The sequence below is a fragment of the Actibacterium sp. genome (genome assembly GCF_055134745.1).
Genome location: NZ_JBSRVX010000055.1, coordinates 55997 through 112689, shown reverse-complemented (window position 1 = coordinate 112689; position 56693 = coordinate 55997). Strand labels below are relative to the sequence as shown.

At 63.7% G+C, this 56693-nt stretch carries 55 protein-coding genes (2 of these 55 running past the window's edge); 23 read left to right on the top strand and 32 right to left on the bottom strand.

The window, feature by feature from the left end:
• On the bottom strand, nt 1-384 hold the start of the coding sequence (gene argC, locus ACTCHC_RS12040) for an N-acetyl-gamma-glutamyl-phosphate reductase (protein WP_463022738.1). It extends 645 nt beyond the left edge of the window; 384 of the gene's 1029 nt are visible here — the first part of the coding sequence; it begins with the start codon at nt 382-384; its stop codon lies beyond the left edge, outside the window.
• 58 nt (nt 385-442) lie between these two features.
• On the bottom strand, nt 443-1255 hold the full coding sequence (gene murI / locus ACTCHC_RS12035; RefSeq protein ID WP_463022737.1) for a glutamate racemase: 813 nt from the start codon (nt 1253-1255) through the stop codon (nt 443-445).
• Nucleotides 1256-1495: 240 nt separating this feature from the next.
• On the opposite strand from murI, the gene ACTCHC_RS12030 reads away from it, so the two are divergent.
• From ACTCHC_RS12030 to grxD, 4 genes are all read left to right on the top strand, one after another.
• Nucleotides 1496-2392 (top strand): LysR family transcriptional regulator, encoded by an 897-nt coding sequence (locus ACTCHC_RS12030; RefSeq protein ID WP_463022736.1) that lies wholly within the window; start codon nt 1496-1498, stop codon nt 2390-2392.
• Nucleotides 2393-2517: 125 nt separating this feature from the next.
• Complete coding sequence (gene purL, locus ACTCHC_RS12025) at nt 2518-4677, top strand: phosphoribosylformylglycinamidine synthase subunit PurL (protein ID WP_463022790.1); 2160 nt, start codon at nt 2518-2520, stop codon at nt 4675-4677.
• Between the two features lie 47 nt (nt 4678-4724).
• Nucleotides 4725-4967, top strand: coding sequence for a BolA/IbaG family iron-sulfur metabolism protein (locus tag ACTCHC_RS12020; RefSeq protein ID WP_463022735.1), 243 nt, complete (start codon nt 4725-4727; stop codon nt 4965-4967).
• Nucleotides 4968-5012: 45 nt separating this feature from the next.
• Nucleotides 5013-5375 carry a Grx4 family monothiol glutaredoxin gene (gene grxD / locus ACTCHC_RS12015; protein WP_463022734.1) on the top strand — a complete coding sequence of 121 codons (363 nt, stop codon included), beginning with the start codon at nt 5013-5015 and terminating at the stop codon, nt 5373-5375.
• Here grxD and ACTCHC_RS12010 read toward each other — a convergent pair whose 3' ends face one another.
• Genes ACTCHC_RS12010 through ACTCHC_RS12000 form a run of 3 tightly spaced genes read right to left on the bottom strand, consistent with a single transcriptional unit; the run spans nt 5376 to nt 6575 of the window.
• Complete coding sequence (locus ACTCHC_RS12010) at nt 5376-5714, bottom strand: MliC family protein (protein ID WP_463022733.1); 339 nt, start codon at nt 5712-5714, stop codon at nt 5376-5378.
• A complete protein-coding gene (locus tag ACTCHC_RS12005) occupies nt 5714-6079 on the bottom strand; it encodes a cell division protein ZapA (RefSeq protein ID WP_463022732.1) in 366 nt (121 codons plus the stop codon). The genes ACTCHC_RS12010 and ACTCHC_RS12005 overlap by 1 nt, the downstream gene beginning before the upstream one ends.
• Nucleotides 6072-6575 carry a hypothetical protein gene (locus ACTCHC_RS12000; protein ID WP_463022731.1) on the bottom strand — a complete coding sequence of 168 codons (504 nt, stop codon included), beginning with the start codon at nt 6573-6575 and terminating at the stop codon, nt 6072-6074. Before ACTCHC_RS12000 ends, ACTCHC_RS12005 begins: the two co-directional genes overlap by 8 nt.
• 214 nt (nt 6576-6789) lie before the next feature.
• Here ACTCHC_RS12000 and tkt point away from each other — a divergent pair, with 214 nt between their 5' ends.
• From tkt to gap, 3 genes are all read left to right on the top strand, one after another.
• Nucleotides 6790-8805 carry a transketolase gene (gene tkt / locus ACTCHC_RS11995; RefSeq protein ID WP_463022730.1) on the top strand — a complete coding sequence of 672 codons (2016 nt, stop codon included), beginning with the start codon at nt 6790-6792 and terminating at the stop codon, nt 8803-8805.
• A gap of 57 nt (nt 8806-8862) precedes the next feature.
• The gene (locus ACTCHC_RS11990) at nt 8863-9006 is read left to right on the top strand and encodes a glyceraldehyde-3-phosphate dehydrogenase (RefSeq protein WP_463022729.1); all 144 of its coding nucleotides are present in this window, start codon (nt 8863-8865) and stop codon (nt 9004-9006) included.
• An 80-nt stretch (nt 9007-9086) separates the two neighbouring features.
• On the top strand, nt 9087-10088 hold the full coding sequence (gene gap, locus ACTCHC_RS11985; protein WP_463022728.1) for a type I glyceraldehyde-3-phosphate dehydrogenase: 1002 nt from the start codon (nt 9087-9089) through the stop codon (nt 10086-10088).
• Between the two features lie 73 nt (nt 10089-10161).
• Here the strand turns inward: gap and coaD are convergent, their stop codons facing one another.
• Together coaD and ACTCHC_RS11975 are read right to left on the bottom strand one after the other, a co-directional pair.
• The gene (coaD, locus tag ACTCHC_RS11980) at nt 10162-10647 is read right to left on the bottom strand and encodes a pantetheine-phosphate adenylyltransferase (RefSeq protein WP_463022727.1); all 486 of its coding nucleotides are present in this window, start codon (nt 10645-10647) and stop codon (nt 10162-10164) included.
• 66 nt (nt 10648-10713) lie between these two features.
• Nucleotides 10714-11154, bottom strand: coding sequence for a CBS domain-containing protein (locus tag ACTCHC_RS11975; protein WP_463022726.1), 441 nt, complete (start codon nt 11152-11154; stop codon nt 10714-10716).
• Between the two features lie 210 nt (nt 11155-11364).
• On the opposite strand from ACTCHC_RS11975, the gene ACTCHC_RS11970 reads away from it, so the two are divergent.
• A complete protein-coding gene (locus ACTCHC_RS11970; RefSeq protein ID WP_463022725.1) occupies nt 11365-11571 on the top strand; it encodes a YgaP family membrane protein in 207 nt (68 codons plus the stop codon).
• On the opposite strand, the gene uvrA is transcribed toward ACTCHC_RS11970, so the two are convergent.
• The gene (gene uvrA, locus ACTCHC_RS11965) at nt 11526-14498 is read right to left on the bottom strand and encodes an excinuclease ABC subunit UvrA (protein WP_463022724.1); all 2973 of its coding nucleotides are present in this window, start codon (nt 14496-14498) and stop codon (nt 11526-11528) included. The genes ACTCHC_RS11970 and uvrA overlap by 46 nt on opposite strands.
• Nucleotides 14499-14687: 189 nt before the next feature.
• Between uvrA and ACTCHC_RS11960 the strand changes: the two genes are divergently transcribed.
• On the top strand, nt 14688-15056 hold the full coding sequence (locus ACTCHC_RS11960; protein ID WP_463022723.1) for a rhodanese-like domain-containing protein: 369 nt from the start codon (nt 14688-14690) through the stop codon (nt 15054-15056).
• 15 nt (nt 15057-15071) lie between these two features.
• Here the strand turns inward: ACTCHC_RS11960 and lpdA are convergent, their stop codons facing one another.
• The 5 genes from lpdA to ACTCHC_RS11935 all read right to left on the bottom strand — a co-directional run bounded on the left by lpdA (nt 15072) and on the right by ACTCHC_RS11935 (nt 22798).
• Nucleotides 15072-16466, bottom strand: coding sequence for a dihydrolipoyl dehydrogenase (gene lpdA / locus ACTCHC_RS11955; protein WP_463022722.1), 1395 nt, complete (start codon nt 16464-16466; stop codon nt 15072-15074).
• Between the two features lie 97 nt (nt 16467-16563).
• A complete protein-coding gene (locus ACTCHC_RS11950) occupies nt 16564-17136 on the bottom strand; it encodes a DUF924 family protein (protein WP_463022721.1) in 573 nt (190 codons plus the stop codon).
• A 60-nt stretch (nt 17137-17196) separates the two neighbouring features.
• Nucleotides 17197-18459 carry an MFS transporter gene (locus ACTCHC_RS11945; protein WP_463022720.1) on the bottom strand — a complete coding sequence of 421 codons (1263 nt, stop codon included), beginning with the start codon at nt 18457-18459 and terminating at the stop codon, nt 17197-17199.
• Nucleotides 18456-19526, bottom strand: coding sequence for a tRNA preQ1(34) S-adenosylmethionine ribosyltransferase-isomerase QueA (gene queA, locus ACTCHC_RS11940; RefSeq protein WP_463022719.1), 1071 nt, complete (start codon nt 19524-19526; stop codon nt 18456-18458). Before queA ends, ACTCHC_RS11945 begins: the two co-directional genes overlap by 4 nt.
• Complete coding sequence (locus ACTCHC_RS11935) at nt 19523-22798, bottom strand: YhdP family protein (protein ID WP_463022718.1); 3276 nt, start codon at nt 22796-22798, stop codon at nt 19523-19525. The genes queA and ACTCHC_RS11935 overlap by 4 nt, the downstream gene beginning before the upstream one ends.
• A gap of 106 nt (nt 22799-22904) precedes the next feature.
• On the opposite strand from ACTCHC_RS11935, the gene bcp reads away from it, so the two are divergent.
• From bcp to ACTCHC_RS11905, 6 genes are all read left to right on the top strand, one after another.
• Nucleotides 22905-23369 carry a thioredoxin-dependent thiol peroxidase gene (gene bcp / locus ACTCHC_RS11930; RefSeq protein WP_463022717.1) on the top strand — a complete coding sequence of 155 codons (465 nt, stop codon included), beginning with the start codon at nt 22905-22907 and terminating at the stop codon, nt 23367-23369.
• Nucleotides 23370-23386: 17 nt separating this feature from the next.
• Nucleotides 23387-24193 carry a ferritin-like domain-containing protein gene (locus tag ACTCHC_RS11925; protein WP_463022789.1) on the top strand — a complete coding sequence of 269 codons (807 nt, stop codon included), beginning with the start codon at nt 23387-23389 and terminating at the stop codon, nt 24191-24193.
• Between the two features lie 168 nt (nt 24194-24361).
• On the top strand, nt 24362-25684 hold the full coding sequence (locus ACTCHC_RS11920) for a DUF5930 domain-containing protein (protein WP_463022716.1): 1323 nt from the start codon (nt 24362-24364) through the stop codon (nt 25682-25684).
• Nucleotides 25674-26174 carry a bactofilin family protein gene (locus ACTCHC_RS11915; protein WP_463022715.1) on the top strand — a complete coding sequence of 167 codons (501 nt, stop codon included), beginning with the start codon at nt 25674-25676 and terminating at the stop codon, nt 26172-26174. Before ACTCHC_RS11920 ends, ACTCHC_RS11915 begins: the two co-directional genes overlap by 11 nt.
• Nucleotides 26175-26445: 271 nt before the next feature.
• Nucleotides 26446-26913, top strand: coding sequence for a MaoC/PaaZ C-terminal domain-containing protein (locus ACTCHC_RS11910; protein ID WP_463022714.1), 468 nt, complete (start codon nt 26446-26448; stop codon nt 26911-26913).
• Between the two features lie 12 nt (nt 26914-26925).
• The gene (locus ACTCHC_RS11905; protein ID WP_463022713.1) at nt 26926-28080 is read left to right on the top strand and encodes an acyl-CoA dehydrogenase family protein; all 1155 of its coding nucleotides are present in this window, start codon (nt 26926-26928) and stop codon (nt 28078-28080) included.
• A 72-nt stretch (nt 28081-28152) separates the two neighbouring features.
• Here ACTCHC_RS11905 and ACTCHC_RS11900 read toward each other — a convergent pair whose 3' ends face one another.
• The 8 genes from ACTCHC_RS11900 to nirB form a co-directional block, all read right to left on the bottom strand.
• The gene (locus tag ACTCHC_RS11900) at nt 28153-28983 is read right to left on the bottom strand and encodes a MaoC/PaaZ C-terminal domain-containing protein (protein ID WP_463022712.1); all 831 of its coding nucleotides are present in this window, start codon (nt 28981-28983) and stop codon (nt 28153-28155) included.
• A gap of 18 nt (nt 28984-29001) precedes the next feature.
• A complete protein-coding gene (locus ACTCHC_RS11895) occupies nt 29002-30207 on the bottom strand; it encodes a multidrug effflux MFS transporter (protein WP_463022711.1) in 1206 nt (401 codons plus the stop codon).
• Nucleotides 30208-30687, bottom strand: a complete 480-nt coding sequence (locus ACTCHC_RS11890) for a MarR family winged helix-turn-helix transcriptional regulator (RefSeq protein WP_463022710.1) — start codon at nt 30685-30687, stop codon at nt 30208-30210.
• 77 nt (nt 30688-30764) lie between these two features.
• The gene (cysG, locus tag ACTCHC_RS11885) at nt 30765-32171 is read right to left on the bottom strand and encodes a siroheme synthase CysG (RefSeq protein WP_463022709.1); all 1407 of its coding nucleotides are present in this window, start codon (nt 32169-32171) and stop codon (nt 30765-30767) included.
• A complete protein-coding gene (locus ACTCHC_RS11880) occupies nt 32168-33142 on the bottom strand; it encodes a glycosyl transferase family protein (RefSeq protein WP_463022708.1) in 975 nt (324 codons plus the stop codon). The genes cysG and ACTCHC_RS11880 overlap by 4 nt, the downstream gene beginning before the upstream one ends.
• The gene (locus ACTCHC_RS11875; protein WP_463022707.1) at nt 33139-35769 is read right to left on the bottom strand and encodes a molybdopterin-dependent oxidoreductase; all 2631 of its coding nucleotides are present in this window, start codon (nt 35767-35769) and stop codon (nt 33139-33141) included. The genes ACTCHC_RS11880 and ACTCHC_RS11875 overlap by 4 nt, the downstream gene beginning before the upstream one ends.
• Nucleotides 35766-36098: a nitrite reductase small subunit NirD gene (gene nirD / locus ACTCHC_RS11870; protein ID WP_463022706.1), complete on the bottom strand. Its 333-nt coding sequence runs from the start codon at nt 36096-36098 to the stop codon at nt 35766-35768. Before nirD ends, ACTCHC_RS11875 begins: the two co-directional genes overlap by 4 nt.
• Nucleotides 36095-38536: a nitrite reductase large subunit NirB gene (gene nirB / locus ACTCHC_RS11865; protein ID WP_463022705.1), complete on the bottom strand. Its 2442-nt coding sequence runs from the start codon at nt 38534-38536 to the stop codon at nt 36095-36097. Before nirB ends, nirD begins: the two co-directional genes overlap by 4 nt.
• 95 nt (nt 38537-38631) lie before the next feature.
• Between nirB and ACTCHC_RS11860 the strand changes: the two genes are divergently transcribed.
• Nucleotides 38632-38919: a BrnT family toxin gene (locus ACTCHC_RS11860; protein WP_463022704.1), complete on the top strand. Its 288-nt coding sequence runs from the start codon at nt 38632-38634 to the stop codon at nt 38917-38919.
• A 135-nt stretch (nt 38920-39054) separates the two neighbouring features.
• A complete protein-coding gene (locus tag ACTCHC_RS11855; protein WP_463022703.1) occupies nt 39055-39177 on the top strand; it encodes a hypothetical protein in 123 nt (40 codons plus the stop codon).
• Nucleotides 39178-39186: 9 nt separating this feature from the next.
• Here the strand turns inward: ACTCHC_RS11855 and ACTCHC_RS11850 are convergent, their stop codons facing one another.
• The 7 genes from ACTCHC_RS11850 to ACTCHC_RS11820 form a co-directional block, all read right to left on the bottom strand.
• Nucleotides 39187-39606 (bottom strand): globin family protein, encoded by a 420-nt coding sequence (locus ACTCHC_RS11850; RefSeq protein WP_463022702.1) that lies wholly within the window; start codon nt 39604-39606, stop codon nt 39187-39189.
• Between the two features lie 57 nt (nt 39607-39663).
• Nucleotides 39664-40605 carry a GAF domain-containing protein gene (locus ACTCHC_RS11845; RefSeq protein ID WP_463022701.1) on the bottom strand — a complete coding sequence of 314 codons (942 nt, stop codon included), beginning with the start codon at nt 40603-40605 and terminating at the stop codon, nt 39664-39666.
• Nucleotides 40602-42314 (bottom strand): ABC transporter ATP-binding protein, encoded by a 1713-nt coding sequence (locus tag ACTCHC_RS11840; protein ID WP_463022700.1) that lies wholly within the window; start codon nt 42312-42314, stop codon nt 40602-40604. Before ACTCHC_RS11840 ends, ACTCHC_RS11845 begins: the two co-directional genes overlap by 4 nt.
• A gap of 5 nt (nt 42315-42319) precedes the next feature.
• On the bottom strand, nt 42320-43402 hold the full coding sequence (locus ACTCHC_RS11835) for an ABC transporter permease (protein ID WP_463022699.1): 1083 nt from the start codon (nt 43400-43402) through the stop codon (nt 42320-42322).
• Between the two features lie 74 nt (nt 43403-43476).
• Nucleotides 43477-44844, bottom strand: a complete 1368-nt coding sequence (locus ACTCHC_RS11830; protein ID WP_463022698.1) for a CmpA/NrtA family ABC transporter substrate-binding protein — start codon at nt 44842-44844, stop codon at nt 43477-43479.
• Nucleotides 44845-45119: 275 nt separating this feature from the next.
• Entirely contained in the window at nt 45120-46298 is a 1179-nt protein-coding gene (locus ACTCHC_RS11825) for an ABC transporter substrate-binding protein (protein WP_463022697.1), read from the bottom strand.
• Nucleotides 46295-46879, bottom strand: coding sequence for an ANTAR domain-containing response regulator (locus ACTCHC_RS11820; RefSeq protein WP_463022696.1), 585 nt, complete (start codon nt 46877-46879; stop codon nt 46295-46297). Before ACTCHC_RS11820 ends, ACTCHC_RS11825 begins: the two co-directional genes overlap by 4 nt.
• A gap of 235 nt (nt 46880-47114) precedes the next feature.
• On the opposite strand from ACTCHC_RS11820, the gene ACTCHC_RS11815 reads away from it, so the two are divergent.
• The 6 genes from ACTCHC_RS11815 to ACTCHC_RS11790 all read left to right on the top strand — a co-directional run bounded on the left by ACTCHC_RS11815 (nt 47115) and on the right by ACTCHC_RS11790 (nt 53600).
• Nucleotides 47115-47582, top strand: a complete 468-nt coding sequence (locus tag ACTCHC_RS11815; protein WP_463022695.1) for a formate dehydrogenase subunit gamma — start codon at nt 47115-47117, stop codon at nt 47580-47582.
• 2 nt (nt 47583-47584) lie between these two features.
• On the top strand, nt 47585-49081 hold the full coding sequence (locus ACTCHC_RS11810; RefSeq protein ID WP_463022788.1) for an NADH-ubiquinone oxidoreductase-F iron-sulfur binding region domain-containing protein: 1497 nt from the start codon (nt 47585-47587) through the stop codon (nt 49079-49081).
• The gene (gene fdhF / locus ACTCHC_RS11805; protein ID WP_463022694.1) at nt 49078-51951 is read left to right on the top strand and encodes a formate dehydrogenase subunit alpha; all 2874 of its coding nucleotides are present in this window, start codon (nt 49078-49080) and stop codon (nt 51949-51951) included. Before ACTCHC_RS11810 ends, fdhF begins: the two co-directional genes overlap by 4 nt.
• Nucleotides 51948-52772: a formate dehydrogenase accessory sulfurtransferase FdhD gene (fdhD, locus tag ACTCHC_RS11800; RefSeq protein ID WP_463022693.1), complete on the top strand. Its 825-nt coding sequence runs from the start codon at nt 51948-51950 to the stop codon at nt 52770-52772. The genes fdhF and fdhD overlap by 4 nt, the downstream gene beginning before the upstream one ends.
• Entirely contained in the window at nt 52762-52962 is a 201-nt protein-coding gene (locus ACTCHC_RS11795) for a formate dehydrogenase subunit delta (RefSeq protein WP_463022692.1), read from the top strand. The genes fdhD and ACTCHC_RS11795 overlap by 11 nt, the downstream gene beginning before the upstream one ends.
• 197 nt (nt 52963-53159) lie before the next feature.
• A complete protein-coding gene (locus tag ACTCHC_RS11790) occupies nt 53160-53600 on the top strand; it encodes a heavy metal-binding domain-containing protein (protein ID WP_463022787.1) in 441 nt (146 codons plus the stop codon).
• 65 nt (nt 53601-53665) lie between these two features.
• Here ACTCHC_RS11790 and ACTCHC_RS11785 read toward each other — a convergent pair whose 3' ends face one another.
• The 4 genes in view from ACTCHC_RS11785 to ACTCHC_RS11770 are tightly spaced (each overlapping or abutting the next) and all read right to left on the bottom strand, a layout consistent with a single transcriptional unit that may run on beyond the window.
• Nucleotides 53666-54409 (bottom strand): energy transducer TonB, encoded by a 744-nt coding sequence (locus ACTCHC_RS11785; protein ID WP_463022691.1) that lies wholly within the window; start codon nt 54407-54409, stop codon nt 53666-53668.
• The gene (locus ACTCHC_RS11780; RefSeq protein ID WP_463022690.1) at nt 54406-55185 is read right to left on the bottom strand and encodes a cobalamin-binding protein; all 780 of its coding nucleotides are present in this window, start codon (nt 55183-55185) and stop codon (nt 54406-54408) included. Before ACTCHC_RS11780 ends, ACTCHC_RS11785 begins: the two co-directional genes overlap by 4 nt.
• Complete coding sequence (locus ACTCHC_RS11775) at nt 55185-55922, bottom strand: ABC transporter ATP-binding protein (RefSeq protein ID WP_463022689.1); 738 nt, start codon at nt 55920-55922, stop codon at nt 55185-55187. Before ACTCHC_RS11775 ends, ACTCHC_RS11780 begins: the two co-directional genes overlap by 1 nt.
• On the bottom strand, nt 55919-56693 hold the 3' portion of the coding sequence (locus ACTCHC_RS11770) for a FecCD family ABC transporter permease (protein WP_463022688.1). It continues 215 nt past the right edge of the window; only the last 775 of its 990 coding nucleotides appear in the window; the start codon falls outside the window, past its right edge; it ends in the stop codon at nt 55919-55921. Before ACTCHC_RS11770 ends, ACTCHC_RS11775 begins: the two co-directional genes overlap by 4 nt.

Sequence of the window (56693 nt, the reverse complement as noted above, 5' to 3'; positions counted from 1 at the left end):
ATAGACAGCCTGCGCCTGCAATTCCAGCGCCTCATGCGGCTTGCCATACCATTTCAGATATTCCGCCGGATCGCGCAGCCGGAAATCGGCCGACAGATCGACAACCTTAAGATCGGACGGCAAGCCCTTGATCACGGCCTGGGATGTGGCATGCGGCAGCGCGCAGAAGGCCAGATCGACCTGCGCAAAATCAATATCCTCGATCCGCACCAGTTCGGGCAGATCGAGATGGCGCAGATGCGGAAACACCTCGGCCATCTGCATCCCGGCCTTGCGATCCCCCGACAGGGCGACGATCCGCATCGCGGGATGGGTCGCGATCAGGCGGACAAGCTCTGCCCCGGTATAGCCCGAAGCACCAAGTATCGCGATGTTATGAACCATGTCGGCGGCTTTCGATCAGTTTGATTGCTGATTTAAGGTTTATGGCGGCAAACCGCAATCATGCCGCCTGGAAATCAATCTTGCGTCCCAGAAACTGGGCGGCATGTTTTGAAACCGATTTGGGGTCGCCCGTGGTCAGGAACATCGATTCGCTTCCCTTGCCCAGTATGGCGGGATGCCGCGCCAGATAATCGGCCAGGCTATCTGCCACCAGGCTGGCTTGGGAAAACACCCGCACATCAACGCCAAGCGCATCCTGAAACACATGTTCCATCAGCGGATAATGGGTGCAGCCCAGAACGGCGGCATCGGGTTTGGGCATTCGGCGCAGCAGGGCCTCGACATGGCTGCGCACCAGGGCCTCGGCCAAGATTTCATCGCCCTGCTCGATGGCGTCAACCACACCGGCGCAGGGCTGTGCCTCGACATCGACACCGATGGCCCGGAACGCCAGTTCACGCTGAAAGGCGCGGCTGGCAACGGTGGCCGGCGTGGCAAACAGCGCCACATGCTTGACCGCCACTTCGCGCGGCGGGCTGTTATCGCCCCATTGGCGTTCCGTCAGGGCCTCGATCAGCGGCACGAACACCCCCAACACGCGCTTGTGCGACGGGATCCATTTTTCCTGCATCCGTTTCAGCGCGGCCGCGCTGGCGGTGTTGCAGGCCAGAATCACCAGATCGCATCCTGCCGCCCACAGTCGTTCGACCCCCTTCGTCGTCAGATCATAGATGTCATCGGCATCACGCACGCCATAGGGCGCATGCGCATTGTCGCCGTAATAGACGAAGGGAACATCGGGCAGCCTTTTGGCCGCCGCGTCCAGCACGGTCAGACCGCCCAGACCTGAATCAAATACGCCAACGGCCATTTGTCTTGCGCTTCTCTTGACTGACAAAGCCGCAACCGGGCGGCTTATACGGGTTCAACAAGCCCTCTTACGTCGCCCGGGAGCGAAAATCCATCGCTGCTTTGGGACGTGCTGCATAATGTATCAGGCCCGCGCCCGCGATGACTTCAGGCCATTCACGCCAAGTCTTCGTTTGCAATATTGCCCCCTCTGGGGCTAGGTACGCCCGTAAACGGTTATATTATTGGTAGAGAGCCACAAATGGATTGGGACAAACTTCGCATATTTCACGCGGTGGCCAAGGCGGGCAGCCTGACCCATGCCGGCGATTCCCTGCATTTGTCGCAATCGGCCGTGTCGCGCCAGATCAGGGCGCTGGAAGACAGCCTGAACACCACATTGTTTCACCGTCACGCCCGCGGGTTGATCCTGACGGAACAGGGCGAATTGCTGTATGACGCGACCATCGCGATCTCGAAGCGGCTGGATACTGCCGAAGCCCGCATCCGCGACACCGAGGATGAGGTTTTCGGTGAATTGCGCGTGACGACAACCACCGGTTTCGGCACGCTGTGGCTGGCGCCGCGCCTGCCCAAGCTCTACGAGAAATTCCCCGATCTGAAGATCGACCTGATGCTGGAAGAACGGGTGCTGGACCTGCCCATGCGCGAGGCCGATGTGGCCATCCGGCTGAAAGAACCCAGCCAGGCCGACCTGATCCGCAAGCGGCTGATGACCGTGCGCATGCGACTTTATGCAACGCCCAAATACCTTGCCGAACGCGGCACGCTGGAACGGATGAGCGATCTTTCCCGCCACCGGCTGATCTGTCAAAGCCCGGCCACCGCGCAGGTCGCCGCGGGGGCGCAACTGGTGCAGGAACTGATGACCTATAACATTCCATCAACCCTGACGGTGAATAACTATTTCGGGGTGTTGCAGGCCGTTCTGAACAATCTTGGGATCGGTGTCCTGCCCGATTACCTGACAGATGATTTTCCCGATCTGATCCGGGTTCTGCCCGATATAGAAAGTGGCGAGGTGCCCGCCTTTCTGGCCTATCCAGAAGAGCTGCGCCAATCCAAAAGGGTCGCCGCCTTCCGCGATTTCGTTCTGGAAGAAATTTTCGAGCACCGCAAACGGCTCAAGGAAGCCTGATACCAAGATTGCCCTGACCGGTGGCAATGGTGCATGGCTGGCGCGGCCTTGTGCCCTATCCCCCTTTTCCCCCGCCGCCGCATGGCATAAGAGGCAAGACAAACGGACCGCCGGGGAACCTGATGATGCAAGAGCCGCAGATTGATGACGCGCTGATCGCCGCCCATGGGCTGAAGCCCGACGAATATGCCCGCATCATCCAACTGCTGAACCGCGAACCGACATTCACCGAACTGGGCATCTTTTCGGCGATGTGGAACGAGCATTGTTCGTATAAATCGTCCAAGAAATGGCTGCGCACCCTGCCCACCACCGGCCCGCAGGTCATCTGCGGCCCCGGCGAAAATGCCGGCGTGGTTGATATTGGCGACGGTCAGGCCGTGGTCTTCAAGATGGAAAGCCACAACCACCCCAGCTATATCGAGCCCTATCAGGGCGCGGCCACCGGCGTCGGCGGCATCCTGCGCGATGTGTTCACCATGGGCGCGCGGCCCATTGCGGCGATGAATTCGCTGTCCTTTGGCGAGATCAGCCACCCCAAGACGCGCCAGTTGGTCAATGGCGTGGTCGAGGGCGTCGGTGGATACGGCAACTGTTTCGGCGTGCCGACCGTGGGCGGCGAGGTGCGTTTTCACCGCGCCTATAACGGCAACTGCCTGGTCAATGCCTTTGCCGCCGGTCTGGCCGATGCCGACAATATCTTTTATTCGGCGGCCTCGGGCGTCGGTATGCCGGTCGTCTATCTGGGCGCGAAAACCGGGCGTGACGGCGTTGGCGGCGCCACCATGGCCAGCGCCGAGTTCGATGACACGATCGAGGAAAAGCGCCCCACCGTGCAGGTCGGCGATCCGTTCACCGAAAAGCGCCTGCTCGAGGCCTGTCTGGAACTGATGGCTTCGGGGGCCGTGATTTCCATTCAGGACATGGGGGCGGCCGGTCTGACCTGTTCGGCGGTTGAAATGGGCGACAAGGGCGATCTGGGCGTGCGGCTGGATCTGGAAAAGGTGCCCTGCCGCGAAACCGGCATGACCGCCTATGAGATGATGCTGTCGGAATCCCAGGAACGGATGCTGATGGTGCTGCGCCCGGAACGCGAGGCGCAGGCCAAGGCGATCTTTGACAAATGGGATCTGGATTTCGCCATTGTCGGCGAAACAATCGACGAAGATCGTTTCCTGATCATGCATAATGGCATCTGCAAGGCCGATCTGCCCCTGAAGGCGCTGTCGGGCACCGCGCCCGAATACGACCGCCCCTGGGTCGAAACCCCGGCCCCCGCCCCGATGGACCCGGTGCCGGGCATTGATCCGATTGACGGGCTGCGCGCCCTGATCGGATCGCCCAATTACGCCGCCAAAAACTGGGTCTTTGAACAATATGATGCCCAGGTCATGGGCGACACCGTGCGCATCCCCGGCCTTGGCGCGGGCGTGGTGCGGGTGCATGGCACCGACAAGGCGCTGGCCTTCACCTCTGATGTCACCCCGCGTTATGTCAAGGCCAACCCGGTCGAGGGCGGCAAACAGGCGGTGGCCGAGGCGTATCGCAACCTGTGTGCCGTGGGCGCGCGCCCGCTGGCCACCACCGACAACCTGAATTTCGGCAATCCCGAAAAGCCGGAAATCATGGGCCAGTTCGTCGGCGCCATCAAAGGCATCGGTGCAGCCTGTCTGGCGCTGGATACGCCGATCGTGTCGGGCAATGTGTCGCTTTACAATGAAACCGACGGCACGGGCATTCTGCCGACGCCCACGATCTGTGCCGTTGGTCTGCTCGATCATCTGGACGATCTGATCGCGGGCCTGCCGCGCGCTGGCGATCTGGCGCTGCTGGTCGGGGAAACGCGCGGCCATCTGGGCCAGTCGGCCTTGCTGGCCGAGGTGTTTCACCGCGAAGACGGCGACGCGCCGCATGTCGATCTGGCGGCCGAACGGCGCAATGGCGAGTTCATCCGCGCCAATCGCGCCCTGATCGGGGCCTGCACCGACCTGTCGGATGGCGGATTGGCGCTGGCCGCGTTCGAAATGGCCGAAGGTGCCGGTCTGGGCCTGCATCTGGACGCGGGCGACACCCCGACCCTCTTTGCCGAGGATCAGGCGCGCTATCTGATCGCCTGCACCTTCGATCAGGCCGAAGCGCTGATGGTGGCCGCAGGCAAGGCCGGCGTTCCGATTGCCACCGTTGGCCGGTTCGGCGGCGATACCGTCCGGCTGGGCGACAGCAGCGCACCGCTGGCGGATTTGTCCGCGCTCTATCGCGGCGCCTTTGCGGCGGCAGTTGCGTGATGGTGCGCGCGCGCCTACATTTGGATGCAGGATAAGGAAGACCGGCCATGGCAATCGAAGCACAGGAAATCGAAGAGCTGATCCGGGCGCGGTTCCCGCAGGCCCGCATCACGATCACCGATCTGGCGGGCGACGGCAATCACTGGGCCGCCGAAGTGATCGATGAAAGCTTTCGCGGCCTGAACCGGGTCCAGCAGCAACGCGCGGTCTATGCCGCGCTGAAGGACAAGATGGCTGGCAGCAATGGCGCGCTGCATGCGCTGGCGCTGACGACCAAGGCACCGGATTAGAAACAGAAGGGTCCCGCGCGCGGGCCAAGGATGAAGGAGCCGGAAATGGCAGATGTCAAAGCCTTGATCGAACAGACCGTGACCACCAATGATGTGGTTCTGTTCATGAAGGGCACCAAAGAGATGCCGCAATGCGGGTTTTCATCCCGCGTCGCCGGGGTGCTGAACTATATGGGCGTGACGTTCGCCGATGTGAACGTGCTAGCCGATGCCGAGATCCGGCAGGGGATCAAGGACTATTCCGACTGGCCCACCGTGCCCCAGCTTTACGTCAAGGGCGAGTTTGTCGGCGGCTGCGATATCGTCACCGAAATGACCCTGTCGGGTGAGCTGGACCAGCTTTTTGACGCCAAGGGCGTCAGCTATGACAAGGACGCCGCCGCAAAGATCCGCGAAGCCAACGGCTGATCAGTCTTCGATGCGGCAGTCGTGTAACAGGAACACCTCTTCCGTCAGGTCCGCATCGAACCATGACAGCATCGCCGTGTCGCCCTTGGTCCACCAGGTATATCCCGACTGGCCGGCAGGTGATGTATAGCGCACTGCCGATCCCGAAACGGCCTGCTTCAGGATCACCAAGCGGCCTTCGGCCTGAATGACGGCATATGAAACCTGATCGGCGGTGATATAGGCCGCTTCGATCACGACACCGCGTTCACAGGAATATCTTGTTTGCATCGCCTGGGGGTCGGCCAGCGCTGCGGCTGGCAAAACCCCCAACACCCCCACCAGAGCAAGCGAACGCATCACGCCGATACGTGTTCTTCGATCGCCTCTGCCAGGGCCTCGGCGCGGGCGGCAAGTTCGGCCATGGTATCTGTAATCTCGGACGGGATTACCGGCACTTCGACACGGGTGGGCGCCGCGCCCTGTGCCTGCGAAGCGGCGGCTTCGGCGGCGCTCAGGCGTTCCTGCAGGCCAGATGTCTTGTCCGCCAGCATCAGCCCGGCCATCAGCAGCATCCGTGATTCCGGCAGCCGGCCGATCTGGCTGACAAGGGTGGAAGCCTCGGCATCCAGCAGGTTGGCCGCGGCACGAAGGAACGGTTCCTCGCCCGCCTGACAGGCCACCTCGAATGTGCGGCCGCCGATGGTGATATCAACGTCAGGCATTCGCGGTCTCCTCGATCAGGGGGGCCAGTTCGCCGATGATTTCATCCAGTTCGTTACGGTCGCCTTCGCGCAGGCTGCGCAAGGCGTCCAGTTCGGCCATCATCGACTTGTTGATCAGATGCGCATCGCCCAGCCCTTCGGCATTGGCATCGCGCAGCGCCTTGTTATTGGCGCGCAACTGGGCATTGACACGCCGCAGGCGGCTGATTTCCTCATCCGCAACCTGGGCACGCGCCGTCAGCTTGGCCACGCGGGCCTCAAGAACCGAAATATGGCTGTCCTGCTTGTCGCGAATCGCCTTGACCCGCTCTTCCAGCTGGGCATTCGCAGATCTTTCGGCATCAAGCGCATCGCGAAGCGCCTGCAACTCGGCCTCATTGGCCACCGGTTGCGGCGCGTCATCCGTCTGGCGGGCATCAATCAGCCCCTGCGCGCCGCGCGCGATGCGTTCCAGCGCGGCGGTGATCCGACCTTCAAGTTCTTTGATATCGCTCATTTCTTGCCCGTCCACGGGTTTGTCATTGCCGTTTTGCCGCCCCTGATCCAGACGAACGAATCGGGGCAGTGATTCCGTTTTGCGATCTTACCCAATGCGTTTGGGAAATGCGCCCCCTTTCCCGCCAATGCCTTACCGCATCTGCTTGATCTTGCGCGCAACGCTGCTATCACCCCTGCAAAACCCCGTGTGCTCTCAGGAAGGACCCCGTCCCGTGGATATCAATGCCCTCGCCCGAACAAATCCCGATCACTGGTCCAAGGCCACGGCGATCCGCACTCTTGCAATGGATGCGATTCAGGCTGCCAATTCCGGCCATTCGGGAATGCCGATGGGCATGGCCGATGTGGCCACGGTGCTGTTCGAAAAGCATCTGAAATTCGACGCCAAGAACCCCGACTGGCCGGACCGGGACCGGTTCATCCTGTCGGCGGGTCATGGGTCGATGCTGATCTATGCGCTGCTGTATCTGACGGGCGATGCACAGGTCACGCTGGATCAGATCAAGAATTTCCGCCAATTGGGCGCCATAACGGCCGGCCATCCGGAAAACTTCCTGATCAAGGCGGTCGAGACCACGACCGGCCCGCTGGGTCAGGGCATTGCAAATGCCGTCGGTTTCGCCATGGCCGAGGAAATCCAGCGCGCCCGCTATGGCAAGAAGATCGTCGATCACCATACCTGGGTCATTGCCGGTGACGGCTGCCTGATGGAAGGCGTCAGCCAAGAGGCGATCAGCCTGGCCGGGCGGCAGGAACTGTCGAAACTGATCGTGCTGTGGGACAATAACGGCATCACCATCGACGGGCGCGTCGATATCGCCGACCGCACCGATCAGTTGAAACGGTTCGAGGCCTCGGGCTGGACCGTCTATGAATGCGACGGCCACGATCCGCAGGATATCGACCGGGTGATCACGGCGGCGAAAAAGTCGAAGCATCCGGTGATGATCGCCTGCAAGACCCATATCGGGCTGGGATCGTCGGCACAGGACACGGCCAAGGCGCATGGCGCGCTGACGGATGCCAAGTTGATCGCCGAGACCAAGGCGGCCTATGGCTGGCACCACCCGGCCTTTGACATCCCCGCCGATATCAAATCGGCATGGGAGGCGATCGGCGCGCGCGGCGCGACCGAACGCGCGGCATGGGAACAACGTCTGGCCGCCCTGCCCCAAGGCAAGCGGGCCGAGTTCCTGCGCGCCCTGTCGGGCGAGGCCCCCAGACAACTGGCCGCCCGCATCCGTGCGCTGAAAAAACAGATCAGCGACGAAGGCCCCAAGGTGGCCACCCGCAAATCCAGCGAGATGGTGCTGGAGGTGATCAACCCGATCATGGCGGAAACCGTCGGCGGATCGGCCGACCTGACCGGATCGAACAACACGCTGACCCGCGATCTGGGCACCTTCGGCCCCGAAAACCGCGCCGGGCGCTATGTCTATTACGGCATCCGCGAACATGGCATGGCCGCCGCCATGAACGGCATGGCGCTGCATGGCGGCGTGCGGCCCTATGGCGGCACCTTCATGTGTTTCACCGATTACGCCCGCCCCTCGATGCGCCTGTCGGCGCTGATGGGGGTTCCGGTGACCTATGTGATGACCCATGACAGTATCGGTCTGGGCGAGGACGGCCCGACCCATCAGCCGGTCGAACATGTCGCCATGCTGCGCGCCACGCCCAACATGATGGTGTTCCGCCCCGCCGACACGATCGAAACCGCCGAAGCCTGGGAAATTGCGCTGACATCGCAGAAAACACCGTCGGTGCTGGCACTCAGCCGTCAGAACCTGCCGACCGTGCGCCGCAATCACACCGCCAAGAACCTGACCGCACAGGGCGGTTATGTTCTGGCCGATGCAGAGGGCAAGCGGCAGGCGATCCTGCTGGCCACCGGGTCAGAGGTCGAGATCGCCCTGGCCGCCCGCGATCTGCTGCAGGCGCAGGGCATCGGCACCCGTGTGGTTTCAATGCCCTGTTTCGAACTGTTCGCCGCCCAGGACGACGCTTATCGCAAGCGCGTCCTGCCCGCTGGCCCCGTGCGTGTCGCCATCGAGGCCGGCGTGCGGCAGGGCTGGGATCAGTGGCTGCTGGGAGAGCGCGGCCGCGAGGCCAAGGCGGGTTTTGTCGGCATGACGGGCTTTGGCGCATCCGCCCCTGCCGAAAAGCTGTATGCCCGTTTTGGCATCACCGCGCAGGCTGTGGCCGACAAGGTGACGGCGCTGCTGTAAGCGATGCTGGCCCTCGCGCCATCCCGGCGCGGGCGGCCCCCTATGGGAATCCACGCGATGCTTCGCAGACCGTCCTTTATTCTGTTCGTCGTGATCATTGCCCTGCTGGCCGCCGATTTCGGGCTGAACGGGGGCCGATATACGCTGTTTCTGGCAAAAAAGCTGTTTGATCTGACAGACTATATCGCCTTCTGGCGCTAACATCGCGCAGGGCTGTTGACGCGGGCCGCGGAAAGCGGAATGTGGCGCCAGAATTCGTGACATTACCGAAAGGCAATCCCATGACTGTAAAAGTGGCAATCAACGGCTTTGGCCGGATCGGACGCAACATCCTGCGTGGCATCGTGGAATCGGGGCGCACCGACATTCAGGTCGTGGCGATCAACGATCTGGGCCCGGTCGAGACCAATGCCCATCTGCTGCGCTATGACAGTGTGCATGGCCGTTTCCCCGGCACCGTCACCGTCAAGGGCGACACGATCGACCTGGGCACCGGCCCGATCAAGGTCACGGCCCTGCGCGACCCCAAGGAACTGCCCTGGGGCGATGTCGATATCGCGATGGAATGCACCGGCATCTTCACCGCCCGCGAAAAGGCGGCGCTGCATCTGGAAAACGGATCGAAGCGGGTTCTGGTCTCGGCCCCCGCGACCGGTGCGGACAAGACCATCGTTTACGGTGTGAACCACGGCACGCTGACCGCCGCCGATCTGGTTGTGTCGAATGCGTCCTGCACCACCAACTGCCTGTCGCCGGTGGCCAAGGTGCTGAACGATAGCATCGGCATCGCCAAGGGCTTCATGACCACGATCCACAGCTATACCGGCGACCAGCCGACGCTGGACACCATGCACAGCGATTTATATCGCGCCCGTGCTGCATCACTGTCGATGATCCCGACCTCGACCGGGGCCGCCAAGGCGGTGGGGCTGGTTCTGCCCGAGTTGAACGGCAAGCTTGATGGCGTGTCGATCCGGGTGCCCACCCCGAACGTATCCGTCGTCGATCTGGTCTTCGAGGCCAGCCGCCCGACATCGGTGGAGGAGGTCAACGCCGCCATCCGTGCCGCCGCCGATGGCCCGTTGAAGGGCATTCTGGGCTATACGGACGAGCCGAACGTTTCGATCGACTTCAACCACGATCCGCATTCGTCGATCTTTCACATGGATCAGACCAAGGTCATGGAGGGCACCATGGTGCGCATCCTGTCGTGGTATGACAATGAATGGGGCTTTTCCAACCGCATGGCCGATACCGCCGTTGCAATGGGCAAGCTGATCTGATCACGACGCCAATATGGTAAAACCAAAAAGCCGCCCTTTGGGGCGGCTTTTCCAACATATGGCAGTGCGGCATTCAGGCATATTTCTTCAACAGCCGTGTATGCACCGTTTCGGGAACGAACTTGCTGACATCGCCGCCCAGACGCGCAATTTCCTTGACCAGTTTCGACGCAATGGCCTGCCGGCGGGCATCGGCCATCAGGAATACCGTTTCGACGCTGGAATCGATGGCGCGGTTCATTCCGACCATCTGGAATTCATATTCGAAATCGGCCACCGCCCGCAGGCCGCGCACGATCACCGTGGCGCCCACGTCACGCGCGCAATGAATAAGCAGGTTCTCGAAAGGATGCACGACGATCTCTGTCGTGCAGTTCAGCAGCCTCGTCTCTTCCTCGATCATCGCAACGCGCTCTTCCAGACTGAACAGCGGGCCCTTGTCGCGGTTGATGGCCACGCCGATCACAAGGCGGTCAACCAGAGTGGCGGCGCGCTTGATGATATCAAGATGTCCAAGCGTGACCGGATCGAACGTTCCCGGATAAAGACCGATGCGCATGTCTGTCCCCTTTCTGGTCAGTGCACGCAACAATATTGCGCACTGCAATGCAAGAGGGACCGACGCCTAGCGCCCCATAATCATGCCTTCCAGCGCATCTTTTTCCATCGAAAGTTCGGACAGGCGCGCCTTTACCACGTCGCCAATCGAGATGATCCCGATCATGACCTCGCCATCCATCACCGGCATATGACGAAAACGGCCATCGGTCATCTGCTGCAACACCATGTCGGCGCTGTCGTTGATCCCGCAGCCGATGATCTTGCGGGTCATCAGGTCATCGACCACATCCAGCATGCAACTGACGCCGCGCCGCCCCAGTTCGCGCACGATGTCGCGCTCTGACAGGATACCGGCCACCTGACGCCCATCGGGCGACACAACCACCGAACCGATGCGGCGTTCGGATAACAACCGAGCGGCATCCGACACCGAGGAGCCGGGCGCAATCGTGATCACAGGTTCGCTGCTTTGCGGCTTTGATTTCAGAATTTGATGCACTTGCATTGTATCCTCCTCCGATTGCCCCGTCTTCAGCCTCGCGCCAAGCATGTGATCTTGTCAAGCGCGCGTATGACCGGAACGGTTGCGACAGGGCCATGACCCAGCCCGCCATGACGTGATCACCAATCGGTGAGCACTTGACGCAAATCATGTATCGAATCGGGCGAATCGGAATACATTCATGCGGTGCAATGTGATCGAAGGGATCAGCCCATGTTCAAGAATAACGTCGGAACCATCGACAGGGTGCTGCGGATCGTCGTCGGCCTGGCCCTGATTGCAGGGTTTTTTCTGGATACCGGTGCCAGCCTGCGCTGGCTGTATCTGGTGGGGATCATCCCGCTGGTGACCGGCTTGTTTGCCACCTGCCCGCTTTATTCCATCTTTGGTCTGTCGACCTGCCCGATGAAGAAAAGCTGACAGGGCGCAAGCCGGCGACAGCCATACCCCGGTCGGGTCCGCAATGCGCGGGCGCGACCAAGTATCCGTGCCTTCATTCCGCCGCCTGGCCCCGTGCCACGGCCAGCATGTCGCAGATAGCGGCCGGTATGGCTGCGCTCTTCCCCCGCCACATCTTCGGGGGTGCCGGTGGCGACGATCTCGCCGCCGCCATCCCCGCCTTCGGGGCCGATGTCGATGATCCAGTCGGCGGTTTTGATCACGTCCAGGTTGTGCTCGATCACCACGACCGAATTGCCCTGATCGACCAGTTCGTGCAGCACTTCGAGCAGCTTTTTCACATCCTCGAAATGCAACCCCGTGGTGGGTTCATCCAGAATATAGAGCGTGCGACCGGTGGCGCGTTTCGACAGTTCCTTGGACAGTTTCACCCGCTGCGCCTCGCCGCCCGACAGGGTGGTGGCCTGCTGGCCGACCTTGATATAGCCCAAGCCCACCTGCATCAGCGCATCCATCTTTTCGCGGATCGACGGCACCGCCTTGAAAAATTCCTGCGCGTCCTCGACCGTCATATCCAGCACATCGGCGATGCTTTTGCCCTTGAACCGTACTTCCAGCGTTTCGCGGTTATAGCGCGCACCCTTGCAGGTTTCGCAGGTAACATAGACATCGGCCAGAAAATGCATCTCGATCTTGATGACGCCATCGCCCTGGCAGGCCTCGCACCGCCCGCCCTTGACGTTGAAACTGAACCGGCCGGGCTTGTATCCGCGCGCCTTGGCCTCGGGCAGGCCAGCGAACCAGTCGCGAATGGGCGTGAAGGCACCGGTATAGGTCGCGGGGTTTGATCGCGGCGTGCGTCCGATGGGGCGCTGGTCGATGTCGATCACCTTGTCCAGATGTTCCAGCCCCTTGATGGTTTCGCAAGGTGCGGGCGTCTGGCGCGCGCCGTTCAGGCGCATGGATGCGGTCTTGAACAGGGTCTCGATCGTCAGCGTGGACTTGCCGCCCCCCGACACGCCGGTGACGCAGACAAACCGGCCCAGCGGAAATTCGGCCGTCACATCGCGCAGGTTGTTGCCGGTGGCGCGCACCACCGTCACCGATTTTCCATTGCCCTTGCGGCGGGTCGCCCGCACCGGAATGCGGCGCACCCCCGACAGGTATTGCCCGGTGATCGAGGCCGCATCGGCGATGATTTCCGCTGGCGTGCCATGGGCGACGACATGGCCACCATGCACCCCCGCGCCGGGGCCAAGGTCAAAGACATAATCCGCCTCGCGGATCGCTTCTTCGTCATGTTCGACCACGATCACCGAATTGCCCTGATCGCGAAGGTTCTTCAGCGTGTCCAGCAGCCGCCCGTTATCGCGCTGATGCAGCCCGATGCTGGGTTCGTCCAGCACATAAAGAACCCCGGTCAGCCCCGATCCGATCTGGCTGGCCAGCCGAATGCGCTGGCTTTCGCCACCGCTTAAGGTGCCGGATGAACGGGCCAGCGTAAGGTATTCAAGACCAACGTTATTCAGAAATCCCAGCCTTTCGCGGATTTCCTTCAGAATCGCCCGCGCGATCTCGTTTTTCTGCACGCTTAGATGGTCGGGCACGCCCAGGCACCAGTCATAAGCCTCGCGGATCGACATTTGAACGACCTCGCCCGCATGCAGCCCGCCGATCTTGACCGCCAGTGCCTCGGGCCGCAGCCGGTAACCGCCGCAGGCCCCGCAAGGGCGGTTGTTCTGATAGCGTTCGAACTCTTCGCGCACCCAGGCGCTATCGGTTTCGCGATAGCGGCGTTCCATGTTCGGGATAACCCCTTCGAAGGGACGGCTGACCTGATAGACCCGGCCGCCTTCGTCATAGCGGAACTGGATCTCGGTCTCGCCCGACCCGAACAGGAATACCTGCTGCACCTCGGGTGACAGGTCTTTCCACGGCGTGTTCTTGTCGAACTGGTAATGGCGCGCGATCGCCTCGATCGTTTGCAGGAAATAGGGCGACTTGCCCTTGCGCCAGGGGGCCAGCGCGCCGTCATAAAGTTTCAGCGCCGCATCCGGCACCACAAGCCGTTCGTCAAAGAACAGCTCTACCCCCAGCCCGTCGCAGACCGGGCAGGCCCCGAAGGGGGCGTTGAACGAAAACAGCCGCGGCTCGATCTCGGGGATGGTAAAGCCCGAAACCGGACAGGCGAATTTTTCGGAAAAGGTGATGCGCTGGGGCTCGTCCTCGGCGGTTTCCAGAATGGCGATGCCGTCGGCCAGATCCAGCGCGGTGCGCAAACTGTCGGCCAGCCGGGTTTCCAGCCCTTCACGCACCACGATACGGTCCACCACCACGTCGATATCATGGCGGAATTTCTTGTCCAGCGTGGGGGCCTCGTCCAGCTCGTGAAAGGTGCCGTTGACCTTGACCCGCTGAAAGCCCTGCTTGCGCAGTTCCGCGAATTCCTTTTTGTATTCCCCCTTGCGGTCGCGCACGATGGGGGCCAGCAAAAAGGCGCGGGTGCCCTCGGGCATCGCCATGACGCGGTCGACCATATCCTGCACCTGTTGCGCCTCGATCGGCAGGCCGGTGGCGGGGCTGAACGGGGTGCCCGCGCGGGCGAACAGCAGCCGCATATAGTCATAGATTTCCGTGACCGTGCCGACGGTCGAACGCGGGTTTTTCGACGTGGTTTTCTGTTCGATGGAAATCGCGGGGGACAACCCGCTGATGTGATCGACATCGGGCTTTTCCATCATGTCCAGGAACTGGCGCGCATAGGCTGACAGGCTTTCGACATAGCGCCGCTGGCCTTCGGCATAGATGGTATCAAAGGCCAGCGATGATTTGCCCGACCCCGACAGGCCGGTGATGACCACAAGCTGATCGCGCGGAATATCCACGTCGATGTTTTTCAGATTGTGCTCGCGCGCGCCGCGCACCGATATCGTCTTCAGCTCGGCCATGCCTGCCCCCGGTTGGATGGTTAAGAAATAGTTGACATGCGCCGAGTCTCCAACCGAAAAATGCGAACATTTGGCGAACATGTGGATTCTGCGCGGATTTCGCGCGCCGCCCCTTCACATTCTTATTTTGGAATGTATATTCCACCCCAATCGCGGCACCACCCCCCGCTGTCACAGACTGGAAAACCGATGTTCTTCAAACCCCGCAATCCTGGCCCCCGAGTCGCCCCGATCGACGCCGCCGAAGCGATCAAACAGGTCGCCGCAGGCACGCTGACCCTGATCGATATCCGCGATCCGTCAGAGATACGGGCATCCGGCCATGCGGTCGGCGCGCTGCTGATCCCGCTGACCGTATTCCGCATGAAGGCCGATCCCGCCAGCCCTGAACACAACCCAGCCCTGTCGGTGGACAAGCCAGTGGCACTTTATTGCGCGTCGGGTGCGCGGTCGGGCATGGCCGGGCAGATGATGCTGCAGATGGGCTATAAGCAGGTGCATAACCTGGGCGGGCTGCATCACTGGCAGATGGCCGGCGGGGCCGTGACCCACAGCTAGGGCGCGGGCCGCGCCCTAGAAATGCAGCGCGCGGCCATAGGCATCCAGCACCGATTCATGCATCATCTCCGACAGGGTCGGATGCGGAAAGACGGTGTTCATCAGCTCAACCTCGGTGGTTTCCAGCGTGCGACCGATGACATAGCCCTGGATCAGTTCGGTCACCTCGGCCCCCACCATATGGGCGCCCAACAGTTCGCCGGTTTTCGCATCAAAAATGGTCTTGATCATCCCCTCGGCCTCGCCCAGCGCGATGGCCTTGCCATTGCCGATGAAGGGGAACTTGCCGACCTTGATGTCATGTCCGGCCTCGCGGGCCTTGGCCTCGGTCAGCCCGACGCTGGCGATCTGCGGCTGGCAATAGGTGCAACCGGCGATGGCGTCGGGGCGCACCGGATGCGGGTGCTGACCGGCGATCAGCTCGGCCACCATCACACCTTCATGGGATGCCTTATGCGCCAGCCAGGGGGCGCCCGCGATATCACCGATGGCGAACAGCCCCTCGACCCCGGTGCGGCAATATTCATCGACGACCACATGGGTACGGTCGATCTTGACGCCCAGGCCTTCAAGCCCCAGACCTTCCACATTTCCAACAATTCCGACCGCTGATATCACGGTATCGAAGTCGATCTTTTCAATTTTCCCATCTTTTTCGATATGGGCCGTCACCTTGCCCTTACCGCGGTCCAACTGCTTGACCCCGGCCTTTTCCAGGATCGTCATGCCCTGCTTGACGAATTGCTTTTTGGCAAAGGCACCGATTTCGGCGTCTTCGACCGGCAGGATGCGGTCCATCACCTCGACCACCGTCGTTTCGGCGCCCAGCGTGTTATAGAAACTGGCGAACTCTATCCCGATCGCGCCCGACCCGATCACCAGCAGCTTTTTCGGCATCCGCACCGGTTGCAGCGCGTGGCGATAGGTCCAGACCAGATCGCCATCCGCCTCCAGCCCCGGCAATTCGCGGGCGCGCGCGCCGGTGGCCAGCACGATGTTCCTGGCGCTCAGGTCTTCGACCCCTTTGGCGGTCTTGACGCTGACCTTGCCCTTGGCGGGCAGGGTCGCTTCACCCATCACCACGGTGATCTTGTTCTTTTTCATCAGATGGCCGATGCCGCCCGACAATTGCGCCGCCACGCCGCGCGACCGTTTGACGACCGCGCCCAGATCAAAGCTGATCGCGTCGGCCTTCAGCCCGAATTCCTTGGCCCGGTGCATCAAGTGAAACACCTCGGAGGACCGCAGCAGCGCCTTGGTCGGGATACAGCCCCAGTTCAGACAGATACCGCCCAGGTTTTCGCGTTCGACAATGGCCACGCTCAGGCCCAGTTGTGCGGCCCTGATCGCGGCGACATAGCCCCCCGGCCCGGCACCGATGACCACCACATCAAAATCACGCTGTGCCATACGCCCCCCTTTGAAAACTAGTTTGATGCTAAACTATATCCTTTTCGGCGCAATATACACAACTGCAAGGCCGCTTTTCGCTGGGCGAATAGCGCCGTTACGCAGGCAGGGCGTTCAGAACCGCGCCATATCCCGCGTCATGCAGAAAGTCGGCCTCGGCCGGGGTATTCGTCCGGCCCAGTGCCTTGTTACGATAGGGAAAGCGGCCAAAGCGGCGGATAATCTCGCGGTGGGCGCGGGCATGCGGCAGGTTTCCGCCCCCCGCGTCGGGCATATGCATCATAAACAGGCGCACGCTGCGCTCCTGGTCGGGCAGGCTTTCGGAATGCATCAGCGGCAGATAGAAGAACTGGCGCTGCGGCGGCGGCACCAGCAGATCGACCCCGCTGCCGATGGCCCATTTCGCCGCCGACACTGCCAGCGTGTCGGTGGAAAAGGCCCGCGCATCATCCCGGAACATGTTGCGCGGAAACTGGTCGGTCACGACAAGATAGGCCAGCGCGCCCTCGGGCGACGACAGCCAGTGCTGCAGGCCGCCCGCGCGCGCCACCTGCCACAAGGGCAGGAACCTGTCGCGTATCTGCGCATCCAGCGCCGCGCCGCCCTCATACCAGCCCTTGGGGCCGACCTGGTTCAGCCAGAAATCGTTTACCGCCTGCGGATCTGTCATCGCAGCCTCCTCCATCCCATGGGGCGAGCGTCTCAGAACCGGGGCGACATGGCAAGCCCGTCATGGTTGCGGATCGTCATCGCGCCCGTCCAGATGGTCGACGAAATATTCCTGCGCGGCCTCGACCGCCACGATGGTGGCCGAGGGCAGAACCGGCGCATAGGTGCCGGTTTCGCTGACAGCAGGCGCCGGACGCCGCGTCATGCGCCAGACCGCATAGGCCGCCAGGATGAACAGGACCCCGGCCAGAAACAGAAAGAACCCGGCCGAACCGAAAGCCCCCATCGCCCAACCGGTGATCAGCGGCCCGCTGACCGCGCCGATTCCATTCAGAAACAGCATGCCACCCGATGCGGCGGCCATGTCCTCGGGCTGCATGTAATCATTGGTATGGGCAATCAGCAGCGCATAAAGCGGGTTCACGGTGCCGCCGATGATGAACATCGCCCCCAGCAGCACGGCGAACTGTGCCTCGAAGATCAGGCCCAGCACGGCCCCCGCCCCGCCAATCACCGCCAGCCACAGGACCAGCACGCGCCGGTCGATCCGGTCTGACAGCCGCCCGATGGGAAATTGCAGCAACACCCCGCCGATATAGATGGCCGATACGAATGCCGAAATCTGCGGCACGCTCAGCCCTGTCAGGGTGCCATAAACCGCCGACATGCCGAAGAAGGTGGCGAATGCCCCGCCCAGCAGGAATGTCCCCACGCAGCCCAGTGGCGATATGGCGAACAGCCGGCGCAGACTCATCGGCTTGGTGGCCGCAAAGGCCGGCGTGGGCGATACCGACAACAGCACCGGCGCAAAGGATACCGACACCAGAACCGAGGCGATGACGAACAGCGCGAAACCCGCCGGATTGCCGATCGCCAACAGCCCCTGCCCCGCCACGATTCCCACCATCTGCACGATCATATAGATCGCCAGCGTCTGGCCGCGCGTTTCATTGGTGGCCGAATCGTTCAGCCAGCTTTCGGCGGTGACATAGACGCCCGAAAAGCTGAACCCGATGATGATGCGCAGCACCGTCCAGGCCCAGGGATCGGTGACGGTCGGATACAGCACCAGAACCGCCGAAATGAACGACCCCAGCGCCGCGAAGACCCGCACATGGCCGACCCGGCGGATCAATTCTGGCGTCAGCCGCGATCCGCCCAGAAACCCCAGAAAATAGCCTGACATCACGAAAGACATCTGCAGCGTCGAAAAACCTTCGATGCCACCGCGCACCCCCAGCAGGGTGCCCTGCAAGCCGTTGCCGACCATCAGCAGCAGCAGCCCCAGAAACAGCGGCCAGCTTGTGCCGACGACCCCGATCATGGCCCGGCCGCCGCGCGGTCGGGGATCAGCAGCGACGCATCCCCATAGGAAAAGAACCGGTATCCCCGCGCCACGGCATGGGCATAAATGGCGCGGATGCGGTCTGCCCCCATCAGGGCCGAAACCAGCATGATCAGGGTCGACCTGGGCAGGTGGAAATTCGTCATCAGCGCGTCTGTCACCCGAAAGCCATAGCCGGGGCGGATAAAAATATCGGTATCGCCCTGCCAGGCATGTACCACCCCCTGCGCATCGGCCGCCGTTTCGATCAGGCGCAGCGCCGTGGTGCCCACCGGGATGATCCGCCCGCCCGCCGCGCGGGTTGCGTTGATCTCGTCGGCGGCGGTCTGGCTGACCTGCCCCCATTCGGAATGCATCCGGTGCTGGCTGACATCGTCGGACTTGACGGGCAGAAAGGTTCCGGCGCCGACATGCAGGGTGACTTCGGTGAATTGTACGCCTGTTTCGCGCAGTGCCCGCAGCAGCGCGTCATCGAAATGAAGCGAGGCCGTCGGCGCGGCCACCGCGCCCTTGTGGCGGGCAAAAACGGGCTGATAATCGGTATTGTCCTGTTCATCGGCCGGGCGTTTGGCGGCGATATAGGGCGGCAGGGGCATCGCGCCTGCCTGCGCCAGCGCGGTGTCGAAATCAGCCCCGGTCACGTTGAAGGCCAGCACCACATCTTCGTCACCCCGGCTTTGGACACGGGCCGACAGCGCATCGGAAAAGACCACATCTTCGCCCTGCCGCAGCTTGCGAAGCGGCTTGGCCAGCGCCCGCCACGCGCCGCCGGGCTGGGGTTCCATCAGCGTGATCTCGACCCTGGCGCTGACCGGCCCTTCGGGGGTGGCGCGCAGGCGCCGGCCTGTCAGGCGCGCGGGGATGACACGGGTATTGTTGATCACCAGCCGATCACCCGCCTGCAAAAGCCCCGGCAGGTCATGCACATGCAGATCGCGGATCGTATCGCCCCGCGCCACCAGCAGGCGCGCCGCGCTGCGGGGGCGGGCGGGCCGGGTGGCGATCAGCCCCTCGGGCAGGTCGAAATCGAAATCGGACAGTTTCATTCTTCAAGCTCTGGCGGCGGACGGCGGAACAGTTCGCGGAACATGCCGGGCGTCAGCACCGACAGCGGATTCACCCCGACCTTGGGGTTCTTGGCAGGTCCATACAGGTGATAGTTGAAGCCGAAAACCCCTTCACCACGCCGCGTCAGCACACTGCCGATGCCATTGAGCAGATAAACCGGCGAAAAAACGCCCCTCATATCGACCTGTCCGGTGCGGAAATCCATGATCCCGGCCATCGAAATCCCCAGCGACGGCCCCACCGCGCTGCCCTGCGACAATTCCACACCACGCGGCGACAGGTGGAACCTGCCCTTGACATCATTGAAGATCAGCCCTTCGCCATCCAGCATTTCCAGCAGGCCGACAACCGACACCGCGCTCAGCAGTTCGGCCAGTGCCGGGGCGTCCTTGACGCGAACACGGTCGATGGTGATCGCGCCGTCATATTCGCCCTTATCGGCGGTGGGGGTCAGAACCAGATCCATCGCACCGCCATTCGATTTGGAAAACACCCCCGCCCCGCGCATCACCCCGCCCGCATCCGCCGATTGAACCCGGATAGAGGTGCCGTTGGGATGCGGCACAAGGGTGATTTGCGCCGGGGCGCCGCCGCGCACCATGGCGGTCAGGCTGCCATTCAGCCCGCCCCGCGTGGACAAACGACCCCTGGTCTGTGTCAGCACGATGCTGTCGGATACCAGGATCTGCTCCAGCCCGATGTCGATGGTGGTTCCGCCGCCGCCCGCGCCGGGCGTGGCAAAAGGGCTGCGGCGCAGGTCCATTCGCCCGCCAGGCAAGGCGATGGCGGGGCTGGCGCCAGCCCTCCCCTGCCCGGTCAGAACCACGGGCGCATCCAGCCACCCGCCCAGACGCACCCGTGTGAACCGCGCCTGACGCAACGCCCCGGCGTCGCTCAGCGATATCGTGCCGCCCTGCGCGTTCAGCCCGCCCGCGTTCAGATCAAGCCGGGTGATGCTTGCCGGGTTGCCCAGCTGCCCTTCGACCAGCAGGCTGCCCCGCTCGTTGCGGGCCTTGGACCATCCCAGTGCCGGCAAGCCAAGGCCCAGACGGTTCAGATCCGATGTCAGCCGGAAGCGCACCGGGGCTTGTGGGGTCAGGTCCAGTTGTATCTCGCCGCTGCCGACCCCCTGAATGCTGCCGGCCGGCAGGCCGATGCCAAACATGTCGGCAAAGCGCTGCGACAGTTCGACCACCGCCTCGACCCTGCTTGTGCCGTCGCTGTCGGGGCCGATCTTCTGGCTCCAGACACCCTGCACCGGCAGATCATCCAGCCGTGCGGCGCCGCTGATCGAGATCTGACCAGGGTCAGCATAAAGGCGCAGCTTGTCCGCGCCCAGCACCCGCCCCGGCACCACGCGGTCAGAACGCACCGTCTCCAGCGTGCCCGTCACGGAATAGGCAACATCGGCGGGCTGCAAATCCTGCTTGAGCTGCAAGCCCAGCCGGGCCACCAGCGCCGCGCGGCCCTCGGCGATATCGACGTCATGCCCGGCCTTGCCCAGCAGGCTGAGCGGCGGCTGGTTGAGAACCGACAACAGCGCCGGTATCGGGCTGTCCACATGCAGCTCTATCTCGGCATGGGGGGCGTGTTCGCTGATATCGGGCACCTTGAAAACCGTGCCGGCCACATCCACCGCCCCGCCACCGGGCGCGTCGATCCGGCCGGCATCCAGCACCAGCGTGAAATCCTTTTCAGTCATGGTGACATAGCCATGCGCCTGCTCGACCGGCGGCAAGGCGGGCAGAAATTTCAGCGAAGTGTCGCGAAATTCATGCGTCAGCAACAACCTTCCTGGCTGGCCGGTCGCCAGCCGCAGCGCCGCCTGCACATCGAACAACGTGCCGCCGCGCAAATGATCCGCCACCCAACGGCGCGTATTGGGCACAACATCCACCGGCCACATCGCCACCAGCCGGTTGTCGGTCAGCTGGTCCACCGACATGTCCAGGCTGACCTGCCAGCCATCCTGCCCCGCCCGCACCAGCCCGGAACTGCGATAGGCGGCCCCGTCCTGATCCAGCATCACCGCCTGGCCAAGCTGCGCGGTAAACGGGTCCAGTGTCAGCTTCAGATCGATCGCGCCACCTGTCAGCGCGACCGGGTCGGCGAATACCCCGTCGGGCGACAGCAGCATTTCATCGACCCGGATCTGGGTGATCAGGCTGGTCGGCCAGCCATTGACCGTATCGCGCAGATAAGCATGCCCCTGCGCGCGCAGCCGCAGCGCCGATGTATCGACAGACAATTGGCTGAAGGTGATCTTTTGCGCCGCAGGATCATAGGCAAAGCGGCTTTTGCCGCTTTCGAACCGGATCGGCGCGGCCTGTTCCAGCGGGCGCAGCGCCCCTGCCCCGATATCCAGCGTGGCCGTCATCGGCGCGAACTGGCCGTCGGCCTGCACCCCGGCCCGGATCGCGCCGGAAACCGGCGCGTCGATCACCGTCAGAAAAGCCAGCGCCGGCGACTGTGCGGCGATATCGGCCGAAGGCACCGCGCTGAAACTGGCATTCACATGCGCCTCTGGCGACCCTTTGAGGGTTTCCAACCCGATCGCCACCTCGGAGGGAACGCCCTGATCATTGGTCAGTGAAAAGAACACCTGGGCCTTTATGGCATCGGCGCTCTGGTCCAGCGTCATCAGCCCGTCGCTGACACGCCAGCCACGCCCGGCGCGCGAATCCTCATAGCTCAGCGTCAGCGATTCAACCGTGACGGATTCGACCGATGCAAAGGGCGGCTGCAGAAAACTGCGGTCGATCTGATCCAGAACCTGGGCCAGGCTGTCTGCGCTGACCGGGGCGACCGCCCCGCCAAGCGCCAGATCGAAACTGCCATCGACAGCGCGATGCAGCGCCAGTTCGGTATCCTTCAGCGCGACGCGACGCACCGCGATTTGGCCCCGCAACAGCGGCCGGGCCGCCAGAACCGCCTGCACGATCGGCAGGCGCGCGACCTGCCGCCCTTCGGCATCGGTCACATTGACATATCGCAGGAAAACCTGTGGCACGCCGCTGCGGCTGAAAATAACGTCGATCGCGCCGATTTCGACACCGACCGCGGCCATGGCGGCATCGGCACGCGCCTCGACCCGCTGCGTCAGCCATTCGGGCAGCCGGATCACCCGGCCGGTCATCGAAAGATAGCCCACCATCAGCACGATCGACAGAATCATGACGCCCGACAACAGCCACAGGCCGATCCGAAGGTGCAGCCGCCGGCGCGGCAAAGGCGATTGGCTGTGATTCATTGCGCGGCTGTTGCCCTGTCCTCTTGCCGTTGGCCCTGTCGGCGCTATCGTGCCGTGACGCGCCGCGTTATATCCGCGGTTCCCCTGAATCGAAAGGAGCCATCCGATGTCTGTCGATATGGGCCAGCCTGCCCCAGATTTCACCCTGCCCCGCGATGGCGGCGGCACGGTCACCCTGTCCGCGCTGCGCGGCACCCCCGTCGTGCTGTTCTTCTATCCCAAGGATGACACGCCCGGCTGCACGAAGGAAGCCATCGCCTTTACCGGGGATGCCGATGCTTTCAGCGCCGCGGGTGCCGCGGTTTTCGGCATTTCCAAGGATACCGTCGCCAAACATGACAAGTTCCGCGACAAGCACAACCTGTCGGTGCCGCTCTTGTCGGATGCCGACAGCGATGTGTGCGAGCGTTACGGCGTCTGGGGCGAAAAGCAGATGTATGGCAAGACCTATATGGGAATCGAGCGGGCAACCTTCCTGATCGGTGCCGATGGCAAGATCGCCCGCGTCTGGCGCAAGGTCAGCGTAGATGGCCATTCGGCCGAAGTTCTGGACGCGGTGCGCGCATTGTGATCCTGACGCTTGCGCAGATGGCGGTTCAGGTTCTGAACACCGCCGACGGGCAGGCCAAGGCGGCGTTGTCGCGCCGTCACGCCGCGGCCTGGTTCGCAGGGCGCGACTCAGGCGCACGGCCTGACATCGGCAGCGCCCGGCCGCCCGCGCGCCCGGCCCGGCCCGCGCGCCCCGAATTGCTGTCGCCGCGCGATGTGCCGCGCCGCCGCCCGGGCACCCTTGCCGGGCGCATCGCGCTGCTGCATGCCGTGGCGCATATTGAACTGAACGCGGTCGATCTGCACTGGGACATCATCGCGCGGTTCGCCGATACCCCGATGCCACCAGGTTTTTACGACGACTGGGTGCGTGCCGCGGATGACGAATCGAAACATTTCGATCTGGTCTGCGCCTGTCTGGAACGGTTGGGCAGTCATTACGGCGCCTTGCCCGCCCATGCCGGCATGTGGCGGTCCGCCGAAGACACGCGCGATGATCTGCTGGGCCGTCTGGCCGTGGTGCCCATGGTGCTGGAAGCGCGCGGGCTGGATGTAACGCCAGGTATGATCGCCATCTTTGAAAAGGCGGGCGACAGCGACAGCGCGCAGACGCTGAAGGTCATCTATGGCGAAGAGGTCGCGCATGTGGCCTATGGGTCGAAATGGTTCCACTTTCTGTGCGGGCGCCACGATCTTGATCCAAAGGACGTGTTTCACAGGCTGGTGCGGCAGTATTTTCATGGTTCCCTGCGCCCGCCTTTCAACGAGGAAAAACGCGCCGAGGCCGGCATTCCCCCCGATTTCTATTGGCCCCTGACCGATGGGCTGAACCAGGCGGCACCCTGACCGCAGTCGGCAAAATGTCGCCTATTTTCGCGCATATCCGGCGGCAAACCCCGATCATTGTTCAAAAATGTTGCGCTAAAACGACTGACTCCCTATTCAGGCCCAGATTGCCGTGGCTGGGAAGGCAATCACCGAAAGACTTGGGATGGGGCTGACGGGACAAGAAATTTGAGGGCGACACTGCAATCACGACTTCACGCTTTCCTGGAGCGACACCTGCCGGAACAGCGCCTGTTTCTGCGTAACGATTCAGAAACGCGGTTCATCCGGTTAAGTTCCACGACGCAAGCCATTGCGATCACCGGGTCTGCCCTGCTGCTGGGCTGGACCATCATCGCCTCGGCGATCCTGATCATGGACAATATCGGCGCAGGCGGGCTGCGCGATCAGGCGGCGCGCGAACGCTCGACCTATGAAACGCGCCTCAATGCCCTCGCGGCAGAGCGCGACCAGCGTGCGGCCGAAGCCGTCAGCGCCCAGGCCCGGTTCAACCAGGCCCTGCTGGAAGTTTCCAAGATGCAATCGTCGCTGCTGGCCTCGGAACAGCGCCGCAAGGAACTGGAGACCGGCATCGCGCTGGTCCAGAACACGCTGCGCACCGCGATGGCCGAACGCGACGATGCGCGCGACCGCATCGCCGGGCTGAACGCAACGCTGGCCCAGACCACCGGGACCGGCGGATCAGAAGCGATGCGCGCCCAGGACATGCAGGCCACGCTGACCTTCATGGCCGACGCCCTGGATCGCACCGCCGCCGAACGTGAAATGGCCGTGGTCGATGCCGCCGCCGCCTATGAACTGGCCCACAAGACCGAATATGACCGTCGCCTGCAGCAGGATCGCAACGATCATATCTTTGCCCAGCTGGAAGAGGCGCTGGCCATTTCCGTGGCGCCGCTGGACAAGATGTTCGGGGCTGCGGGCCTGAATGCCGACCGGCTGATTGATCAGGTTCGGCAGGGCTATTCAGGTCAGGGCGGCCCGCTGACGCCGATCGCCCTGTCAACCAAGGGCACGCCGCCCGATGCAGACAGCCTGCGCGCCAACCAGATCCTGCAGGGCATGGACAAGCTGAACCTTTACCGGATCGCGGCCCAGAAGACGCCCTTCTCGCTGCCGCTGAAATCTGCGTTTCGGTATACCAGCGGCTTTGGTGCCCGCTGGGGGCGCATGCATTACGGCACCGATTTCGCCGCCGCCTATGGCACGCCCATCTATGCCACCGCCGACGGGGTCGTGATCCATGCCGGACCGGCATCCGGGTATGGCCGCCTTATCAAGATTCAACATGAATTCGGGATTGAAACCCGTTATGGCCATCTGTCAAAACTTCGCGTGAAGGTCGGGCAAAGGGTCTCGCGCGGAGAGTTGATTGGTGATATGGGAAATTCTGGCCGGTCTACCGGCACCCATCTTCATTACGAAGTGCGCGTAGGGGATAAACCCGTCAATCCGATGATCTATATCAAGGCAGCCAGAGATGTTTTCTAAAAGCAGGATCAATGAACCCGGTCCCAAGCAAACCGCAGAACCGGAGAAACCGAAAATGCCGGAAACCCCGATGGCCCCGGCCATGACCACAGACAAACCCGCCGCCGCGCCCAAGCCCAAACCGGCCGCCTCGGTGCTGTCCAGCGATCTGACCATCACCGGCAACCTGCGCACCACGGGCGACATTCAGGTCGAAGGCACGGTTGAGGGCGATATTCGCGCGCATCTGCTGACGGTTGGCGAAACCGCCACCATCAAGGGCGAAGTCGTCGCCGATGATGTGGTGGTCAATGGCCGCGTCGTGGGGCGCGTTCGCGGGCTGAAGGTTCGGCTGACCTCGACCGCGCGGGTCGAAGGCGACATCATTCACAAGACGATCGCGATCGAAAGCGGCGCGCATTTCGAAGGTTCGGTTCAGCGTCAGGACGATCCGCTGAGCAATGGCACCGCGCCGCGCCCATCCGCAAAGCCCGCCGCATCGCAAGACTGACGCGGGCATGGTGACGATGCAGGGGGTTCCGCGATCGGCGCGGGGCCCCTTGTCATTGGGGCTGCCTGAAATATCACGGGCACGCATAAAATCCAAAATAATCTCACATTGGCGAAATATTTCACAAACCTATTGACGATACCTTGCGCTTTTTCCTATTGTCCCGGCACGCTGAAACAGGCAGTTTTCCTGAAAAAATCATGCTGACTTCGCGCAGCAAACCGGATGAAGCGGCGCAATCCTGCGCCACAACACTTTAAGGGAGGGGATCATGGCCGGCACCTATATCGACGATTTCAAAGAAGGCCAGGTCGACATCAGCCCGGGCCGCACCATCACCGAAACCGATGTTGTGACCTATTCCTGGGTGTCGGGCGATGTGAACCCGATGCACACAGATGCCGAATTCGCCGCCAAATCGCCCATCGGCGCCCGTATCGCCCATGGCACGCTGGGCATGTCGGTGGCCACCGGCCTGTCGGCGCAGATCGGCGGGCTGATCGGCACCGCGATCGCCGCGATCGGTGTCTATGACTGGGAATTCAAGGCACCGATCTTTATCGGCGATACGGTCACGCTGCATGCCACCGTGGTTGAGGCCAAGATCAGCACATCCAAACCCGATCGCGGCGTTCTGACCCGCCGGATGGACCTTTACAACCAGCATGGCAAGATCGTGCAGACCGGGTTGATGAAAACCATGGTCAAATCGCGCGCTGCCGACGCCAAAACCAAGTAAGGACAGAAAGACATGGAACTTATCAACACCGCCGGGCTGACCGAAGATCAGCAGATGATCCGCGCCAACACGCTGGAACTGCTGAAAAAGGCGCTGCCCTTTGAAAACATCCGCGCGCTTGATGAAAACCGCGAATTCCCCCATGACGCCTATAACGCCCTGGCCGAAGCGGGCTTCATGGGCCTGTTCTATCCCGAAGAATACGGCGGAATGGCTTCCAGCCATGGCGATCTGGCCGCTTTCGTGGAAACGCTGGGCTATTATTACACCGGTGTGGCGCAGGCCTATATGACCACCGTAATCTATGGCGGCATGCATATCGTGCACAGCGCCAACAAGGCCCTGAAAGACAAGATCATTCCGCAAATCATCAGCGGTGATGTCAAGCTGGCGCTGGCCATGTCCGAACCCGGCACCGGGTCCGACGTTGCCGGCATCAAGACCACCGCCATCCGTGACGGCGATCACTATGTGCTGAACGGCAACAAGATCTGGATCACCTGCGCCCATGTCGCCGACAAGCTGGTCGTGGTCTGCAAGACCGACCCGAATGCCGGCCGTCACAAGGGGATGAGCTGCCTTCTGGTCGATACCAACGCCCCCGGCGTTGAAATCCGTCCGCTGAAAATGATGGGCCGCCGCACCACCCACGCGAACGAAATCTTCTTCACCGATGTAAAAGTGCCGGTTGAAAACCTGATCACCGAAGAAGGCGGCGCCTGGAAAAGCATCATGAAATGCCTGAACGTCGAACGGCTGTGCCTGTCGGCGATCTCATCCGGCCATTGCTGGCGCATCACCGAATATGCCACCGACTATGCCAAGGAACGTATCCAGTTCGGCCAGCCGATCACCAATTTCCAGGTCATCCAGCACAAGCTGGTAGATATGGTTATCCTGTCCGAAAGCGCGCGCCAGTCGGCCTGGCGGGTGGCTGATCTGCTGGATCAGGGCGCCAATGCGGTGCGCGAAACCTCGATCGCCAAGATCATCACCTCGGACAATAACGTCAAATGCACCGATATCGGCATGCAGGTCATGGGCGGTGCCGGATATTCATCGGAATACATGATGGAGATGTTCTATCGCGATGCCCGCGTCGGCCCGATCGGCGGCGGCTCGAACGAGATCCAGCGCAACATCATTGCCAAGCTGATGGATCTGTAATCCGCAAGGATCACGACACAAGAAAGGGGGGCCATGCGGCCCCCCTTTTGCGTTCATGGCCCCGGATATGCGTCAGCCGAACTGGGCGAACCCGCCATCCAGCACCTTGCGATCGCCGACAAAGGTGCGGAACAGCACACTGGCCCCGTCGCGCCACATCTGCGTGGTCAGCGTCTCGCCCGGCATCACCGGCGATGAAAACCGCACATCGAAACGGGTCATGTCCCCGCGCCCCATGAACCCGATCACCGCCCGCCCGACAAAGCCGTAACTGCACAGCCCGTGCAGGATCGGCCGGTCCCAGCCGCCGCGCCGGGCAAATTCGGGGTCGGAATGCAGCGGGTTTCGGTCGCCCGACAACCGATACAACAGCCCCTGGTCAATGCGCGTGGGCTGATCCACCACGGCGTCGGGGGCGCGGTCGGGCAAGGTCCAGTCCGATTTGGGGCCGCGCGGGCCGCCAAAGCCACCCTCGCCGCGCACGAAGTGGCTGACCATGGTGGTTGCATAGGGCTGGCCATCCAGGTCGGTCAGTTCCTGCGACATCTCGACCAGCGCGCCAGACCCCTTGTCATAGATCGCCTTGACCGACCGGGTGACAAACCCCCGCCCATCCACCGGCAGTGGTCGATGCACCTGCAGGCCCTGTTCGCCATGCAGGGTCATCGCGCGATCGAATTCCCCGAATTTCGGCCAGGGAATGTGAAAACCCAACACGACAGCAAAGGTGGGCAGCACCTGTTGCGGCACGCCAAGGGTATTTTCCGTGGTATATTCCAGCTCGGCGGCCGGATCCTGGGCACCGGCGCCCACGCCCAGCGCATACAGCATCGCATCGCGGCTGGTCCACTCTACCGGCTGCGGACCGGTGCTGTTGCCCACGACATCCAGAAAAATCGTCATTTCTTCCCCCTTGGTTGGTTAACGTCCCTGCGGCCGATAGATCCGACTGAACAGGACGAACAATATGCAGGCTGTTATCCCGACCGCCGGAATCAGCGTTGCCATCGACAGAACCGGATTACGCATCAGCGCCGCAACCGACCCGACCACCATGCCGGTCGACATCTGCATGAAACCCATCAGGGCCGCGGCTGACCCCGCCACATGTGGAAACGGCTCCAGCACCCTGGTTGTCATGAAGGGCACGATAAAGGCTGTGCCCGCCGCAAAGATCGCCACAGGCCCCATTACCGTCAGGAAACTGGCGGGCAAGATCAGCAGGGCCGGCAGAAAAACACAGGCCAGCGCCATCAGCCCGACGCCAACCCCAAGCAACTGGTCATCGCTAAACCAGCGCATCAGCCGACGCAGCGCGATACTGGCGAAAAAGTAGCTGCCGCTTTGCATCAGCATGCTCAGCCCGAAGGCGGTTGGCGTCATGTTCAGATCGCCCATCAAGATGAAGGGCAGAACGGTGGAAAAGGCAAACAAAGTGCCCAGCGAACAGGCCAGGATCAGTGACGGCACCAGGAATGCCCGCTGCGATATCAGATCTCCGTAAGAGCGCGCCAACCTTCTGGGGGCCAGTCGCGACAGATCGCGCGCCACAGTTTCACGCTGGACCAGCACGCTGAGCATCAGCACCGCCAGTCCCAGCCCTGCCAACACCAGCGAAATGCCGCGCCAATGCGCAAAGGACACAACCAGCCCGCCAATCGTCGGCGCCGATGCCGGGCCCACTGCCAGAATGATGCTGATCATGTTCATGATCCGGGCCGATTCCGATCCTTCGAACAGGTCGCGCACCACCGCCCGCGCGACGGCCAGCCCACCGGCCGCCCCCACCCCCTGCATCGCCCGCGCGAACAGGAAAAGGCCGATGGTCGGCGCAAAAAGCGCCAACAGGCTGCTGATACAGAAGAATGCCGCGAACATCCGCGCGACACTGCGCCGCCCCAGCGCGTCTGACAGCGGCCCCCAGAACAGCTGGCCCAGCGCAAAGCCGCCAAAATAGAGCGTTACCGTCATCTTGCCGATGGATTCGGTGGTTCCGAAATCTTTTACGATCTCGGACATCGCCGGCAGGTACAGCGTCATCGCCACCGGCCCCATCATGATGTAAAGCGCACCCAGAAGACTGACCCGGCGCGCCGACATCACCGGCGCGATCATGAAGTCGCTCATCTACTGGTCTGGTCCAGGGGGAAGGGCGCTGGCATTCTCGGCACGCACGGCCATCAGATTGGCGCGGACTTCCTGTGCAAGTTCCAGAAACCTGTCCCAATCGGCCGTTGCGATCATGCCCCGTGCCCGGCGTCGGGATTCAAGGCTGATTTCGGACATGCGGTCCAGCATCGGCCCGGCGGCATCGGTCAGATGGATCGTCTTGGCGCGCCGGTCCTGGGGGGCCGGTTCGCGCCGGATCAATCCGGCAGCCTCCAGCCGGTCCAGCAGGTTTGACATGCTCATATTGCCGATGCCCAGACGTTCGGCCAGATGGTGCTGGCGGATCGGCCCCTGTCGGCGCAGGGCAGCCAGGGCGCGCGCCTCGGCCGGGGTGATGCCAAGGCCCGCCTCGGTCACGCCGCGTTCAAAATCGGACCGGAACAGCCGGTGCAGGTCAAAGACGACATAAGCCAGATTTTCACGATCGGTATCGGTCACAGGCACCCCATAATTAAGAAGACAGACTTAATATATATCCATCTACCGTCAATGTCGGGGAAATGACAACCCAATATCTAGCCAGCGGCCCGCCGATGTGGCCCTGCGACCTGCGGCAGCGTTTCAACGGCAAGGTTCTTGGGCCGTCGCACCAGCAGGATCGCGGGATTCTGCACCCCCTGCTCGCGGATGGTATCGGCCAGATTGCCCAGCCGCGCCGTCACGTGGCGCTGTTGCGCGGTGCTGACGGCGCATAAGATATCAACGCGCGTATCCGCCGACAGCCCTGCGGCCATCAGGTTATCCGCAATCTGCCCGGCCTGACGCACCCCCATATACAGCGCCAGCGTCGTACCCGGCTGCACGATCCGGCCCCAGTCGGGCGCGTCATCTCCCGCCCGGCAGGTGCCGGTGGCGAATACCACCCGATTAGTCGCGCCCCGATCGGTCAGCGACTGACCCAGCGCCGCACCCGCCGCCGAAGCGGCCGTGACACCGGGCACGATTTCCACGGTCAGACCGGCGGCGCGGGCGGCGGCGAGTTCTTCGCCCGCCCGCCCGAAAATACCCGGATCGCCGCTTTTCAACCGCACCACGCGTTTGCCCTGACGTGCAGCCGCCACCACAACCGCGTCAATCCGGTCCTGCGGCCAGGCGCAGGCCCCGACCGCCTTGCCCACGAACACCCGTTCGGCATCGCGCCGCGCCAGTTCCAGAACACCGGGATCGACCAGCCGGTCATAAAAGATTACGTCAGCCTCTTGCAGGCGTTGCACCGCGCGCAGCGTCAGCAGATCGCGCGCGCCGGGGCCGGCCCCGACCAGGCTGATGATGCCCCGCACCGCATCGTCCGGCGCGCCGCCCGCCGCAATCGCCTCCTTCACGGCCGCCGCCGCATCGCGTTCGGCCCCCGTGGCATGCAGCCTGCGCGGCCCGTCAAACACCCAGCGCCACAGGGCGCGGCGGTTTTCGCGCGGCACCTGCGCGCCCACCACGCCCCGCATCCGTCCGGCCAGCGCGGCAAAGGCGCCCAGATTGGGTTCCAGCATGGTCTCGACCGCTGTCCTGATCTGGCGGGCCAGAACCGGGGCGGTGCCCTCGGTGCCGATCGCCACCACCACCGGATCGCGATCCACGATCGAGGGCGTCAGCGCATCGCACAGATCCGGCTGATCGACGACATTCACCAGTGCGCCACCCGCCTTGGCCAACCCGTGCAGGGCGGCATCCCAGCCCGGACAACCGGTGGCGATAAAGACCAGCGCGGCCCCGGAAAAATCGGCAGGCGTCACCGGGCCGCCGCGATGCAGGGCCCGCCCCTGATCCACCAGCGCCTGCAATTCGGGATCGAGCGCCGGGGCCAGCAGAATGATCCGCGCCTCGGTCTTCAGCATCAGGCGGGCCTTTTGCGCGGCCTGTTCGCCGCCGCCCGCGATCACGACATCGCGGCCCGCCATTTGCAGAAACATCGGAAAGGTCTTCATGCGTTTGCCCCTTGTCCTGCCCGCGCCCGCCACAAATCGCGCGCCAGCGTGCCCGCATCGGCCATGCCCGCCGCATCCAGCGCCAGTTCGGCGGTGCCCACGATGACGGCCTGTGCGAAATCATCTGTCAGATCGCCCGACCACAATGCCGCCAGCGCCTGCGGCTGATAATCATCCGCCGCCAGCCGCCGGGTTTCATCAACCAGCGCGGGCGCCACCGCCTGCCAGGGCGCGCCACCGCGCAGCCCGAACTGCGCGACCTCTTTCGACGGGTGGCGTTCAAATTCGCCGCCGCCGCCCTTGATGACGGTCAGGCGTTCCTGCCCCAGCAACGCCCCCGCATCGGCCTGCAAATCGCGATAGGGCGGGTGAAACACCCCCTGAACGGATGCCGCGGCGCCTCCGGGGTTCAGCACCCGCAGCACGGTATTGATGGCCGAGCGCAGCCCCAGCACCTGTCGCAGTTTCAGCAGCTCCAGCGCGCGGGGGCTGAACGCCTCGAGCGGCAGATAGGCGATGCCGTCACGCGCCAGCAGCCGATCCGCGTCGGCCATGTCATCGGCCTGCGCGATCCCGGCATGGGGCAGCGCGCCGCGCACCGATGCCACCGCATCCTGATGCGAATTCCAGCCATGGATCAGCACCGGCACCCCGGCCATCGCCACCAGCCGTGCGGACAGCAAGAACAGCGGAATGCCCCGCGTGCGCCCGGCGGCATAGCTGGGCCAGTCCAGCCCCGGCGCCGCCCCCGGCCAACCCGGCAGCGTGTCGCGCAAAGCGGTGACGAAACCGGCGATCTCATCTGCCACCTCGCCGCGATAGCGCATCAGCATCAGCAATGCGCCGACCGCCTCGGGTGCCGCATCGCCCGACAGGATCAGGCGCATCGCGTCATGGGCTTCGGCGCGCGTCAGCGACCGCGCCCGCCCGGGGCCGCGTCCCATCGCATGAACATAGGGCGCAAGTGTCATTCAGCCGCCTGTTTTTGCGTGACCGAGGCCAGCAACGCCGCCAGTTCCGGCCGGCACGAACCGCAATTCGTGCCCGCGTTCAGCGCGGCCCCGATCGCCTCGACCGAGGATAGCCCCTGGGTGGTGATCGCGGCAAGGATCGTGTTCACGCCGATGTCGAAACAGGCGCAGACCGTCGCACCGGGATCGGGCCGGTCGGCGCCGGGGCTGCCCGACAGGGTGGCGTTGTCGGGGGCCTCGCCCAGCAGGCTGGCGACATGGCCACGCGCCACGGCCACCGGTTCGGGGGCGGCAAACAGGGCGGCCAGAACCCGGCCCTGATGGTGGAACGCGATGCGGGCATAGCCGCGCCGCGCGTCGATCATTGTGGCCGCCACCGCACCGTCCGGCAGGTTGAACAGCGATCGGGCATAGGTCTGCCAGTCGTCGGGCGTGCGTTCGTCGGCCAGTTCGGCGCGCCAGCCGCGCGGGGCGCGCGCCAGCGCCCAATAGGCACAATCGGGCGTGATCGCGTCGCTGGCCACGGCAAAGCCGAACCAGCCGGCGGCGAAGGGCGCGATGGCGACAGGGCTGCCCTTGCTGTCTGGCTGGCCCGATATCGGGTCCGTCACCGCCCGGACCAGCGCATCGACCCGGCCCGCACCGGAATTCTGCCCCGACCAGTGCATGGGGGCAAAGACCTGCCCCATCTGCACCTTCGGCGTCACGATCACCCGCAGAATGGCGCTGCCCTGCGGGCTGGTCACCCGCGCCAGTCCGGCCGGGATCAGCCCAAGGCGGGATGCGTCATCGGGGTGAATCTCGAGATAGGGTTCGGCCATATGCTGGCTGAGGCGCGGCGATTTGGCGGTGCGGGTCATGGTATGCCAGTGATCGCGCACCCGCCCGGTGTTCAGCCGGAACGGCCAGTCCGGATCGCGCGGCTCGGCGCGCGCCTGCAGCGCCAGCATCCGACCGCGCCCGTCGGGGGTGAAAAACCGCCCGTCGCCAAAGAATCGCCCGCCGCGCCGCGCCGATGTCTGGGGCCATGTGAACGGGGCCAGCCCGTCATAACCGGCATCCGAAATATCGGACAGGGCCGAGATGTCGAAATCGCGGCCCAGCCGACCGGCAATGCCCGACAGGGCGGCGTATTCGCGGAAAATCTCGGCCGGATTGGCAAAATCGAACGCCTCGGGCCAACCCATGCGGGCGGCCACATCGCACAGGATCTGCCAGTCATGCCGCGCCTGTCCCGGCACGGGCAGCACGGCGCGCTGGCGGCTGATGCAGCGTTCGGAATTGGTGACGGTGCCGTCCTTTTCGCCCCAGCCGGTCGCGGGCAGCAGCACATGCGCAAGGGCGGCGGTGTCGGTCCGGGCGGTGACATCGGACACCACGACAAAATCGCAGCCCTTGATGGCTGTGCGCACCGCGTCGGCATCGGGCATCGACACGGCCGGGTTGGTGCAGATCACCCAGATCGCCTTGATCCGGCCATCGCCGACCGCACGGAACATATCGACGGCCTTCAGCCCCGGCTGTTCGGGCATGGCGGGCGCATCCCAGAAGGTGCGCACCGCCGCGCGGTGTTCGGCATTCTCGATATCCAGATGACAGGCCAGCATATTGGCCAGCCCGCCCACCTCGCGCCCGCCCATGGCGTTGGGCTGGCCGGTGACAGAAAACGGCCCCATGCCGGGCTTGCCGATCCGCCCCGTGGCCAGATGACAATTGGTGATGGCGTTGACCTTGTCGGTGCCAAAGGCCGACTGGTTCACGCCCTGGGAATAGACCGTCACCACCTTTTGCGTGCCGGTCCACAGAAAAAAGAACGCATCCAGTTCGGCCTGCGTCAGGCCGGTCTGGGACAGATCGGCGCGCCGTGCCGCCGCCAATGCATCGTCAAAGCCGTTGACATGATCGGCAACAAACCGGCCATCCACCACGCCCTGATCGGCAATGGCCGCCAGCAGCCCGTTGAACAGCGCCACATCACCACCCGGTGCAATCGCCAGATGGATATCCGCCAGATCGGATGTTGCGGTGCGGCGCGGGTCGATATTGACGACCTTCATCGCCGGGCGCGCCTTTTTGGCGGCGGCAATGCGCTGATAGAGAACCGGATGGCACCAGGCCAGGTTGCTGCCCACCAGCACGATCAGATCGGCGGTTTCCAGATCCTCATAGCTGCCCGGCACGGTGTCGGTGCCAAAGGCGCGTTTATGCCCGGCGACGGACGAGGCCATGCACAGCCGCGAATTGGTGTCGATATTGGCCGAGCCGATGAACCCTTTCATCAGCTTGTTGGCGACATAGTAATCCTCGGTCAGCAACTGGCCCGAGACATAGAACGCCACGCTGTCGGGGCCATGTTCGGCGATGGTCGCCTTGAACCGGTCGGCCACCAGATCAAGCGCGCTGTCCCAATCCGCCGGGGCGCCGTTCACCATCGGGGTCAGCAGCCGGTCGTCCAGCGAGACGGTTTCCCCCAGCGCCGAGCCTTTGGAACAAAGCTTGCCCGCATTGGCCGGATGGGCGGGATCGCCCTTGATGGTCAAGCCGCCCTGCCCGTCCGGGCTGGCCAGCACCCCGCAGCCCACCCCGCAATAGGGGCAGGTCGTGCAGATGGGCGCGGGCACTGTCATGCGGCCGACCGCTTGGCCAAAACGCTGGCATCCAGCAGCACCCGGCCTGCCTCGACCCGCGCGGGATAGGTGGCGATCTGGCCGCTATCGGCCCCCTGCGCCTGTCCGGTTTCCAGGCTGAACACCCAATTGTGCAGCGGGCAGGTCACCGATGTGCCATGCACGATGCCTTCGGACAGCGGCCCACCCTTGTGCGGGCAGCGGTCGGATGTGGCGAAGACCTGATCCGCATCGGTGCGGAACACCGCCACGCAGCCCAATGCCGTTTTCACGATCCGCGCGCCGCGCAGCGGGATGTCGTCGATGGCGCCAATATCAAGCCAGCTCATTCCGCGGCCTCCAATGTCAGATCGGCCAGCGGCGCGAATTTCGGCGCCTCGTCCTGCGCGGCCAGTTCGGCCCAGGGGTCCTTGCGATAGACCGATTGCGAGATCTCGAACCGTTCGATCAGCGCGGCGCGGTTTTCCAGATCATCGACCACCTGCGCCTTGACCCAATCGAGGCCCACCTTGGCCACCCATTTGTAACCGCGATCCAGATAGCGTGCATTCTCGCGGTAAAGCTGGATATAGGCGGTGGTCACCGCAATCGCCTCGGCCTCACTCGTGACCTTGGCCAGCAGTTCGGTTTCCTTGACATCCATGCCCGCAGCCCCGGCCACCGACACCTCGTATCCACTGTCCACGCAGATGATGCCGACATCCTTGCAGGTCGCCTCGGCGCAGTTGCGCGGGCAGCCCGACACGGCCAGCTTGACCTTATGCGGCGTCCACGACCCCCAAAGCAGTTTTTCCAGCTTGATCCCCAGCCCGGTGCTGTCCTGGGTGCCGAACCGGCAATGGTCGGTGCCCACACAGGTCTTCACCGTGCGCAGCCCCTTGGAATAGGCATGGCCCGACACCATGCCCGCGCGGTTCAGATCGAACCACATGCCGGGCAGGTCTTCTTTTTTCACGCCCAGCAGGTCGATGCGCTGGCCCCCCGTCACCTTGACCGTGGGCACGTTGTATTTCTCGGCCACATCGGCGATGGCGCGCAATTCGGCCGGTGTCGTCACCCCACCCCACATGCGCGGCACGACGGAATAGGTGCCGTCCTTCTGGATATTGGCGTGGTTGCGTTCGTTGACAAAGCGGCTTTGCCGGTCGTCGGTGTAGTCCAGCGGCCAGTCGGCCAGCAGGTAATAGTTGATCGCCGGGCGGCAGACATGGCAGCCGTTCGGGGTTTTCCACCCCAGATGCTGCCAGACGGCGGGCTGCGATTTCAACTCTTGGCTTTTGATCAGGCGGCGCACGTCTTCATGCGTCAGATCGGTGCAGGCGCAGACCGGCTTGGCCGCCGGCATCACGAAGGCATCGCCCAGCGTCACCGCCAGAACCTGTTCGACCAGCCCGGTGCAGGTGCCGCAGGACCCCGACGCCTTGGTCACCGCGCGCACGGCATCGAGCGTGCCCGCGCCAGCATTGATCGCCTGAACGATGGTTCCCTTGCACACGCCGTTGCAGCCGCAGATTTCTGCGTCAGCCGGTAAGGCTGCAACGGCCGCCATAGGGTCCGCAGAGGCGCCCCCCTGAAAGGCAGGCCCGAAAATCAGGGTCTCGCGCATGTCCGACACATCGGTGCCGTCCTTGATCATGCCATAGAACCAGTTGCCATCGGCGGTGTCGCCATACATCACCGCGCCGATGATCTTGTTGTCCTGCAACACGATGCGCTTGTAGACGCCGCGCGCCGGGTCGCGGAACACGATATCCTCGCGCCCCTCGGCTTCGGCGAAATCGCCCGCGCTGAACAGATCGCAGCCCGTGACCTTCAGCTTGGTCGATGTCTGTTTGGGCTGGAACGCCGCCGCCTGCCCCAACAGGGTCCTGGCGACGATCTTGGCCTGATCGTAAAGCGGGGCCACAAGGCCGAACAACTGCTTGTTGTGTTCGACGCATTCGCCCAGCGCCAGAATATCGGGGTCCGATGTCACCATCTGGTCATTGACGATGATGCCCCGGCCCACCTCGATATGCGCGTCATTAGCCAGACGCGTTTCGGGGCGGATGCCGACGGCCATGACCACGATATCGGCCTCGATCCCGGTATTGTCCTCCAGCATCACACCTTCCACCCGGTCTGCGCCCAGAATGGCGGCAGTGGAGGCCTTGCAGATCACCTTGATGCCGCGATCTTCCAGCGTGCGGCGCAGCAGGAATCCCGCGGCCTCGTCCAGCTGGCGTTCCATCAGATGCCCCATCAGGTGCAGAACGGTTACCTCCATGCCCCGCATCCGCAGGCCGGCCGCGGCCTCCAGCCCCAGCAGCCCGCCGCCGATCACAACCGCCTTGGCGCCGGGTTTTGCGGCGGCCTCGATCATCGCATTGGTGTCGTCCAGATCGCGATAGGTGATGACGCCGGGCAGATCCTTGCCCTGCACAGGAATGATGAAGGGCGCCGATCCTGTGGCGATCAGCAGCTTGTCGTAAGGCACCTCGCCGTTCTGGCCGACCACGATCTTACGCGCGCGGTCGATGCGCAGCACCGCTTCGCCAAAGCGGCAGGTGATGTTGTTGGCGGCATACCAGGCATCATCATGGGTGACGATCTCGGCATAGGTCTTTTCACCCGACAGCACCGGCGACAGCATCAGCCGGTTATAGTTTCCGCGCGCCTCGGCGTTGAACAGGGTGATGTCATAGGCGGCCGGATCAGCCTCGATCAGATGTTCGATGGCCCGGCCAGAGGCCATCCCGGCCCCGATGATGACGAGTTTTTGTGTCATTGGCGTTTCCACTCTCTATCCACAGAAATATACAATTTGTCCGCTACTAGATGTTGCGTTACCGTTTTCTGAAAATGCTTCATACGGTTAGACTGATGGACACCGAATTCGACTGGGACGACGCCAAGAACGCTGCAAACATCGCGGCGCGCGGCATTGATTTTGGCATCGCAGTCCGGATTGACTGGTCGCAGGCCTTGATCGGTACCGATGATCGGGTCGATTACGGCGAAGACAGAATTCAGGTCGTCGCCCCGATCGACGGGCGGCTTCACATTCTCATTTATGTTTTGCGAAGCGGGCGCATGCGCATTATATCTTTGCGAAAGGCCAACAAACGCGAACGGCGCAGATATGCCGACCGAATGGACGGATCCCTCTGAAACCCCCGACGCACTCAGCCCTGAATGGTCTGAGTACGAAGCCCGCTGGGCTGTGCGGGTATCCGATTTCGGTACGCCACTGGTGCAAGCCGCTTCGTCCTGCGGCGCAGAGAGATTTTCCGCGCGGCCCAGGCATTGGGCATCACAAAGGAAATGCTGGCACCGTTCGCGCCCGACAAACGCGGCTTCGAAGACCGGCTGGGCGATGCGCTGAGCAAACTTGCCGATGTTGCACATAAGGGTATTGCTGCTGAATAGCTCATATTCCTACTCCGCCGCGGTTGGATATGCGGCCTGTTTCATGACGCCGGCAAGGGTGTCATAGGCGGTTGCCCAGGCGGTTTCGACATCGGCGGTGAAGTCGTCCCCCAACCCGGTTTCAAGGGTGTAGAGCAGCGCCGCCCCCACCGCGTCGTAATGATCGGCCTCGACACCATAGGCGCGGTGCTCGACGGCCAGTTTCTGCGCCACCGGCACGATGGCGGGCAGATCGCGCAGCCCGTTCACCACCACGCCCAGCGTCGTCATCAGCTTCATGCCCTGTTCGCCCATGTCGGATCTGAACAGCGGCCGGACCTGCGGCGCGATCTGAAACAGCCGCGTATAGAAGATATCCGCCGCCTGCGCCTTGATCGGCACCACCTTGGCGAAACTTTCCTGAACCATATCAATCTGTTCGGGCGTCATCGGCTTTCTCCTTTCCTGCGTCATTCACCTAAGGGCAGCATCAGCCCCGCAAACCTTTCAGCAATACCAGGCGACGATGTGCGACAGCTCGCCGCCGTGATGAATGGGAAGCGCCACGACGGACGTATAACCAGCGACCAGCCCCGCCGCGCCGCCGCCCTCGGCCAGCGGCAAACCGGTGCCCAGCACGCGCCCGATCAGGCCCTGCCAGGCAGTGACGGTCGGCGGGTTGTCTTCGTCCCACAGCTTGCCCTTGCGTTCACAAAGGCCGTCGATCAGAACCGCCTTGCTGGCATCGCGGCCTACCCTGGCGGCGCGCGCGTCCCAGATTTCGAACCGTCGCGCAAGCGGCGTGCCAAGCGCCGAAAGCAGGGTCAGCACGAAGGTCTTGCCGCCCGGCACCGGGATCGGCAGGCCCAGCCCGGTGGTCAAGCCGGCCTTGCCCGCGCTTTCAGACCGCACAAAGCGATAGCCTGTGCCCAGATCGCGCATCAGAATCGGCGTATTCGACGACCACACCGCCCCCGGCAGACCCTGCCCGCGCGGAAACTGGGTGTGTTGCGATACCCATTCGAAATGCCTGGCGGCCCCGTAATAGCCATCGTCCAGCACCAGCAGCCCGTCATTTTCATGCCAGACCTCGATCGCGCCGATCCGGGCCTTGCTGTCGGAACACAGCACCGTCAGCACCGCCAGCAGCGTATCGCCGTCAAAAACCGGAATCGCCACGGCGCTGGTCAGCCCGGCGGCATTGGCGGCATCCGTGCGCTTGAAATACGATCCTTCGAATTGCTTCAGGACAACCGGGCGCGCCTCGGCCCAGGCTTTGCCCGGCAGGCCTTCGCCCTTGGCAAAACTTTCCTGCCCCGACACGGCGGCAAAATCGGCCAATGCGCCATAGTTGCCGCTTTCCAAAACCAGTCGCCCGTCCTTGGGCACCCAGACCTCGGCAACCTCGATGAAGGTGCGAAGGGGCAGGTCGAGCGCTGCATCCATCATGCGGCCTCCTCTTTGCCGGTCTCGGCGGTTTTGGGCGATGCCTTGGCGGCAGATTTTCCCTTGGCGCCGTGTTCGTATTCTTCCAGAAAATCAAGAACCTGCGCGCGATACTGATAGTAATCCAGGTGCTCCAGCAGCGCCTTGCGGGTGCGCGGACGCGGCAGGTCGACATTGACGATCCGCCCGATCGTGGCCTGTGGCCCGTTGGTCATCATCACCACGCGGTCGGCCAGCAGGATCGCCTCGTCCACGTCATGGGTGACGCAGACGGCGGTGACCTTGGTGCGGGACCACACCTCCATCAGCACCTCTTGCAACTCCCAGCGGGTGAGTGAATCGAGCATCCCGAACGGTTCATCCAGCAGCAACAGCTTGGGCGACAGCGCAAAGGCGCGCGCGATGCCCACACGCTGACGCATGCCATTGGACATATCGCTGGCCACGCGGTCCATCGCATCGCCCAAACCCACGCGTTCCAGATAATATTCGATCACGTCCTGGCGTTCGGCCTGCGACGCCTTGGGATAGACCTTGTCCACCCCGATCGCGACATTCTCCTTGGCCGTCAGCCAGGGGAACAAGGATGGCGACTGGAACACCACCGCCCGTTCGGGATCGGCACCTTCGACATGCAGACCATCCAGCTTGATCGCGCCGCTGGAAATGCCGTTCAGCCCCGCCGTCATCGTCAGAACAGTGGATTTGCCGCAGCCCGAATGCCCGATCAGCGAGACAAACTCGCCCTTTTTCAGGTTCAGTTCAAAGTTTTCGACGACGGTCAACGGGCCTTTGGGGGTCGGGTAAACCTTGCAAAGCTGCGAATATTGCAGATAGCGGTCATCCAGCATTCCCGGCGCGGTCGCCGATGCTTCGGCATAGGCTTTGGGCATGGCATGGATCGGGGTGATGCCCGGCAATGTGCGGGTTTCCTCGACCTTGGCGGCCATGCCGACATCCATCAGGTATTTCGTGACATCGGCGCGCAACCGCTTGAAGGCGGCATCATGGTTCATCGCGGCGCGGTCGCGCGGACGCGGGATGCCGACCTTGAACGGTTCCCCCAGCGTGCCATCGGGGTTTAGCGGAATGATCCGGTCGGCAAGCTGGATCGCCTCGTCCACGTCATTGGTGATCAGCACGCAGGTTTTCTTGTCGGCCTCCCAGATCGCCTCGATCTCGTCGGCCAGATTGGCGCGGGTCAGCGCGTCCAGCGCCGACAAGGGTTCGTCCAGCAGCAGCATCTCGGGGTCCATGGCCAGCGCGCGGGCCACGTTCACCCGCTGGCGCATGCCCCCCGACAGTTCCGCCGGGCGGCGCGTCTTGGCATGACCCAGACCGACCATCGAGACGTATTTGTCGACCTTGGCCTTACGCTGCGCGCGGGACAGTTTGGCGAACATCGTATCGACCGCCAGGCTGACATTGCCGTCCACCGTCAGCCAGGGCATCAGCGAATAGCTTTGAAAGATCACGCCGCGTTCGGGGCCGGGGCCGGTCACGGGCTTGCCCTTGAAGGTCACGCTGCCGCTGGTGGGCATGTCCAGCCCGGCCATCAGGTTGATCAGCGTGGTCTTGCCGGTGCCCGAAAAGCCCAGCAGCACCAGAAATTCGCCCTCTTCCACCGACAGGTTGATGTCTTTGAGCACCTCAGACCGGTTATCGCCCTGACCGAAGCTTTTGAAAACGTTCTTGAATTCGAAGACTGCCATTGCGCTCACCGATTGTTCGAGAAGGTGAACAGCGACTGGATCGCGAACATCAGACGATCCAGGGCAAAGCCGATGATCCCGATGGTGAAGACCGCCACCATGATCTTGGCCAGGCTGTTGGAGCTGCCGTTCTGGAACTCGTCCCAGACAAACTTGCCCAGACCGGGGTTCTGCGCCAGCATTTCAGCCGCGATCAGCACCATCCAGCCCACACCCAGCGACAGGCGCAGCCCGGTGAAGATCAGCGGCAGCGCCGAGGGCAGCACCAGCTTGGTGATCTTGGTCCAGGTGCCCATCTTCAGCACCTTGGACACGTTGACCAGATCCTTGTCGATGCTGGCCACACCCAGCGCCGTGTTGATGATCGTGGGCCAGAGCGAACACAAGGTCACCGTGATCGCCGAGGTCAGGAAGGATTTGGAAAACAACCCGTCATTGGTGGCATAGGCGGCAGACACCACCATGGTCACGATCGGCAGCCAGGCCAGCGGGCTGACAGGTTTGAAAATCTGGATCAGCGGGTTCATCGCGGCATTGGCGGTGGGCGACAGCCCCGACAGGATGCCCAGCGGCACGGCAATGATCGTGCCCAGCATGAAGCCGAAGAAAACCGTCTGGATCGAGGTCCAGATCTGGTCGTAATAGGTCGGCTTGCCGGTATAGTCGCGGAATTTCACCTGATCGGCCTTGCCTTCGGCAACCAGCTTGGCGTTGCGGTCATCCTGACGCTGATAGAAGGCGGCAGCCTTTTCGCGTTCGCGCACATGATCGGCATTCAGCACCAGCGCCTGTTCCCAGACCTGCGCCGGACCGGGGATCGCCCCCAATGATGTCTGAACCGTCGGCGCCAGCAGGCCCCAGACCACCAGAAAGGCCGCGATCGCCAGAACCGGAATACCCAGCAGCCGCCAGATTTCGCGCAACTGCCCGCGCGGGTTATCCCCGGCGGCGGCGCGCAACAGCGGCGTCAGCCAGGACAGGCCCAGCACGCGAAACCAGCCATCGGCCTTGTTGATCCGGGTGAACATCCGGGCGCGGCGGGCCTCTTTCGCCTGATCTGGCAGGGATTGGGTGTCGATCGCGGTCATCGTGATATCCTCAAACTGGTCCGTGTTTTGGCCGATTGGGGCGCCCGCCGCATGGACAGGCGCCCCGGCTTGGTTCAGCCCTTGATCTGGTTGCCCATGACCATCTGATTGCCCTTCAGCCCGATGGGCAGGCTTTCCAGATAGGCGTTGGGGGTTTTACCGTCATAACCGATGCCGTCGATCACATCGCTGGCGGGGGTCGGCGCCTTGTAGCCGTCGCTTTCCCAGGGGAAATCCGCCGCATCCGCCAGGCCTTCATCGACCAGCATCTTGGCGGCCTTCAGATAGATCTCGGGCTTGTAGACCGATTTGGCGACCTCGTCATACCAGCTGTCGGGCTTGGCTTCGGCGATCTGGCCCCAGCGGCGCATCTGGGTCAGATACCACACCGCGTCCGAATAGAACGGATAGGTCGCGTTATAACGGAAGAAGACGTTGAAATCGGGTACGGCGCGCTTGTCGCCCTTTTCATATTCAAACGTGCCGGTCATCGAATTGGCGATCACCTCTTTGTCGGCACCGACATATTCAGGCCGCGACAGCAATTCGACCGCTTCCATCCGGTTCGCGTTGTCGTTTTCATCCAGCCAGATTGCGGCGCGGATCAGCGCCTTGGTGACGGCCAGCGTGGTGTTGGGGTTGGCTTCGGCGAATTCGGCCGTCATGCCGAACACCTTTTCGGGGTTGTTCTTCCACAGCTCGTAATCGGTGATTACCGGAACGCCGATGCCCTTGAAGACAGCGGCCTGGTTCCACGGCTCGCCCACGCTATAGCCATAGATCGTGCCGGCCTCCATCGTGGCGGGCATCTGCGGTGGCGGCGTGACCGACAGCAGTACCTCGGCCCCGATCTGGCCCGAGACGTTTTCAGGGCTGTAATAGCCCGGCTGGATGCCGCCCGCCGCCAGCCAATAGCGCAGCTCATAGTTATGGGTGGATACCGGGAACACCATTCCCATGTTGAACGGCTTACCCTCGGCGCGATACTTGTCCACAACGGGCTTGAGCGCACTGGCCGAAATCGGGTGCACCGGCTTGCCGTCGGCGCCGGCCGGGATGTTGGGTTTCATCTCGTCCCAGATCGCATTCGACACGGTGATGCCGTTGCCGTTCAGATCCATGGAAAACGGGGTGATGATATGCGCCTGCGTGCCATATCCTATGGTCGCGGCCAGCGGCTGACCGGCCAGCATATGGGCCCCGTCCAACTGCCCGCCGATCACGCCGTCCAGCAGAACCTTCCAGTTCGCCTGCGGTTCCAGCGTCACGAACAGGCCCTCATCCTCGAAATAGCCCTGTTCATAGGCCACGGCCAGCGGCGCCATGTCGGTCAGCTTGATAAAGCCGAATTTCAGCTCGTCTTTCTCTACGGCCAGCATCTCGGCAAAGGCCGGCCCGGTCAGACATGTGCTGGCAATCAGGATCGCAAGTGCTTTTTTCATCTGTGATCTGGTCCTTGTTCGAAGGCCCCGAACGGGGCGGAAAAACGCAAAAAGCCGCCGACCATATCCGCAGTTTGCGGAAGGTCAGGCGGCTGTGCCCGGATACCCACATCAATGAGGGTGAATAGTTCGGCAAAACGTCTTTGTTTCACCGTATGACCCAGTCATGCCGTCAGTGCCATTCCACGTCAACCAAGCTGGCAGGGTTTGCGCCAAACGAAGACCATATTGCAGATGCGAAGGCGTCATGCTGCATCGCGGCGGCTAATTTTTAGTCATTTTGCCGCGTCTGGATCAAAAATATGGCCGTCGAAAAACGCATCCGGTGTCAGAATCAGCTTGCCCGATTCCGAGGCAACGGCGGCAGGGGCGTGCAGCGATCCTTCCACCTTGCCCGAGGCGCCGGGCAGCTCTGCCCCCAGGTCGCGCAGGTTGTGGCGATAGATATCGCTGCGAAAGACATCGCGTGCGGCGGCAATCGCCGTTGCGCGGTCCAGTCCGGTGCGCGCGGCCAGTCGGCTGCCGATCCAGGCCGCCTGCGAGCGCCACGGAAAAGTGGCCGCCCCGGCAAAGAACTCCAGAAAGGCCGGCACCTGGCGCGCTTCGCCGCGGGGCGATATCACCAGACGGCCGGTCAGGGCGCGTTCGATCACCTCGGCGCTGACATTGACATATTCAGGGCGCGCCAGAATTTCCGAGGCGGTCATCTTGTTATCGCCCTGCCCCAGCCAGCGCCCCGCCCGCCAGACCGCCCGCATCAGGCGGCGTGTCAGATCGGGTTCGCCGTGCGCCCAGTCATGGCGCACGGCCAGCACCTTTTCGGGCGCAAAGGCCCAGATCGCCGCGCCCGGCAACAGCAGTTCGCCCACGCCGTTTTCCACGCTGATGGATCCCCAGGGTTCCCCCACGCAAAAGGCGTCTATCTCTCCCGCGGCCATGGCCTGCGCCATCAGCGGCGGCGGGATTGTCTTGACCCGCAGCGCCTGCGGTGCCGATACGCCCAGCGCGCCCAGCCAATGATACAGCAGCTCGGCATGCATCGAGAACGGAAACGGCACGCCGATGCGGGGCTGTGCGCCACAGGCCGCGATCAGCGCGTGACCGGCGGCGCGGGCATCGGCAAAATCGAAATCATGACCCGCGGCGCGCATCTTGTCGGCCAATGCGCGCGACACACCGATCACATTGCCATTGACCGACATCACCGACAACGCGTCCAGCCGCGTCGCCATCCCCCCCAGGCCCAGCGCCATGGCCACCGGCACCGGTGACAGCATATGCGCCGCGTCAATCTGCCCGAACACCAGCATGTCGCGCAGGGTCGACCAGCTTGGTGCGCGGCGCAGGTCCAGTGCAAGCCCCTCTTCCTCGGCAAAGCCGATCTCATGCGCGATGATCAGAGGAGCGGCATCGACCAGCGGGATGAACCCCGCCATCAGCGTGACGCCGCTCATGACAACAACCCCGCCGCGGTGACAAGCGCCCCTGCCACATCGACCACCTTGCGCCCCTGATCCATCGCCGCCTTGCGCAACAGTGCATAGGCCGCGTCCTCGTCGATGCCCTTTGCCTTCATCAACAGGCCCTTGGCGCGGTCGATGACCTTGCGTTCTTCCAGCGCCCGCTTGGTGGCCTGCAATTCGGCCCGCATACGGGCGAACATGTGAAACCGGGTGATCGCGGCATCAAGGATCGGCTTGATCCGGTCGGCGCGCAAACCATCGACGACATAGGCCGACACGCCCGCCTCGATCGCCGCCTTGGTCACGCCGTCATCCGAGCGGTCCACGAACATCGCCACCGGCCGGTCCATCGGGCTGGAAGCCAGCGTCAGTTCCTCAAGCATGTCGCGCGACGGATTGGCGACATCGACCAGCACCACATCGGGGTTGCGTTCGGAAATCCGGCGGGCCAGCCCGGTTTCCTCGGCGATCACGAAGATATCGTAATCACCGGTCTCGCGCAGGCTGTCCACGATCAGCATCGCGCGTTCGCGGTCCTGCTCAACCACGACGATGGAAAGTTTCTTGGTCATTCGTTGTCCCGTAGGCGCTGTTGGGGCCCCGTGTCGCGCCCCGCTTCGGGGAAGGCAATGCGCGACATCGCCCCCGGGGCACCGGTTTCACATGCGCCCAATATGCGGGCATTCGATCCCGCGTTACGCCCGGTTTTTAATCGGCTTTGGAAGGCCGCGACGCCGCCCTACGTCAAGTTCCGAATTGAACCGCCGCGACAGCCCTGCCACAGTGGCACCACTGACAGGAGGCCCGATGCAAGACGACCCCGCCATTGCCGCCCGCAGCCGCGCCATCGCCCAAGCCATGGCCGAGGCCGAAGGGCCGCTGCTGCCCATCCTTCATGCCGTGCAATCCGAATTCGGATATCTGCCCGCCCCCGCCCTGCCCGCCATCGCCGATGTGCTGAACCTGGGCGTGGCCGAGGTTTACGGCGTCGCGACCTTTTACCCCGATTTCCACCAGACCCCCGCCGGACGCCACGTTCTGAAGCTCTGCCGGGCCGAGGCCTGCCAGGCCATGGGCGGCACCGCGCTGGCCGATCATGCGCGCGCGGCGCTGGGGCTGGACTGGCACGAAACCAGCCCCGATGGCGCCCTGACGCTGGAGCCGGTCTTTTGCCTGGGCTTATGCGCCTGCGCCCCCGCCGCGATGCTGGACGGCGACGTGCTGGGCCGGGTCACGCCTGCGCGGCTGGACGCCGCCGTCGGGGCGCTGGAATGACGCTGCGCATCCATGTGCCGGGCGATGCCGCCGCCCTGGCGCTGGGGGCCGATGCCGTGGCCGCCGCCGTTCTGGCCGAGGCCGCGCGGCGCGGGCTGGACGTGACCCTGATCCGCAACGGCACGCGCGGCATGATCTGGCTGGAACCGCTGGTCGAGGTCGAAGCCGATGCGGGCCGCACCGGTTTTGGTCCGGTGACACCCGGCGATGTAGCAAGCCTGTTCGATGCCGGGTTCGGCGCGCATCCGCTGGCGCTGGGGCGGGTCGAGGACATTCCCTATTTCGCGGGGCAGACGCGCCTGACCTTTGCCCGCTGCGGGCTGACCGATCCCCTGTCGCTAGATGATTACCGCGCCCATGGCGGGCTGGAGGGGCTGCGCGCCGCACGGGCGATGACGCCTGCGCAGATCGTTCAGGCCGTGACCGACAGCGGGCTGCGCGGTCGTGGCGGCGCGGGCTTTCCAACGGGGCTCAAGTGGAACACGGTTCTGGGGGCTGACGGCCCGCAGAAATACATCATCTGCAATGCAGATGAAGGCGACAGCGGCACCTTCGCCGACCGTATGCTGATGGAGGGCGATCCCTTTGTGCTGATCGAAGGCATGGCGGTTGCCGGTCTGGCGGTGGGGGCAAGCCGTGGATATGTCTATATCCGGTCGGAATATCCACATGCGATCAAGGTGATGCAGGCAGCCGTTGATGTCATGGCTGATCTGCTGGGGGATTTCACGGTTGCGGTTCGCGTGGGCGCCGGCGCCTATGTCTGTGGCGAGGAAACCAGCCTGCTGAACTCGCTGGAAGGCAAACGCGGCGTGGTGCGGGCCAAACCGCCCCTGCCCGCGCATGAGGGTTTTCTGGGCCGCCCGACCGTGGTCAACAACGTGCTGACGCTGGCCGCCGTGCCCTGGATTCTGGCCAACGGGGCCGCCGCCTATGCCGCCCAGGGGTTGGGGCGATCACGCGGCACGGTCCCGATCCAGATCGCCGGCAATGCGCGATATCCGGGCCTATATGAGGCCGCGTTCGGCCTGACGCTGGGCCAGATCGTCGATGACATCGCGGGCGGCACGGCCACGGGCCGCCCGGTGCGCGCGGTGCAGGTCGGCGGACCGCTCGGCGCCTATTTCCCGCGCGACAAATTCGACACCCCCTTTGGCTATGAAGACTTCGACGGCGCGGGCGGGCTGATCGGCCATGCGGGCGTGGTGATCTTTGACGACAGCGTCGATATGGCCGCGCAGGCCCGGTTTGCCATGGAATTCTGCGCGGTTGAAAGCTGCGGCAAATGTACGCCCTGCCGGATCGGGGCGGTGCGCGGCGTGGAAACCATCGACCGCATTCGCGCCGGTGACAGCGATGCCATCGCGATTCTGACCGATCTTTGTGATACGATGCGCGACGGATCGCTTTGCGCCCTGGGCGGGCTGACGCCGATGCCGGTTCTCAGCGCGCTGACCCATTTTCCCGGCGACTTCGCCGGTCAGGAGGCCGCCGAATGAAGGATTTCATCATTCCCGATGCCGATTACGGCACCCCCGCCGCCCGGTCAGACGTGCAGGTAAGCCTGACCATCGACGGCACCCCCGTGACGGTGCCGCAAGGCACCAGCGTGATGCGCGCGGCCGCCATGGCCGGGGTCAAGATCCCGAAGCTGTGTGCTACCGACAGCGTGGCGGCCTTTGGGTCGTGCCGGTTGTGTCTTGTCGAAATCGAAGGCCGGCGCGGCACGCCCGCCAGCTGCACCACGCCGGTGGCCGATGGCATGGCCGTGCAGACCCAGAACGCCAAACTGGCCAAATTGCGGCGCGGCGTGATGGAGCTTTATATCTCGGACCACCCGCTGGATTGCCTGACCTGTGCGGCCAATGGCGATTGCGAATTGCAGGACATGGCCGGGGTTGTCGGCCTGCGTGACGTCCGATACGGGCCGGGCGACAATCACTTTCAAACCCGCTCGGATAGCGTTGAAAATGCGCGCTATATTCCAAAGGATGACAGCAACCCCTATTTCAGCTATGACCCGGCAAAATGCATCGTCTGTTCGCGCTGTGTACGCGCCTGCGAAGAGGTTCAGGGCACCTTCGCGCTGACCATCACTGGCAAGGGGTTCGACAGCCGGGTGGCCAGCGGCGCGGGGGTCGATTTCATGGCCTCTGACTGCGTGTCCTGCGGCGCCTGCGTGCAGGCCTGCCCGACCGACACCTTGCAGGAAAAATCCATCATCGACATGGGCCAGCCCGACCACGCGGTCATCACCACCTGCGCCTATTGCGGCGTGGGCTGTTCGTTTCGGGCCGAAATGAAGGGCGATACCGTGGTGCGGATGGTGCCGTGGAAGAATGGCAAGGCCAATCGCGGCCATTCCTGCGTCAAGGGCCGGTTCGCCTGGGGCTATGCCACCCATGCCGACCGGGTGCTGTCGCCGATGATCCGCGATGCCATCACCGACCCGTGGCGCGAAGTATCGTGGGATCAGGCGCTGGCGTTCGCCGCCACCCGCCTGCGCGCGATTCAGGCGCAGCATGGGGTGGGCGCGATCGGGGGCATCACCTCGTCGCGCTGCACGAATGAGGAAACATTCCTGGTTCAAAAGATGATCCGTTCGGTTTTTGGCAACAATAACGTCGATACCTGCGCCCGCGTCTGCCATTCGCCCACCGGATACGGGCTGAAGACCACCTTTGGTACATCCGCCGGCACGCAGGATTTCGATTCTGTCGAACAGGCCGATGTGGTGATGGTGATCGGCGCCAACCCCACCGACGGGCACCCGGTTTTCGCGTCCCGCCTGAAAAAACGGCTGCGTCAGGGGGCCAGGCTGATCGTGATCGACCCGCGCCGCATTGATCTGGTGCGCAGCCCGCATGTGGCCGCCGCGCATCATCTGGCGCTGACGCCCGGCACTAATGTCGCCGTGCTGTCGGCCATGGCGCATGTGATCGTCACCGAAGGGTTGGTGGATCAGGATTTCATCGCAACCCGTTGTGATATAGACGCTTTTCAGGACTGGGCGGGTTTCATCGCCGACCCGCGCCACAGCCCCGAAGCCACCCAGATGCTGACCGGGGTTCCCTCGCACGAGCTGCGCGCCGCCGCCCGGCTTTATGCCACCGGCGGCAATGGCGCGATCTATTACGGGCTGGGGGTGACGGAACATTCGCAGGGGTCCACCACCGTGATGGCGATTGCCAATCTGGCGATGGCCACCGGCAATATCGGGCGGCCCGGCGTGGGGGTGAACCCGCTGCGGGGGCAAAACAACGTTCAGGGTGCCTGCGACATGGGATCGTTCCCGCATGAACTGCCCGGATATCGCCATATCCATGACGACCCGACGCGCGAGGTTTTCCAACAAATTTGGGGGGTTACGCTGGACAATGAACCCGGGCTTCGCATCCCCAACATGCTGGACGCCGCGGTGGGCGGCACCTTCCGGGGGCTTTATGTTCAGGGCGAGGATATCCTGCAATCGGACCCCGATACCCGCCATGTCGCCGCCGGGCTGGCGGCGATGGATTGCGTCATCGTCCATGACCTGTTCCTGAACGAAACCGCCAATTACGCGCATGTGTTTCTGCCCGGTTCCAGCTTTCTGGAAAAGGACGGGACATTCACCAATGCCGAACGGCGCATCAACCGGGTGCGCGCGGTGATGGCGCCCAAGGCCGGGCTGGCCGACTGGCAGGTGACACAGGCGCTGGCCAATGCGATGGGCGCGGGGTGGGATTACAGCCATCCCTCGCAGGTGATGGATGAGGTTGCTGCCACAACGCCCTCTTTTTCAAACGTTTCCTATGATCTTCTAGATCGCGAAGGGTCTGTGCAATGGCCCTGCAACGGTGACGCCCCGACCGGCACGCCGGTGATGCATATGGACGGTTTCGTGCGCGGCAAGGGCAATTTCGTGGTTACCGAATATATCCCCACCGACGAAAAAACCGGCCCGCACTTTCCGCTGTTGCTGACCACGGGCCGCATCCTGTCGCAATATAATGTCGGCGCGCAGACACGGCGCACCGAAAACGTGATCTGGCATGATCAGGATGTGCTGGAAATTCACCCCCATGACGCCGAACAGCGCGGGCTGCGAACGGGCGACTGGGTGCGGCTGGCATCCCGGTCGGGCGAAACCACGCTGCGCGCGCAGATCACCGACCGGGTGGCGCCCGGCGTGGTCTATACCACTTTTCACCACCCCGACACGCAGGCCAATGTGGTGACGTCCGACCATTCCGACTGGGCCACCAACTGCCCCGAATACAAGGTCACGGCGGTGCAGGTCAGCCCCAGCAACGGGCCCAGCGACTGGCAGCGCGCCTATGCCGAACAGACCGCGCGGGCCCGGCGCATCATCCCGGCGGCGGAATGATCGCGCCTGCCCATCTGGCCGTGCCCGCGCAGGATATGACGGATGGCGCGGCACAAGGCATCAGCCGCACCCTGGCCGAAGAGGTTGCCGTGGCGCTGTCGTATAATGGCAGCACCCAGGCGGTGATGATGGCCAGCCCGGCGGATCTGGAGGATTTCGCCTGCGGCTTTTCCCTTTCCGAACAAATCATTACAGGGCTTGGTGAAATAGAATCGATAACGGTTTCCGCACATCCCGACGGGATCGAGGCCCAGATATGGCTGGCCGAACCCGCACAGGCCCGGCTGGCGGCGCGGCGCCGGATGATGGCCGGGCCGGTGGGCTGCGGGCTGTGCGGGATCGACAGCCTGGAACAGGCGGTGCGGGCCTTGCCGGTGCTGCCGGCCGGATCGCTGCGCCTGACCCCCACACAGATCTGTGCCGCGATGCGTGGCTTGCGCGCGGCACAGGCGCTGCATGATCTGACGCGCGCCACCCATGCCGCGGGGTTCTTTACGCCAGATGCCGGGCTGATGGCCGCGCGCGAAGACGTGGGCCGCCATAACGCGCTGGACAAGCTGACCGGGGCGCTGGCGCGGGCCGGGGTTGATACCGCAACCGGCGCATTGGTGCTGACCAGCCGGGTATCGGTCGACATGGTGCAAAAGGCGGTTCTGGCGGGCGCGCCGGTTCTGATCGCGGCCTCGGCCCCCACGGCGCATGCGGTGCGGCTGGCGCAGGGCGCGGGGCTGACGCTGGTGGCGGGGGTGCGCGGCGACGGGTTTCAGGTGTTCACCCATCCCGAACGGATCATCATGAAAGGGGCAGGTCATGTCGGCTGAGAAACTGGTGCGCATGGCCAATCAGATCGCGGCTGCGCTGGCGCATGAGCCCGACCCCGCGAAGGCCACGGCGCGCCATATCAACGACTTCTGGGCCCCGACAATGCGCGCCGATCTGGCGGCACTGGACGATGACGCGGGGCTGGACCCCACGGTGCGCGCGGCGCTGGCGATGGTGCGGGCGAGGTAAGGGGTAATCGCCTATAGATGGCGCGGCTTCGTAGGAATACCGAACGTCGTCCATCCATTTTAGTTTGCAGGTCATTGCAATCCATTACTATGCTCCAGCCTCACGACGTACCGCTGAGTATGCTACCAGAAAATATAGGGAGAGTGATCTTGGCTCGTTGTTCAAAGTGCCGAAAGTCAGGATTTGGCTTCTTGGAGATGAGGGACGGGAAATGTCCTTCATGCGTTCAAGAGGAAAAGAAAATCGACGCTTCAAAAACTGATGCCGAGCGCCGCGCAGAGGCCGTGGCCAAAGAGCGCACCAGAAAAAACGCAGCCCAGATACCACTTACCACCGAAGCAACGATAGGCGATGTCGTTCGCCTCGGTATCATTGCGACCGAAGTCGTTCTGGGTATGAATATCTTCCGAGATATACTCGCGAATGTTCGCGACATTTTTGGAGGGCGCAGCGGTGTTGTACAAAACACGCTCGAAGAAGCACGCGAAGCTGCATTTGAAGAGCTTCGGATCAAGGCCGCGGAACTTGGCGCGGATGCTGTGATCGCCGTCGATATCGACTATCATTCGATCTCGACCGGCAGCTCAAACAATATGATGATGGTTGCCGTGTCCGGGACCGCTGTCCGGACTAAGTGAACGGAGCGAACGGCCCAGCTACGATTTCAGGAAAGGTTGATCCAGCACGGGTCCGCAATTTACCCCTAATTCACCGCAAAATCCAGCGGCAGGTCGAACTGCGCCTGTTCCTGTGCAAACCCGTCGGGCGCGCGCGGCAGGCGCGCGCGCTGCACCGCCCGCAACGCCGCCTGATCCAGCACCGGCTGGCCCGAACTGCGCCGCAACTGCGCCGAGATCAGTCGCCCGTCGCGCGATATCACGATGCGCACCAGCGCCTCGCCGCCCATCCCGGCCCGGATCGCGGCGGGCGGCACGCGGTGCACCCGCGCCACGCGCGCCTGAATCTGCGCGCCCCAACTGGCGGCCAATGCGCGCCCCTGCCCCGCCTGCGCGCTGTTGCCGCCCTGGCCTGTCACGGTCGCCCCGCCCCGGCTGGCCGCGCCACCCGATGCTTCGGCGCGCGGCGGGGCGGCGGTTTTTTTCTGCGGGGGGGGCGGATCGGCGCGGGCCGGGGTGATCGGGGCGCTGTCGGGCATTGGTGCGGCGGGCCGCACCATCGCCAGCGCCCGATGCGCAGGCTGCGCCACCGTGGGCGTGCCATCGGCCCCCACCGGGGCCAGCGGCGCAGGTGCGTCGGACTGGATCCGGGGGGCCGAGGCCGGGGCGATCATGGCGGCGAAGGCCTCGCCTGAGATAACGGCGACCTGCACCGCATCGGGGCTGTCGGCGCGCGCGTCGGGGCGGCTACTGGGAAAGGCGCCGCCAAACAGCAACCCGGCCACCAACCCGCCATGGGCCAGACCCGATGCGATGATGCCCCACCTCATCCCTGCCCCCACAGCGCATGCACGATCGCGTCCAGACCGTCGCTCAGCGCTGCCGGACCCGGTTGCAGGATGAGGGCGGATTTGATTTCAACCACCCGGCCCGCCCGCACCGCCGGAATGGCGTCCCAGCCCGGGCGGGCCATGATCTTTTCGGGCCGGGCCTTTTTCCCGCACCAGGACGCCAGGATGATATCGGGGGCTGCGTCGATCACCTGTTGATGGGTCACGATCCGACCTGTGGCCGCCTGTTCGCGCGACAGACCGGCAAACACATCGACCCCGCCCGCGATCCCGATCAGCTCTGACACCCAGCCGATGCCCGATATCATCGGATCGTCCCATTCTTCAAAATACACACGCGGGCGACGGGCGCGCGGGGTGGTGCGCAGGGCATCCAGCCGGGTTTCAAACCCGCGCGCCAGCGTATCGGCGACCCCCGCCACCCCCACCAGCGCGCCCAGCGTGCGGATCATGTCCAGAATACCCGCCAGATCGCGCTGATTGAACCCGTGCACCGCCACACCGGCGCGGATCAGATCGGCGGCAATATCGGCCTGAAGGTCGGAAAATGTCAGCACCAGATCGGGCTTCAGCGCAAGGATTTTCGGGATATCGGCGGATGTGAACGCCCCCACCCGCGGCTTTTCACGTCGCACCCGCGCCGGGCGCACCGCATAGCCCGACACGCCGACGATCCGGTGATCCTGCCCCAGCAGATAGAGCGTCTCGACGGTTTCTTCTGTCAGGCAGACGATGCGTTCGGGCGGAAAAGCCATCACAGCGCCTCCAGCGGTTGAAAGACCGGGCCGTCAGCGGTGTCGGCGTAATAGGCGCGCAGGCCGAAAACGCGGGCCAGATGACCCTGTGTCAGCACCTCGCGCGGCGCGCCATCCGCCACCACGCGCCCCTGCCCCAGCAGCACCAGCCGCGTGCAATGGCGTGCGGCCAGCCCCAGATCGTGCAGGGATGCCACCACTGCCCCGCCCCGATCCGCATGATCCGCAAAAACCCGCATCGCGGTGATCTGATGCGCGGGGTCCAGGCCCGCGATCGGCTCATCCGCCAGCAACAGCGGCGCGCCCTGCGCCAGCGCGCGGGCGATCAGCACCCGGGCCTGTTCGCCGCCCGACAATTGCGTGGCGATGCGGGTGCGCAACGCGGTCAGATCCATCCGGGCAAGTGCCGCATCGACGGCGGCGGTTTCGGCCCCGTCGCGCTGCGCGATGCGCCCCAGCGCCACCAGCGTTTCGACCGTCACCGGCCAGGCGATTTCGCGCTGTTGCGGCAGCCAGGCGGCGGCGCGGGCGCGGGCCATGGGGGCAAGCGCGGCAAGGCTGCTGGCGCCTGTGAACGGCAACAGGCCCAGGGCGGCGCGCATCAGCGTGGTCTTGCCCGCGCCATTGGGGCCGATCAGCCCGACAAATTCGCCCGGTGCGACGGTCAGCGTCACGCCATCCACCACCGGGCATTCACCCCGCCGCACCGTCAGGTTATGTAACGACAGCAGGGTCATATCCCCTGCCTCCGAGTTTTCCAGATCAGATGCAGGAACAGCGGCGCGCCGACCAGCGCGGTCAGAACGCCCAGCTTCAGATCGCGTTCCGGCGCGATCAGGCGGGTGGCGATATCGGCGGCCAGCAGCATCGCCGCCCCGCCCAGTGCGGCCGCAGGCATCAGCCGCCCCGGCCGCGCCCCCACCAGCGGGCGCAGCAGATGCGGCACCACCAGCCCGACAAAGCCGACCGCGCCGGCCACCGCCACACCCGCCCCCACACAGGACGCCACCCCAAATATCAGCAACAGGCGCAACCGCGTCAGGTCCACACCCATCGACCCCGCCGCATCCTCGCCCAATGTCAGCGCGTCCAGACCGCGCCCCAGCGGCAACAGCATCGCCCAGCCCAGCACCATGAAGGGGGCCGCCAGCCAGACATGGGTGAACGACCGGTCCGACAATGACCCCAGCATCCAGAACACGATCTCGGACGCGGCATAGGGGTTGGGCGACAGGTTCAGCACCAGCGATGTCAGCGCGCCGGCAAAGGCCGATACCGCGATCCCGGCCAGGATCAGCACCAGCGCCGTGCCGCGCGGCCCCGCCAGCGCCAGCAGGATCAGAACCGCACCCACCGCCCCCGCCAGCGCCGCCAGCGGCAGCGCCAGCGCAAAGGCGGATGCCAGCCCGGTTTGCAGCGCGATCACCGCCCCCAAGGCCGCCGAGGATGACACGCCGATAAGCCCGGGTTCGGCCAGCGGATTGCGCAGATATCCCTGCATCGCCGCC

Bases quoted from the DNA above. Each gene is read 5' to 3' on its own strand.
- murI (WP_463022737.1), bottom strand. From the start codon at position 1,255: ATGGCCGTTGGCGTATTTGATTCAGGTCTGGGCGGTCTGACCGTGCTG.
- ACTCHC_RS12030 (WP_463022736.1), top strand. From the start codon at position 1,496: ATGGATTGGGACAAACTTCGCATATTTCACGCGGTGGCCAAGGCGGGC.
- purL (WP_463022790.1), top strand. From the start codon at position 2,518: ATGCAAGAGCCGCAGATTGATGACGCGCTGATCGCCGCCCATGGGCTG.
- ACTCHC_RS12020 (WP_463022735.1), top strand. From the start codon at position 4,725: ATGGCAATCGAAGCACAGGAAATCGAAGAGCTGATCCGGGCGCGGTTC.
- grxD (WP_463022734.1), top strand. From the start codon at position 5,013: ATGGCAGATGTCAAAGCCTTGATCGAACAGACCGTGACCACCAATGAT.
- ACTCHC_RS12010 (WP_463022733.1), bottom strand. From the start codon at position 5,714: ATGCGTTCGCTTGCTCTGGTGGGGGTGTTGGGGGTTTTGCCAGCCGCA.
- ACTCHC_RS12005 (WP_463022732.1), bottom strand. From the start codon at position 6,079: ATGCCTGACGTTGATATCACCATCGGCGGCCGCACATTCGAGGTGGCC.
- ACTCHC_RS12000 (WP_463022731.1), bottom strand. From the start codon at position 6,575: ATGAGCGATATCAAAGAACTTGAAGGTCGGATCACCGCCGCGCTGGAA.
- ACTCHC_RS11990 (WP_463022729.1), top strand. From the start codon at position 8,863: ATGCTTCGCAGACCGTCCTTTATTCTGTTCGTCGTGATCATTGCCCTG.
- gap (WP_463022728.1), top strand. From the start codon at position 9,087: ATGACTGTAAAAGTGGCAATCAACGGCTTTGGCCGGATCGGACGCAAC.
- coaD (WP_463022727.1), bottom strand. From the start codon at position 10,647: ATGCGCATCGGTCTTTATCCGGGAACGTTCGATCCGGTCACGCTTGGA.
- ACTCHC_RS11975 (WP_463022726.1), bottom strand. From the start codon at position 11,154: ATGCAAGTGCATCAAATTCTGAAATCAAAGCCGCAAAGCAGCGAACCT.
- ACTCHC_RS11970 (WP_463022725.1), top strand. From the start codon at position 11,365: ATGTTCAAGAATAACGTCGGAACCATCGACAGGGTGCTGCGGATCGTC.
- uvrA (WP_463022724.1), bottom strand. From the start codon at position 14,498: ATGGCCGAGCTGAAGACGATATCGGTGCGCGGCGCGCGCGAGCACAAT.
- ACTCHC_RS11960 (WP_463022723.1), top strand. From the start codon at position 14,688: ATGTTCTTCAAACCCCGCAATCCTGGCCCCCGAGTCGCCCCGATCGAC.
- lpdA (WP_463022722.1), bottom strand. From the start codon at position 16,466: ATGGCACAGCGTGATTTTGATGTGGTGGTCATCGGTGCCGGGCCGGGG.
- ACTCHC_RS11950 (WP_463022721.1), bottom strand. From the start codon at position 17,136: ATGACAGATCCGCAGGCGGTAAACGATTTCTGGCTGAACCAGGTCGGC.
- ACTCHC_RS11945 (WP_463022720.1), bottom strand. From the start codon at position 18,459: ATGATCGGGGTCGTCGGCACAAGCTGGCCGCTGTTTCTGGGGCTGCTG.
- queA (WP_463022719.1), bottom strand. From the start codon at position 19,526: ATGAAACTGTCCGATTTCGATTTCGACCTGCCCGAGGGGCTGATCGCC.
- ACTCHC_RS11935 (WP_463022718.1), bottom strand. From the start codon at position 22,798: ATGAATCACAGCCAATCGCCTTTGCCGCGCCGGCGGCTGCACCTTCGG.
- bcp (WP_463022717.1), top strand. From the start codon at position 22,905: ATGTCTGTCGATATGGGCCAGCCTGCCCCAGATTTCACCCTGCCCCGC.
- ACTCHC_RS11925 (WP_463022789.1), top strand. From the start codon at position 23,387: ATGGCGGTTCAGGTTCTGAACACCGCCGACGGGCAGGCCAAGGCGGCG.
- ACTCHC_RS11915 (WP_463022715.1), top strand. From the start codon at position 25,674: ATGTTTTCTAAAAGCAGGATCAATGAACCCGGTCCCAAGCAAACCGCA.
- ACTCHC_RS11910 (WP_463022714.1), top strand. From the start codon at position 26,446: ATGGCCGGCACCTATATCGACGATTTCAAAGAAGGCCAGGTCGACATC.
- ACTCHC_RS11905 (WP_463022713.1), top strand. From the start codon at position 26,926: ATGGAACTTATCAACACCGCCGGGCTGACCGAAGATCAGCAGATGATC.
- ACTCHC_RS11900 (WP_463022712.1), bottom strand. From the start codon at position 28,983: ATGACGATTTTTCTGGATGTCGTGGGCAACAGCACCGGTCCGCAGCCG.
- ACTCHC_RS11895 (WP_463022711.1), bottom strand. From the start codon at position 30,207: ATGAGCGACTTCATGATCGCGCCGGTGATGTCGGCGCGCCGGGTCAGT.
- cysG (WP_463022709.1), bottom strand. From the start codon at position 32,171: ATGAAGACCTTTCCGATGTTTCTGCAAATGGCGGGCCGCGATGTCGTG.
- ACTCHC_RS11880 (WP_463022708.1), bottom strand. From the start codon at position 33,142: ATGACACTTGCGCCCTATGTTCATGCGATGGGACGCGGCCCCGGGCGG.
- ACTCHC_RS11875 (WP_463022707.1), bottom strand. From the start codon at position 35,769: ATGACAGTGCCCGCGCCCATCTGCACGACCTGCCCCTATTGCGGGGTG.
- nirD (WP_463022706.1), bottom strand. From the start codon at position 36,098: ATGAGCTGGCTTGATATTGGCGCCATCGACGACATCCCGCTGCGCGGC.
- nirB (WP_463022705.1), bottom strand. From the start codon at position 38,536: ATGACACAAAAACTCGTCATCATCGGGGCCGGGATGGCCTCTGGCCGG.
- ACTCHC_RS11860 (WP_463022704.1), top strand. From the start codon at position 38,632: ATGGACACCGAATTCGACTGGGACGACGCCAAGAACGCTGCAAACATC.
- ACTCHC_RS11850 (WP_463022702.1), bottom strand. From the start codon at position 39,606: ATGACGCCCGAACAGATTGATATGGTTCAGGAAAGTTTCGCCAAGGTG.
- ACTCHC_RS11845 (WP_463022701.1), bottom strand. From the start codon at position 40,605: ATGATGGATGCAGCGCTCGACCTGCCCCTTCGCACCTTCATCGAGGTT.
- ACTCHC_RS11840 (WP_463022700.1), bottom strand. From the start codon at position 42,314: ATGGCAGTCTTCGAATTCAAGAACGTTTTCAAAAGCTTCGGTCAGGGC.
- ACTCHC_RS11835 (WP_463022699.1), bottom strand. From the start codon at position 43,402: ATGACCGCGATCGACACCCAATCCCTGCCAGATCAGGCGAAAGAGGCC.
- ACTCHC_RS11830 (WP_463022698.1), bottom strand. From the start codon at position 44,844: ATGAAAAAAGCACTTGCGATCCTGATTGCCAGCACATGTCTGACCGGG.
- ACTCHC_RS11825 (WP_463022697.1), bottom strand. From the start codon at position 46,298: ATGAGCGGCGTCACGCTGATGGCGGGGTTCATCCCGCTGGTCGATGCC.
- ACTCHC_RS11820 (WP_463022696.1), bottom strand. From the start codon at position 46,879: ATGACCAAGAAACTTTCCATCGTCGTGGTTGAGCAGGACCGCGAACGC.
- ACTCHC_RS11815 (WP_463022695.1), top strand. From the start codon at position 47,115: ATGCAAGACGACCCCGCCATTGCCGCCCGCAGCCGCGCCATCGCCCAA.
- fdhF (WP_463022694.1), top strand. From the start codon at position 49,078: ATGAAGGATTTCATCATTCCCGATGCCGATTACGGCACCCCCGCCGCC.
- fdhD (WP_463022693.1), top strand. From the start codon at position 51,948: ATGATCGCGCCTGCCCATCTGGCCGTGCCCGCGCAGGATATGACGGAT.
- ACTCHC_RS11795 (WP_463022692.1), top strand. From the start codon at position 52,762: ATGTCGGCTGAGAAACTGGTGCGCATGGCCAATCAGATCGCGGCTGCG.
- ACTCHC_RS11790 (WP_463022787.1), top strand. From the start codon at position 53,160: ATGAGGGACGGGAAATGTCCTTCATGCGTTCAAGAGGAAAAGAAAATC.
- ACTCHC_RS11785 (WP_463022691.1), bottom strand. From the start codon at position 54,409: ATGAGGTGGGGCATCATCGCATCGGGTCTGGCCCATGGCGGGTTGGTG.
- ACTCHC_RS11780 (WP_463022690.1), bottom strand. From the start codon at position 55,185: ATGGCTTTTCCGCCCGAACGCATCGTCTGCCTGACAGAAGAAACCGTC.
- ACTCHC_RS11775 (WP_463022689.1), bottom strand. From the start codon at position 55,922: ATGACCCTGCTGTCGTTACATAACCTGACGGTGCGGCGGGGTGAATGC.